63 protein-coding genes (1 of these 63 cut by a window edge) are annotated in these 56,314 nt (G+C 38.9%); 26 read left to right on the forward strand and 37 right to left on the reverse strand.

All coding sequences use genetic code 11. The features are described from left to right. Positions 1-825 precede the first annotated feature (825 nt). The 5 genes from cydP to B3R63_RS00475 are packed head-to-tail and all read left to right on the forward strand — an operon-like array spanning position 826 to position 4,189. Positions 826-1,017 carry a cytochrome oxidase putative small subunit CydP gene (cydP, locus tag B3R63_RS00455; protein ID WP_005020165.1) on the forward strand — a complete coding sequence of 64 codons (192 nt, stop codon included), beginning with the start codon at positions 826-828 and terminating at the stop codon, positions 1,015-1,017. Continuing rightward, positions 1,017-2,624, forward strand: a complete 1,608-nt coding sequence (locus B3R63_RS00460; protein ID WP_005020163.1) for a cytochrome ubiquinol oxidase subunit I — start codon at positions 1,017-1,019, stop codon at positions 2,622-2,624. The genes cydP and B3R63_RS00460 overlap by 1 nt, the downstream gene beginning before the upstream one ends. After that, complete coding sequence (cydB, locus tag B3R63_RS00465) at positions 2,621-3,766, forward strand: cytochrome d ubiquinol oxidase subunit II (protein WP_005020162.1); 1,146 nt, start codon at positions 2,621-2,623, stop codon at positions 3,764-3,766. Before B3R63_RS00460 ends, cydB begins: the two co-directional genes overlap by 4 nt. Before the next feature lie 20 nt (positions 3,767-3,786). Next, the gene (cydX, locus tag B3R63_RS00470) at positions 3,787-3,888 is read left to right on the forward strand and encodes a cytochrome bd-I oxidase subunit CydX (RefSeq protein WP_000270276.1); all 102 of its coding nucleotides are present in this window, start codon (positions 3,787-3,789) and stop codon (positions 3,886-3,888) included. A gap of 4 nt (positions 3,889-3,892) precedes the next feature. Then, the gene (locus B3R63_RS00475) at positions 3,893-4,189 is read left to right on the forward strand and encodes a cyd operon YbgE family protein (RefSeq protein WP_005020161.1); all 297 of its coding nucleotides are present in this window, start codon (positions 3,893-3,895) and stop codon (positions 4,187-4,189) included. A 40-nt stretch (positions 4,190-4,229) separates the two neighbouring features. Here B3R63_RS00475 and B3R63_RS00480 read toward each other — a convergent pair whose 3' ends face one another. The 3 genes from B3R63_RS00480 to ftsY form a co-directional block, all read right to left on the reverse strand. Further along, entirely contained in the window at positions 4,230-4,892 is a 663-nt protein-coding gene (locus B3R63_RS00480; protein ID WP_005020159.1) for a DUF2057 family protein, read from the reverse strand. Between the two features lie 203 nt (positions 4,893-5,095). Beyond that, a complete protein-coding gene (locus B3R63_RS00485; protein WP_414630827.1) occupies positions 5,096-5,689 on the reverse strand; it encodes a nitroreductase family protein in 594 nt (197 codons plus the stop codon). 242 nt (positions 5,690-5,931) lie between these two features. Beyond that, positions 5,932-7,032, reverse strand: coding sequence for a signal recognition particle-docking protein FtsY (gene ftsY, locus B3R63_RS00490; protein ID WP_286727925.1), 1,101 nt, complete (start codon positions 7,030-7,032; stop codon positions 5,932-5,934). A gap of 246 nt (positions 7,033-7,278) precedes the next feature. Between ftsY and B3R63_RS00495 the strand changes: the two genes are divergently transcribed. Continuing rightward, entirely contained in the window at positions 7,279-8,607 is a 1,329-nt protein-coding gene (locus B3R63_RS00495) for a M16 family metallopeptidase (protein WP_217449106.1), read from the forward strand. Positions 8,608-8,620: 13 nt separating this feature from the next. Continuing rightward, positions 8,621-10,198: a M16 family metallopeptidase gene (locus tag B3R63_RS00500; RefSeq protein ID WP_286727927.1), complete on the forward strand. Its 1,578-nt coding sequence runs from the start codon at positions 8,621-8,623 to the stop codon at positions 10,196-10,198. On the opposite strand, the gene B3R63_RS00505 is transcribed toward B3R63_RS00500, so the two are convergent. Both B3R63_RS00505 and B3R63_RS00510 read right to left on the reverse strand, forming a co-directional pair. Continuing rightward, positions 10,119-10,445, reverse strand: a complete 327-nt coding sequence (locus tag B3R63_RS00505; protein ID WP_286727930.1) for a hypothetical protein — start codon at positions 10,443-10,445, stop codon at positions 10,119-10,121. The two genes, B3R63_RS00500 and B3R63_RS00505, sit on opposite strands and share 80 nt — an antisense overlap. A gap of 118 nt (positions 10,446-10,563) precedes the next feature. Further along, positions 10,564-10,968, reverse strand: a complete 405-nt coding sequence (locus B3R63_RS00510) for a hypothetical protein (protein WP_286727933.1) — start codon at positions 10,966-10,968, stop codon at positions 10,564-10,566. A gap of 221 nt (positions 10,969-11,189) precedes the next feature. On the opposite strand from B3R63_RS00510, the gene B3R63_RS00515 reads away from it, so the two are divergent. From B3R63_RS00515 to B3R63_RS00525, 3 genes are all read left to right on the forward strand, one after another. Then, positions 11,190-11,423, forward strand: coding sequence for a hypothetical protein (locus tag B3R63_RS00515; protein WP_005020149.1), 234 nt, complete (start codon positions 11,190-11,192; stop codon positions 11,421-11,423). 139 nt (positions 11,424-11,562) lie between these two features. Next, positions 11,563-11,937 carry a DUF2750 domain-containing protein gene (locus B3R63_RS00520; protein WP_286727936.1) on the forward strand — a complete coding sequence of 125 codons (375 nt, stop codon included), beginning with the start codon at positions 11,563-11,565 and terminating at the stop codon, positions 11,935-11,937. A gap of 151 nt (positions 11,938-12,088) precedes the next feature. Beyond that, the gene (locus B3R63_RS00525) at positions 12,089-12,520 is read left to right on the forward strand and encodes a CBS domain-containing protein (RefSeq protein ID WP_005020147.1); all 432 of its coding nucleotides are present in this window, start codon (positions 12,089-12,091) and stop codon (positions 12,518-12,520) included. Between the two features lie 76 nt (positions 12,521-12,596). Here the strand turns inward: B3R63_RS00525 and trpB are convergent, their stop codons facing one another. The 9 genes from trpB to B3R63_RS00570 all read right to left on the reverse strand — a co-directional run bounded on the left by trpB (position 12,597) and on the right by B3R63_RS00570 (position 20,342). After that, positions 12,597-13,802: a tryptophan synthase subunit beta gene (trpB, locus tag B3R63_RS00530; RefSeq protein WP_286727939.1), complete on the reverse strand. Its 1,206-nt coding sequence runs from the start codon at positions 13,800-13,802 to the stop codon at positions 12,597-12,599. Between the two features lie 38 nt (positions 13,803-13,840). Continuing rightward, on the reverse strand, positions 13,841-15,028 hold the full coding sequence (locus B3R63_RS00535; RefSeq protein WP_286727941.1) for a vWA domain-containing protein: 1,188 nt from the start codon (positions 15,026-15,028) through the stop codon (positions 13,841-13,843). A gap of 12 nt (positions 15,029-15,040) precedes the next feature. Next, entirely contained in the window at positions 15,041-15,892 is an 852-nt protein-coding gene (locus tag B3R63_RS00540; RefSeq protein ID WP_005020138.1) for an AAA family ATPase, read from the reverse strand. A 22-nt stretch (positions 15,893-15,914) separates the two neighbouring features. Continuing rightward, positions 15,915-16,259, reverse strand: coding sequence for a hypothetical protein (locus tag B3R63_RS00545; RefSeq protein WP_286727989.1), 345 nt, complete (start codon positions 16,257-16,259; stop codon positions 15,915-15,917). A 34-nt stretch (positions 16,260-16,293) separates the two neighbouring features. After that, positions 16,294-16,605 (reverse strand): YcgL domain-containing protein, encoded by a 312-nt coding sequence (locus B3R63_RS00550; RefSeq protein WP_286727991.1) that lies wholly within the window; start codon positions 16,603-16,605, stop codon positions 16,294-16,296. 128 nt (positions 16,606-16,733) lie between these two features. Continuing rightward, entirely contained in the window at positions 16,734-17,876 is a 1,143-nt protein-coding gene (locus B3R63_RS00555) for a ribonuclease D (protein WP_005020134.1), read from the reverse strand. Between the two features lie 311 nt (positions 17,877-18,187). Continuing rightward, complete coding sequence (gene recR, locus B3R63_RS00560; RefSeq protein ID WP_005020133.1) at positions 18,188-18,784, reverse strand: recombination mediator RecR; 597 nt, start codon at positions 18,782-18,784, stop codon at positions 18,188-18,190. A 13-nt stretch (positions 18,785-18,797) separates the two neighbouring features. Continuing rightward, a complete protein-coding gene (locus B3R63_RS00565) occupies positions 18,798-19,127 on the reverse strand; it encodes a YbaB/EbfC family nucleoid-associated protein (RefSeq protein WP_005026087.1) in 330 nt (109 codons plus the stop codon). Positions 19,128-19,154: 27 nt separating this feature from the next. Then, the gene (locus B3R63_RS00570; RefSeq protein WP_005406310.1) at positions 19,155-20,342 is read right to left on the reverse strand and encodes an O-succinylhomoserine sulfhydrylase; all 1,188 of its coding nucleotides are present in this window, start codon (positions 20,340-20,342) and stop codon (positions 19,155-19,157) included. A gap of 131 nt (positions 20,343-20,473) precedes the next feature. Between B3R63_RS00570 and B3R63_RS00575 the strand changes: the two genes are divergently transcribed. Both B3R63_RS00575 and B3R63_RS00580 read left to right on the forward strand, forming a co-directional pair. Beyond that, positions 20,474-21,580, forward strand: a complete 1,107-nt coding sequence (locus B3R63_RS00575; protein WP_286727947.1) for an alpha/beta fold hydrolase — start codon at positions 20,474-20,476, stop codon at positions 21,578-21,580. Continuing rightward, entirely contained in the window at positions 21,577-22,449 is an 873-nt protein-coding gene (locus tag B3R63_RS00580; RefSeq protein WP_286727949.1) for an NAD(P)-dependent oxidoreductase, read from the forward strand. Before B3R63_RS00575 ends, B3R63_RS00580 begins: the two co-directional genes overlap by 4 nt. Positions 22,450-22,724: 275 nt before the next feature. On the opposite strand, the gene arsB is transcribed toward B3R63_RS00580, so the two are convergent. Both arsB and B3R63_RS00590 read right to left on the reverse strand, forming a co-directional pair. Beyond that, positions 22,725-23,705 (reverse strand): ACR3 family arsenite efflux transporter, encoded by a 981-nt coding sequence (gene arsB, locus B3R63_RS00585; protein WP_286727993.1) that lies wholly within the window; start codon positions 23,703-23,705, stop codon positions 22,725-22,727. A gap of 61 nt (positions 23,706-23,766) precedes the next feature. Further along, entirely contained in the window at positions 23,767-24,081 is a 315-nt protein-coding gene (locus tag B3R63_RS00590; protein WP_005406228.1) for a metalloregulator ArsR/SmtB family transcription factor, read from the reverse strand. Between the two features lie 85 nt (positions 24,082-24,166). Here B3R63_RS00590 and arsC point away from each other — a divergent pair, with 85 nt between their 5' ends. Next, positions 24,167-24,595 (forward strand): arsenate reductase (glutaredoxin), encoded by a 429-nt coding sequence (arsC, locus tag B3R63_RS00595; protein WP_286727952.1) that lies wholly within the window; start codon positions 24,167-24,169, stop codon positions 24,593-24,595. 1,047 nt (positions 24,596-25,642) lie between these two features. Here the strand turns inward: arsC and B3R63_RS00600 are convergent. Further along, positions 25,643-25,870, reverse strand: a complete 228-nt coding sequence (locus tag B3R63_RS00600) for a DUF2171 domain-containing protein (RefSeq protein WP_005020120.1) — start codon at positions 25,868-25,870, stop codon at positions 25,643-25,645. A gap of 1,157 nt (positions 25,871-27,027) precedes the next feature. Further along, complete coding sequence (locus B3R63_RS00605; RefSeq protein ID WP_005020117.1) at positions 27,028-27,351, reverse strand: GrlR family regulatory protein; 324 nt, start codon at positions 27,349-27,351, stop codon at positions 27,028-27,030. A 287-nt stretch (positions 27,352-27,638) separates the two neighbouring features. On the opposite strand from B3R63_RS00605, the gene B3R63_RS00610 reads away from it, so the two are divergent. Beyond that, the gene (locus tag B3R63_RS00610; protein WP_005026099.1) at positions 27,639-27,785 is read left to right on the forward strand and encodes a hypothetical protein; all 147 of its coding nucleotides are present in this window, start codon (positions 27,639-27,641) and stop codon (positions 27,783-27,785) included. Positions 27,786-27,927: 142 nt separating this feature from the next. Here B3R63_RS00610 and B3R63_RS00615 read toward each other — a convergent pair whose 3' ends face one another. The 3 genes from B3R63_RS00615 to B3R63_RS00625 form a co-directional block, all read right to left on the reverse strand. Further along, positions 27,928-28,326 (reverse strand): hypothetical protein, encoded by a 399-nt coding sequence (locus B3R63_RS00615; protein WP_286727958.1) that lies wholly within the window; start codon positions 28,324-28,326, stop codon positions 27,928-27,930. A 286-nt stretch (positions 28,327-28,612) separates the two neighbouring features. After that, positions 28,613-29,026, reverse strand: coding sequence for a hypothetical protein (locus tag B3R63_RS00620; protein ID WP_005020112.1), 414 nt, complete (start codon positions 29,024-29,026; stop codon positions 28,613-28,615). Positions 29,027-29,698: 672 nt separating this feature from the next. Beyond that, on the reverse strand, positions 29,699-30,085 hold the full coding sequence (locus B3R63_RS00625; RefSeq protein ID WP_005026105.1) for a hypothetical protein: 387 nt from the start codon (positions 30,083-30,085) through the stop codon (positions 29,699-29,701). A gap of 706 nt (positions 30,086-30,791) precedes the next feature. Between B3R63_RS00625 and B3R63_RS00630 the strand changes: the two genes are divergently transcribed. Then, a complete protein-coding gene (locus B3R63_RS00630; protein WP_005026108.1) occupies positions 30,792-31,001 on the forward strand; it encodes a cold-shock protein in 210 nt (69 codons plus the stop codon). A 55-nt stretch (positions 31,002-31,056) separates the two neighbouring features. Here B3R63_RS00630 and B3R63_RS00635 read toward each other — a convergent pair whose 3' ends face one another. Together B3R63_RS00635 and B3R63_RS00640 are read right to left on the reverse strand one after the other, a co-directional pair. Further along, on the reverse strand, positions 31,057-31,995 hold the full coding sequence (locus B3R63_RS00635) for a lauroyl acyltransferase (protein WP_286727963.1): 939 nt from the start codon (positions 31,993-31,995) through the stop codon (positions 31,057-31,059). A 583-nt stretch (positions 31,996-32,578) separates the two neighbouring features. Continuing rightward, positions 32,579-32,824 carry a hypothetical protein gene (locus B3R63_RS00640; protein ID WP_005020106.1) on the reverse strand — a complete coding sequence of 82 codons (246 nt, stop codon included), beginning with the start codon at positions 32,822-32,824 and terminating at the stop codon, positions 32,579-32,581. A gap of 740 nt (positions 32,825-33,564) precedes the next feature. Here B3R63_RS00640 and B3R63_RS00645 point away from each other — a divergent pair. The 3 genes from B3R63_RS00645 (at position 33,565) to B3R63_RS00655 (ending at position 35,632) form a co-directional block, all read left to right on the forward strand. Then, positions 33,565-33,834 (forward strand): YARHG domain-containing protein, encoded by a 270-nt coding sequence (locus tag B3R63_RS00645; RefSeq protein WP_005020103.1) that lies wholly within the window; start codon positions 33,565-33,567, stop codon positions 33,832-33,834. A gap of 18 nt (positions 33,835-33,852) precedes the next feature. Further along, on the forward strand, positions 33,853-34,266 hold the full coding sequence (locus tag B3R63_RS00650) for an HIT family protein (RefSeq protein ID WP_286727964.1): 414 nt from the start codon (positions 33,853-33,855) through the stop codon (positions 34,264-34,266). A 262-nt stretch (positions 34,267-34,528) separates the two neighbouring features. Continuing rightward, positions 34,529-35,632 (forward strand): porin, encoded by a 1,104-nt coding sequence (locus B3R63_RS00655; RefSeq protein ID WP_286727966.1) that lies wholly within the window; start codon positions 34,529-34,531, stop codon positions 35,630-35,632. A gap of 40 nt (positions 35,633-35,672) precedes the next feature. Here the strand turns inward: B3R63_RS00655 and B3R63_RS00660 are convergent, their stop codons facing one another. Further along, the gene (locus tag B3R63_RS00660; protein ID WP_286727967.1) at positions 35,673-36,356 is read right to left on the reverse strand and encodes a YidB family protein; all 684 of its coding nucleotides are present in this window, start codon (positions 36,354-36,356) and stop codon (positions 35,673-35,675) included. Positions 36,357-36,464: 108 nt separating this feature from the next. After that, on the reverse strand, positions 36,465-36,941 hold the full coding sequence (locus B3R63_RS00665; protein ID WP_286727968.1) for a DUF6231 family protein: 477 nt from the start codon (positions 36,939-36,941) through the stop codon (positions 36,465-36,467). Positions 36,942-36,974: 33 nt separating this feature from the next. On the opposite strand from B3R63_RS00665, the gene B3R63_RS00670 reads away from it, so the two are divergent. Further along, positions 36,975-37,844, forward strand: coding sequence for a DUF2797 domain-containing protein (locus tag B3R63_RS00670; protein WP_286727971.1), 870 nt, complete (start codon positions 36,975-36,977; stop codon positions 37,842-37,844). Positions 37,845-37,928: 84 nt separating this feature from the next. Here B3R63_RS00670 and lpxB read toward each other — a convergent pair whose 3' ends face one another. Then, a complete protein-coding gene (lpxB, locus tag B3R63_RS00675; protein WP_286727972.1) occupies positions 37,929-39,104 on the reverse strand; it encodes a lipid-A-disaccharide synthase in 1,176 nt (391 codons plus the stop codon). Between the two features lie 222 nt (positions 39,105-39,326). Here lpxB and B3R63_RS00680 point away from each other — a divergent pair, with 222 nt between their 5' ends. The 5 genes from B3R63_RS00680 (at position 39,327) to B3R63_RS00700 (ending at position 46,486) form a co-directional block, all read left to right on the forward strand. Further along, positions 39,327-41,459 (forward strand): TonB-dependent siderophore receptor, encoded by a 2,133-nt coding sequence (locus B3R63_RS00680; RefSeq protein ID WP_286727974.1) that lies wholly within the window; start codon positions 39,327-39,329, stop codon positions 41,457-41,459. Between the two features lie 360 nt (positions 41,460-41,819). After that, a complete protein-coding gene (locus B3R63_RS00685) occupies positions 41,820-43,376 on the forward strand; it encodes a PepSY-associated TM helix domain-containing protein (RefSeq protein WP_286727975.1) in 1,557 nt (518 codons plus the stop codon). 436 nt (positions 43,377-43,812) lie between these two features. Then, positions 43,813-44,691 carry a sulfite exporter TauE/SafE family protein gene (locus B3R63_RS00690; protein WP_286727976.1) on the forward strand — a complete coding sequence of 293 codons (879 nt, stop codon included), beginning with the start codon at positions 43,813-43,815 and terminating at the stop codon, positions 44,689-44,691. Positions 44,692-44,817: 126 nt separating this feature from the next. Further along, entirely contained in the window at positions 44,818-45,909 is a 1,092-nt protein-coding gene (locus B3R63_RS00695; protein ID WP_111281377.1) for a 3-deoxy-7-phosphoheptulonate synthase, read from the forward strand. Between the two features lie 52 nt (positions 45,910-45,961). Continuing rightward, positions 45,962-46,486 (forward strand): hypothetical protein, encoded by a 525-nt coding sequence (locus B3R63_RS00700; protein WP_106438715.1) that lies wholly within the window; start codon positions 45,962-45,964, stop codon positions 46,484-46,486. On the opposite strand, the gene ispF is transcribed toward B3R63_RS00700, so the two are convergent. Next, positions 46,474-46,968, reverse strand: a complete 495-nt coding sequence (gene ispF / locus B3R63_RS00705) for a 2-C-methyl-D-erythritol 2,4-cyclodiphosphate synthase (RefSeq protein WP_286727979.1) — start codon at positions 46,966-46,968, stop codon at positions 46,474-46,476. The genes B3R63_RS00700 and ispF overlap by 13 nt on opposite strands. 98 nt (positions 46,969-47,066) lie before the next feature. On the opposite strand from ispF, the gene B3R63_RS00710 reads away from it, so the two are divergent. Further along, positions 47,067-47,720 (forward strand): A1S_1983 family putative colistin resistance protein, encoded by a 654-nt coding sequence (locus B3R63_RS00710; RefSeq protein ID WP_101162396.1) that lies wholly within the window; start codon positions 47,067-47,069, stop codon positions 47,718-47,720. A gap of 76 nt (positions 47,721-47,796) precedes the next feature. Here the strand turns inward: B3R63_RS00710 and B3R63_RS00715 are convergent, their stop codons facing one another. The 6 genes from B3R63_RS00715 to B3R63_RS00740 form a co-directional block, all read right to left on the reverse strand. Then, on the reverse strand, positions 47,797-48,144 hold the full coding sequence (locus B3R63_RS00715; protein WP_005404505.1) for a four-helix bundle copper-binding protein: 348 nt from the start codon (positions 48,142-48,144) through the stop codon (positions 47,797-47,799). Between the two features lie 205 nt (positions 48,145-48,349). Next, positions 48,350-49,081, reverse strand: a complete 732-nt coding sequence (gene ispD / locus B3R63_RS00720; protein ID WP_286727981.1) for a 2-C-methyl-D-erythritol 4-phosphate cytidylyltransferase — start codon at positions 49,079-49,081, stop codon at positions 48,350-48,352. Continuing rightward, complete coding sequence (gene ftsB / locus B3R63_RS00725) at positions 49,044-49,436, reverse strand: cell division protein FtsB (RefSeq protein ID WP_286727995.1); 393 nt, start codon at positions 49,434-49,436, stop codon at positions 49,044-49,046. The genes ispD and ftsB overlap by 38 nt, the downstream gene beginning before the upstream one ends. A gap of 15 nt (positions 49,437-49,451) precedes the next feature. Further along, the gene (gene eno / locus B3R63_RS00730) at positions 49,452-50,741 is read right to left on the reverse strand and encodes a phosphopyruvate hydratase (RefSeq protein ID WP_286727982.1); all 1,290 of its coding nucleotides are present in this window, start codon (positions 50,739-50,741) and stop codon (positions 49,452-49,454) included. A 45-nt stretch (positions 50,742-50,786) separates the two neighbouring features. Then, on the reverse strand, positions 50,787-51,644 hold the full coding sequence (gene kdsA, locus B3R63_RS00735; RefSeq protein ID WP_005406318.1) for a 3-deoxy-8-phosphooctulonate synthase: 858 nt from the start codon (positions 51,642-51,644) through the stop codon (positions 50,787-50,789). A 31-nt stretch (positions 51,645-51,675) separates the two neighbouring features. After that, a complete protein-coding gene (locus B3R63_RS00740; RefSeq protein WP_286727983.1) occupies positions 51,676-53,316 on the reverse strand; it encodes a CTP synthase in 1,641 nt (546 codons plus the stop codon). A 226-nt stretch (positions 53,317-53,542) separates the two neighbouring features. Here B3R63_RS00740 and B3R63_RS00745 point away from each other — a divergent pair, with 226 nt between their 5' ends. After that, positions 53,543-53,974: a hypothetical protein gene (locus B3R63_RS00745; RefSeq protein WP_005020066.1), complete on the forward strand. Its 432-nt coding sequence runs from the start codon at positions 53,543-53,545 to the stop codon at positions 53,972-53,974. A gap of 91 nt (positions 53,975-54,065) precedes the next feature. On the opposite strand, the gene B3R63_RS00750 is transcribed toward B3R63_RS00745, so the two are convergent. The 4 genes from B3R63_RS00750 to B3R63_RS00765 all read right to left on the reverse strand — a co-directional run. Further along, on the reverse strand, positions 54,066-54,476 hold the full coding sequence (locus B3R63_RS00750) for a GNAT family N-acetyltransferase (protein WP_286727984.1): 411 nt from the start codon (positions 54,474-54,476) through the stop codon (positions 54,066-54,068). Between the two features lie 114 nt (positions 54,477-54,590). Beyond that, the gene (locus B3R63_RS00755) at positions 54,591-55,691 is read right to left on the reverse strand and encodes a YheT family hydrolase (RefSeq protein WP_286727985.1); all 1,101 of its coding nucleotides are present in this window, start codon (positions 55,689-55,691) and stop codon (positions 54,591-54,593) included. A gap of 54 nt (positions 55,692-55,745) precedes the next feature. Further along, positions 55,746-56,159 (reverse strand): nuclear transport factor 2 family protein, encoded by a 414-nt coding sequence (locus B3R63_RS00760; protein WP_248114928.1) that lies wholly within the window; start codon positions 56,157-56,159, stop codon positions 55,746-55,748. Between the two features lie 84 nt (positions 56,160-56,243). Then, positions 56,244-56,314, reverse strand: the end of a protein-coding gene (locus B3R63_RS00765) for an NADPH-dependent 2,4-dienoyl-CoA reductase (RefSeq protein ID WP_005020059.1). Its footprint extends 1,954 nt past the window's final position; the window shows 71 of its 2,025 coding nt (coding positions 1,955-2,025); its start codon lies beyond the right edge, outside the window — the gene reads right to left on this strand; it ends in the stop codon at positions 56,244-56,246.

Genomic DNA, 56,314 nt, shown 5'->3' on the forward strand with positions numbered 1-56,314 from the left:
TTGTCTTAATCGCGTCGGGATGCAGCGTATTCTATACAGTTTTTAAAACCTTGCAACCCCTATTTCATCACCCTCTTAACGAGTGTCTATTTTTTAAACTAAAAAGTAATTTTAAACTTTTAAATCTAACTCACCTTAAATAGCTCTTAACCAGATTTCTTTCAACTCAAAATAAACTAGCAATCAATTTAGTGAGTAGTGACCATTTCCTTATTATTAAAAACTGTTTTCTTAATTTCTTACTTAATTATAGCTAATAGTCATTAGGAAATAGCTTTTTACAGCTGATTCTTGCCATAGTTTTACATTTCCCTCGCCAATATACATGAAAGTATGTAGCCGCCTTATGCTTTTATATAGGACCTTTTAATTGTTATGAGTATTTAATTTTTTATCTCCTTTATCGCCTGAGTTTTATTCTATGGATATACCAGTAGCTTTTGTATAAGTGTTCACTTACACATATCTAGTATATTGGTTATTTGTTAGTTTTGACTTCCTGACTTACAGGATACTGTTAATCCAAACTAAATAATTAATAAATTTTATTTTTAATCCCAAGTTTTTTAATCTACTTTAATTTATAAATACAACTGTTTTAATCTGATTTAATTATTGATTAAACCAAATTAGTCGGAATTATAAAATTCTTAATCTAACCATTTTAGTAAACTTTATTTCTATTAAAAAAAAATTATTTTTTATTTTCAAGTTATTGATTTATAATCATTTAATAATATATTTTTATTTTAATTGTTTTAAGTATTTATTTTTTGTTTTTATTTGGTTAATAATATAAACAGGTATTTAAATAGGCTTATTTCTATGAGCTTAACTCCCAAAAATTTTAACCAGCGTATAGTTAGAGAAATTACACTCATTTTAATAATCAAGGTTGTAATTTTAATTACTATTAAGAATATCTGGTTCGATTCTCCAACAATTCCCAAGAACTTTGACACTCAAGTTGCCGAGCATATTGCCGGTACTCCCTCTCAATTTAAGGAGACACGTTGATGATTTCAGAAAGCGTGGTCGATCTCTCGCGGTTTCAGTTTGCCATGACCGCGTTGTATCACTTTATATTTGTACCTCTTACTCTTGGTTTAGCTTTTATTCTTGCCATTATGGAAACCACCTATGTGATTTCTGGCAAAGAAATTTATAAGGATATGACCAAATTCTGGGGAAAACTTTTTGGTATTAACTTTGCTTTAGGTGTAACGACAGGCTTAACCATGGAGTTCCAGTTTGGTACAAACTGGGCGTACTATTCACATTATGTCGGTGATATTTTTGGTGCGCCACTTGCTATTGAAGGTCTGATGGCGTTTTTTCTTGAATCGACGTTTATCGGTCTGTTTTTCTTCGGCTGGGACCGACTTTCCAAAGTTCAGCATTTGAGCGTGACCTGGCTGGTGGCGCTCGGTTCCAACATGTCGGCACTTTGGATTTTAGTCGCCAATGGCTGGATGCAGAACCCGGTAGGCGCAGCGTTCAACTTTGAAACCATGCGTATGGAGCTGGTTGATTTCGGCGCACTAATTTTCAACCCCGTAGCCCAGGTTAAGTTTGTTCATACCGTATCGTCAGGTTATGTGACTGGTGCCGTTTTCGTTTTAGCCATTTCAAGCTACTACTTGCTCAAAAAACGTGATCTGCCTTTTGCACGGCGCTCTTTCGCCATCGCTGCAATCTTTGGTCTTGCCTCAACACTTTCAGTGATTCTGCTTGGCGATGAGTCAGGTTATGAACTTGGCGATGTACAAAAAACCAAATTAGCTGCAATTGAAGCAGAATGGGAAACTCATCCGGCACCTGCTCCATTTACACTATTTGGTATTCCAAATCAGGAAGAAGAGCGTACTGACTATGCCATCAAAATTCCATATGTGATGGGTATTATTGCAACACGTTCTCTTGATAAAGAAGTAACAGGTCTGAAGGATCTTATGGTTCAACATGAGCTTCGTATCCGTAATGGTATGACTGCATATGCCGAACTTGAAAAACTTCGTGCAGGTGACCGTTCTCCAGAACTTATGGCTTCATTCACAGAAAACCAGAAAGACTTGGGTTATGGACTGCTTCTGAAAAAATATTCACCCAATATTGTAGATGCTTCTGAAGAGCACATCAAAGCAGCAACCAAGGATACCATTCCCAACGTTACTGCCCTGTTCTTCTCGTTCCGTGCCATGGTTGCATCAGGTTTCCTCATGCTACTTCTATTTATTCTTGCAACTTATGCAGTGGCTAAACGCAATGCAGAAAACAAACCTTGGTTGCTTAAATTTGCTCTTTACGGCCTGCCATTGCCTTGGATTGCTACACAAACTGGCTGGTATGTGGCTGAAGGTGGCCGTCAACCATGGACAATTGGTGAAGTTCTACCTACACACCTCTCTGCTTCAAGCTTAAGCACTGGAGACATATGGGGTTCAATCCTGGCACTTGCAGCATTCTATACCGTACTTTTAATTATCGAAATGTACTTGATGATTAAATTTGCTCGCTTAGGCCCAAGTTCTTTACATACTGGCAAATACTATTTTGAAAAATCAAATGCCGAGCAAGATGATATTGTTCTTCCACAACACGCATCTGGAGAGGTCCAATCATGATTGAATACGAACTCCTCAAAATAATCTGGTGGGTTTTGGTTGGTGTGCTGCTGATTGGCTTTGCCCTCACCGATGGCTTTGATATGGGCTCCATGGCAATTATGCCATTTGTAGGCAAAAATGATGAAGAACGTCGTGCAGCAATCAATACCATTGCTCCTCACTGGGACGGCAATCAGGTCTGGTTCATTACAGCTGGCGGTGCACTCTTTGCTGCATGGCCAATGGTATATGCAACAGCCTTCTCCGGCATGTACTGGGCATTATTACTCGTACTGTTCGCTCTTTTCTTAAGACCTGTTGGTTTTGACTATCGCTCTAAACTTGAGAATAAAAAATGGCGTAACTCTTGGGACTGGGGTTTGGCTGTTGGTGGTGCAGTTCCTGCTTTAGTTTTCGGTGTTGCCTTCGGTAATATGTTTCTGGGCGTACCATTTACTTTAGATGAAACCGTACGTTCAACTTATACTGGTAGCTTCTTTGCACTACTTAACCCATTTGCACTGGTTTGCGGTATCGTCAGCTTATCTATGCTAAGTGCGCATGGCGGTGCCTGGTTAATGCTTCGTACCGATGGCGACTTGCATGCACGCTCTGCTAAAGCAACTCAATTGATGGGCGTGGTATTCTTAGTCTGCTTCTTGGGCGCTGGAGCATGGTTATATTTCGGTAATATTGAAGGCTATACTTTAGCTCAACCATTTAACACTAACGCTGTAGCAAATCCTCTTGCCAAAGAAGTAATTACCAATAGCAACCATGGCTGGATGAATAACTACTCAACTTATCCAATCACCATGATGGCACCGATCATGGCAATTCTGGGAAGCCTAATTGTGATTGCAGCTGCTGCGAAAGCCAAAGCCGGTTTAAGCTTCCTGGGCACATCTTTGATGGTGATTGGTGCAATTTTAACAGCTGGTTTTGCGTTGTTCCCATTCCTTATGCCTTCAAGCATCAACCCTGTCGCTAGCTTGACCATGTGGGATGCAGTATCAAGTAAAAATACACTCACTGTAATGACTGTTGCAGCCTGTATTTTTGTTCCAATTATTTTGTGTTACACCACCTGGTGTTATTACAAAATGTGGGGCGTGATTACCAACAAACACATCAAAGCCAATTCACACAGCTTGTACTAAGTTTTATCAGGAGAATGCTTATGTGGTATTTCGCGTGGATTTTAGGAATCTTGATGGCCTGTTTTGCAGGTGTGCTCAGCGCGCTCTATATCGAACATCATCAAAATCTGGATGAGGAGTAATAGCATGGCTGTAGTAATGACAACATCAATGAGGCTTACCGTTCATCGTTTGATTATGGCTGTTTCTTTCCTGTTGGCATTGCCACTTGCAGCCATTATGCTGATCCATCCTGCACTTATGCTGGATCAGCATGGTCAGTATAACCATCGTATGATCATGCTGATTATGCTAGGAATTTCAGGGGGGTTTATTTATGGCGTAGGGTTTGTGCCCCGTTTCTGGTTATGGAAATGGTTATTTAGCCCAGTTATCGCTTGGCCCCTTATGCTACTAGGCTATTATATATGGCTGCTTCAGTAGTAAATTCTTATTTTAAAAAGGCCTCATCTTGAGGTCTTTTTTATTGCGCCTGTTCGGCTATCCAATTCATAAAACTTTGCCGCTCTGCTTTAGAAGCTTTTTTCCAGAGTTCAATTAACTGCTGATCTGTTTGAATGTTTCTACTGGTCATAGCAGTTTTTGCTGTACTTGCTGTTGAACTTGAAGCAGTATAAGTAGGCTCAGGCTGATGAACTGATGGCTTTATCTGCTTTTGGGTCAAATCAAAACTGCGCCCTAGCAAACCGCTACCTAACCAAGGTTTAGCTTCAGTATTTGCACCGGTCTGTTGCACAACCAGTTCATTTTTGCTGTTATATAAAGCCACTGTTGGCTGAGCTGCATATATTTTTGCTGCTTCAAAAGACTGAGGTGGATTTACCAGTGCCAAAGTATAAGTTTCACTATCTTTTAGATCTGGTGTCTGAACGGTTACCACACCTGATTTCAGTATGTCATGTTCGCCATTTAAATGTTGAAAGAACTGCCTATAGCGTATACTTAAACTTGCCTTGCCTGCATCAATTTTATACGTACTTTCTTGTGAACGTAGAAAGTTATTTTTTACTTCCTGATCATTTACTGCCAATACATCAATAACTTCTGGCGCTGCAATAGTTACTGCAGCATATGCGACATTTCCTAGTGAAAATATTAAAGCTGCAATGGACAACCTTGAAAGCATAATAGGTACTCTACATGTTATATCTAAATTCTAGCTGCACTATGCTATGCATTTATGACTATTTTATGACATCTTGAACCTTAGATTTTAATTTTGATTAAATTATTAAATGCTAAGTTTTTCTTTTAATTTATTAAGAATGATCTATATGTTTAAAATAAAAAAAGAGTACCTACAAGTACTCTTTTTCAATTTTAGAAAGTTTAGTTAAATGTCTTAAAGCGTGCTGTGTCATCCATAAAAGTTTTTTCACCTGCCGGAGCCTCAATTGAACCAAATACCAGTTGAGCGCGTAATTTCCAGCTTGCCGGAATATCAAAAGCCTGAGCGACTTCTTCATCTACAATCGGATTATAATGCTGTAGTGAAGCTCCAATACCCTGTTCAGATAAAGCCGTCCAGACAGCAAACTGCGCAATTGCAGTAGAATGTTCTGACCACACTGGAAAATTATCCGCATAGGCGGCAAATTGTTCCTGTAAGCCTTTAACTATATCCTGATCTTCATAAAATAAAACTGTGCCATAACCAGCTGCAAAACTGCTGATTTTCCCATCAGTTGCTGCAAATGCTTCAGCCGGTACGATTTTACGTAAAGTCTCGCGTACAATTTCCCAGAATTTGGTATGAGATTCGCCAAACAGAATCGCAGCACGGGAAGACTGTGAGTTGAATGAAGATGGACTGTGCTTGATTGCCTCACGAATTGTTTCTTCGATTTTTGCCTGGTCTACGTTGACATTATTACCAATTGCATAAATTGTACGGCGGTTTTTAACGTGATTCATAAATGACATAATTTTAGTCCTTTCTGTACTTTAAAGATAGATAATCTGTTGTTTGTTAAAATCAGTTTATAAGAATCTAGGAATAACGTCAGCCTTAAATCAATAACATAGTGTTTTATTTTTGGAACAATACTTTAAAATTTTCTTAAATTTCTTTATTTCTGACTCTAATATAAAGCAGATTTATTATTTTATAATTTAAAAAATGAAGAACTCCGCATTTAGCGGAGTTCTTTAAGATATAAGCCAGATCACTTATCAGTTTCAAATAAAGCAGCAACAAAAGCTTTGGCAGAGAATGGACGCAAGTCATCAATTTTTTCGCCTACCCCGATAAATCGGATTGGTACATGAGTACGACTTGCAATATTAAACAGCACACCACCTTTAGCAGTACCATCAAGTTTGGTAATGGTTAAACCGGTTAAACCAACAGCTTCATCAAACATTTGCACCTGATTAATAGCATTCTGGCCTGTACCAGCATCAACAACCAGCATAATTTCATGTGGAGCTGTCGCATCAATTTTCTGCATAACACGCTTAACTTTTTTAAGCTCTTCCATCAAATTACTTTTATTGTGCAAACGTCCTGCAGTATCGGCGATTAGCACATCAATTCCTTTAGCACGAGCACTTTCGAAAGCATCAAAAATAACTGATGCACTATCGGCACCGTGTCCCTGCGCAACCACCTGAACATCATTACGCTCCCCCCAGATTTGCAACTGTTCAGTTGCAGCCGCACGGAAAGTATCGCCCGCAGCCAGCATAACTTTCTTGCCTTCTCCCTGTAAGCGCTTAGCCAGCTTACCAATCGTGGTGGTTTTACCTACACCATTTACACCTACCACTAAAATCACATAAGGATTTTTATTCGGGTCAATATGTAAGGGTTTAACACGCGGCGCAAGCAAGGCAACCAGTTCTTCTTGTAAAGCTTTATAAAGTGAATGTGAGTAAATCAAATCACCCCGAGCAGTCCGCTCAGTCAAATTATTAATAATTGTCTTGGTTGCTTCTACACCAATATCGGCAACCAGTAATTGCTCTTCAACCTCTTCAAGCAACTCATCATCAATTTCCTTACCCCCGATCAGGATATTGACCATTCCATCTGCCAAGTTCTTACGGGTTTTAGTCAGCCCCTGTTTCATCCGGCTAAAAAAACCGCCTTTAGATTTCTCTTCATCTGCCTCTACACTCTGAATACTGGCAGTGACAGATTGTTCTTGTTTTGGAGTATCAATAATGGGAACGTCAACAGCAGGTAAGCTAGGTAAAGTGACATCGTCATCCCCGATATCAGAATCAATCAAGAATTTATTTTGCACATTAGATTGCTGTTGCATGCCGATTCCTTGAAAAGCATCGCGTTAAAAAAGAAAGAGTTTAGCATAGATTCCTGACCGCGCATGATGCTTAGGCTAAGTCTCAACCAAAACTCAACAACTATGGCTTGCGTTAAAGCCCTGTTTTTTGAACAATAGAACAAAATTATACATACTTGACCGGAAATAATAGTGTCTCAAGTTACACGACAGTTCAAAAAACATCTTAAATCTATCTCTCCTTTTCTTTTTATATCTTTAAGCATTATGGCTGGTACAGTGGTGATCTCTACAGCCCTACAGGCTCAAACCACGACTGAACTTTCCAGAACAACTGTAGAAACCTCATTAAGCAACGGTTTAAAAGTTATTATTCGAGAGGACCATCGTTCACCTGTAGTAATGACCCAAATCTGGTATGGGGTCGGCAGTAGTGATGAGTCTGGTAATCTGCTAGGTATATCACATGCTTTAGAACATATGATGTTTAAGGGAACAACCAAAGTACCTCATAATGAGTTTACCCGTTTAAGCCGCATTTATGGCGGTAGTGTTAATGCCTCAACCTTTACCAATTATACCAACTATTATCAGCTTTATCCGAAAAGCTATTTACCACTCGCACTGGAACTTGAAGCTGACCGTATGACTAACCTGGTGCTTAAACAGGAAGACTTTGAGCCAGAAATTAAAGTCATCATGGAAGAGCGCCGGTTACGTACTGATGATAATCCACGAACTTTGGCTTTTGAACGATTTAAATGGATTACCTATCCTACAAGTCATTATCGCCAGCCCGTAATTGGCTATATGAAAAATCTGCAGAATATTCAGTTAAATGACCTGAAGAACTGGTATCACAGCTGGTATACCCCTAACAATGCTATTTTAATTATAGTGGGCGATGTAAATGTGGAAGCAACTTTAAAGCAGGTAGAAAAATATTTTGGGTCAATTCCTGCACGTAAAACACCAGAACGTAATGATGTCATCGAATTTGACCGCCCAGGTTATCGACATATGGAGCTTTCTCTTCCGGTCCAAATTAATAACCTGTATATGGCTTGGAATGTCCGTTCATTAAAAACTGCCAAAAATCCTCAGGATGCCTATGCCCTTACCATTATTCAGTCCCTACTTGATGGCAGTATTTCTTCACGTTTACAGAACCGGCTGGTAAGGGATAAAAAAATACTGACTGCTGTCAGTGCAAGTTATGATCCTTATAACCGCGGAGATACTCTTTTTAATATTACAGCCTTACCTGCAGATGGAGTCAGTTTCCAAGAGGCACAAGAAGCCATACAGAAAGAACTGGATCAGCTCAAAACTGAGGCGGTGAATTCCAATGAACTGGAACGTGTAATTACACAATTCGTATCTAGTTTAATTTACAGTCAAGATGATATCGCTGGGCAAGCTAAAATGATCGGGAATCTGGAGATTAATAGCTTAAGTTATCGCTTACTGGATAAACTGCCACAGCACTATGAAACAGTGACGCCACAAGATATACAGCGAGTTGCAAATGCCTATTTTGTCCGTGAAAATCTGAGTACGCTTTATTTATCTCCGCTTCCTCAAGATTCAAAATAAAGAAAGGATTGCTATGATTCATCTACGTATGCCTTTATTAATGGCCAGCCTTTCTCTAAGTTTGTCGGCAATTGCTGAAGTCAATTTACAGGAAGCTGACTTTGAGCAGGATAATAGTAAACTATATTCTCTTTCTACCTTACAAAGCTTACGCAGCATTTCTAAGAAGCAGGAATATCAGGCACCTTATGTACATGATCTGACAAATCGCTATAAGGTCCGTAGTCTGTTCGTCGAATCACAAGATTTACCTATCATAGATATACAACTCACCTTTAATGCAGGTTCGGCAAGAGATGAAAGTATAGAAAAAGGATTATACGGATTAGCAAATATGACAGCTAATCTGCTAGATGAAGGCACAGAGTTTTATACTGCGCAAGAGGTTGCAAATACTTTTGAGCGTCTTGGTGCGCAGTTCAGTATAAATGCCTATCGCGATATGTTTATTGTACGCTTGCGGGTTTTATCAGATCCAAAAAAGCTTGAACCAGCTTTAGCAATGATGATTCATCTATTGAATCACTCCAGTTTTAATAATTCAGGCATTAAGCTGATTTTAAACAATACCCAGGCAGGTCAGAAACAGGTTCAAGAGAATCCAGGCAGAATGCGGGATGTACGTTTCTATCGGAGTTTGTATGGGACTCATCCTTATGCAGAACCCACTCCAGGTACCCAGCGTAGTATTAGTAAAATCACCACTAAACACCTGAGAGCTTTTAGAGACACTTTTTTAGTAGCACAGAATATGAATATTGCTATTACGGGTAAACTCAATCAGCGGGAAGCGCTTAAACTTTCTGAACGTATTGCAGGAAATTTACCACAAGGTCAAAGAGCTCCAACACTTCCTGTTCCGGAAGAGCACAACGGTTTTAATATTCAACATATTCCATTTAATTCATCACAGGCTCATGTCAGCATGGGCCAACTGGGCATTACCCGTTTTGATCCAGACAGACTCGCCCTAGAAGTTGCTAACCAGATGCTGGGAGGAAGCGGCTTTAACTCGCTACTGATGCGTGAGTTAAGGGTAAAACGTGGTTATACCTATGGCGCTTATAGCACAATAAACTCAACTCAAGCCCGTGGTGTCTTTAATATTAGCTACTCCACCCGTCAAGACCAGCTGCTAGACAGTATCCGGGTTGCGCACAAAACGCTGCTTGATTTTGTTCAACAGCCACTTGACCAGAAACAGCTAGAAGAAACTAAAGCAGGCATATTACGCGCATTTCCAATGAATTTCAGCAGTAATGCCAGCATGAATGCACAGTTAGGTGCTATCGGGTTTTATGGTCTACCTGCCAATTATCTGACTCAATATTCCAAACAGCTGGCTAATCTGACCACCAAGGATGTAGAAAAGGCCGTAAAATTACATTTAAATCCTGAAAATCTGACTTTAGTTATTGTGAGTGAAACCTTGGACAAACAGGCTATACAGAGCATTTTAGAGCAAAACCTGAATTCACAGATAACATCGCCTGCGGCTTCTAAACCTATACCTAGCGTAAATCCTCTGCCGCCTGTGCCGGATAATGCTTCACCTGTGCCTGTTCAAACTGATACGCCCGCATCAATTTAAGATAATAGATGCGCTGAATCTTTTCAGTTTGTAATAGTTCAAGAGCCATTTTCTGAGTTTTGGGATGAACAGCCTGTTTTGAAAGTATTAAAATATTTTGATATTGGTTGGTGGCAACAGGTCGAGATAGACCAATACAAACCATTAAAAAAATTAGACCCATAACAAGCAGTACAAAAATATCATAGATACGATCTAGTGTTAGAACTGCTTTAATTTTCTGGAAACTATGTGGGGATGTGAGCATAACCTACCTCGAATAACAGGTAGTTTAAAGGGCTCGCAGGTAAAAGTACAAGTAAAGCAGTCTAATAATAGCGCAAGCTGTATATTATTAGACCGGTTCACCATTTGCATATCAATGCTCAGTAAAAGACTACCCGGATTACAGTGTAGTAGAGCACAGCAGCAACAATCGCCATTACTACAAATATTGCAAAAATACCGACTCCACGTTCTGAATCTGCCGGATGCAGGTCGTCTTCATCTGCAATACGTAAAAGTTCTTCATTATAAATTGAGTAAAAGCGTACACGGTCATCATATTCATACTGCCGAGTAAAATCATAAACATGCTTGCGCTGTTTCAAACAAAAATTTCCCAAATGCACGTTCTGATCTAATGATGCCGCATCCAGATTACGCCGATGAGCATGTGCCAGTGTGACAATTTGCTGCTCAGTTGGAGGATAGTCAAAATGCAAACCATCAAGGGTATTATATCTTTCATTACTGACAGTTGAAGTATCCGCTATTATTGTGGAAGCCATAATTATTGTCCTCTTATTTATCTAATTTTCGTTTTCATTCTAATAAAAACATTTTTTGTTTAATGTTTAAACATGTAAGCTTGAAAAACAGAATCTTTACCCAATATGTACATTGACAAGTTAAGACTAATGTAATATTAGTTTCACATAGATTTGTTATTTTAATATTAAGACAATTTGTCTTTTATATTCGCAATCATAATTACAATAAGGAGTTTACTATGATTCAAAATATCTCTCATCATGACTTAGAACATGTGTACGCTAATGCTGTAAATACAATACAGTCTCAAATGAATTTTAGCGAGGCTGTACAGCAGCTAGAAGAAGTTGCCCGTGCAGGTCATGGTAAAGCGGCCCTTTTCCTTGCCGAGCTTTATTACCAAGGTTTTCGTGTAGAACGGGATTCCTTAAAAGCTCAATACTGGCAAAAGATGGCCACGATGCAGGCTTAACAAAACGTCACCTAGGTGGCGTTTTTTAATACCTTAAAATAATAATTTCTTACCGAATATACCTAAAGCTTAAACTGTACTTTCATAATTAAACTCTACAATAGGCCTGACTTCGAAATACTTATAGCCACGAATGATCATGAATACTTATAGCCAACTTCGACCTGCTTCTAAAGAACTTATAATTAAACTCTCTATTTTAAAAACAATGATGTATTGTGGTGTGGTCTGGGGCCTTTATAATGATGGCTGGGCAATCAAATCAGACCAGGAAGACTATGTCTTTCCTTTCTGGCTTAATGGTGTGCAGGCACACCGCTATGCTCAGGTACATTGGCCAAACTATACGCCACGCCGTATTACTCCGAAAGACTTTCAGAAATCACTATTACCGACATTAACTCGTCTGAATGTTACGCCAGCACTATTTAACTCATCTAACCATAAGTTTAAACTTTCTGCCAATCAGATGTGTCATTTTTTCTTTAGTGAATTAAACTGTGATGCACTTTAAAAAGGTAAATTCATAAGATAAGTTTGCTGAAACCTGTATATCTCGATATACATTTCAGCATTTTTTAACGAGATTATTTTAAACTCTTTGCATTTTCTAAAAATCAGGCTAAGTTAAATTAAAACGATAAGTAATACCAAGGAATCATTATATGACTACTGTCTCTCAGGTTCTTCACAATAAAACAGAAAAAGCCATTTTTACTATTTCACCAGAAGCTACTGTACTTGAAGCGATTTCACTTATGGCCAACAAGGGAATCGGTGCATTAATCGTAACTGATGAACAGCGTGTCGTTGGAATTTTGTCTGAGCGCGATTACACCCGTAAAGTTGCATTAATGGAACGCTCTTCCTATAACACCACAGTGAGTGAAATTATGACCAATAAGGTTTTAACCGTGGGTCTTAATAATACTGTAGAAGATTGTCTTCAACTGATGACTGACCGCCATTTGCGACATTTACCCGTGCTTGAAGACGAGCGGCTGGTAGGTCTGATTTCAATCGGTGATCTGGTTAAAGCTGCAATGGAAGACCAGCGCCTGATGATTGATCAGTTACAGCAATACATTTCAGGTTAAATTCAGAACTTTTAACAACCCTTAATTAAACAGGTATCCATGAATATACCTGTTTAATTATCTTAAAATGTAAAGATTAGAGACCCAGTTTTGCTGCCACATAATCTGAATCTTTATCACCCCGGCCAGAAAGGTTTACAATAATCCGAATCTCTTTAGGCATTTTAGGTGCCTCACGAATTGCCCATGCAACTGCATGAGAGCTTTCAAGTGCAGGTACAATTCCTTCTACGCGCGATAATTTCATAAAGGCAGTAAGGCACTCCTCATCACTGGCAGTAGCGTACTCTACTCGACCAATATCCTTGAGGTAACTATGCTGTGGCCCTACTCCAGGATAATCCAGCCCTGAGGCTATAGAGTGAACAGGTAGTGGCTCACCATGCTCATCTTCCAGCACATAACAGGCCATACCATGTAACTTGCTAGGTTTACCAAGTGTTAGAGATGCTGAATGCATAGGAGTATCTAAACCATGACCAGCCGGCTCAACTCCGACTAATTTAACATCCCGGTCATTTAAAAATGCACTAAATGCACCAATTGCATTAGAGCCGCCGCCTACACAGGCAACAATATAATCCGGATTACTTCCAAAACGCTCATGGGTTTGCTCTTTAATTTCCTTTCCAATAACAGACTGAAAATCACGGACCATTTTAGGAAATGGATGAGGACCGACAACAGAACCAATCGCATAAATAAAGTGATCAGGGTCTTTTAAATATTCTTCAAAAGCACTATCCACTGCATCTTTAAGAGTAGCAGTACCACGCGTTACCGAGACCAGTTTTGCTCCCAGAATTTTCATTTTTACAACATTTGGATGTTCTTTTTCAATATCCACCTGCCCCATGTGAATCTCACAAGGAATACCCACCAATGCACAGGCAGTTGCCAAGGCCACGCCATGTTGCCCGGCTCCAGTCTCGGCAATAACTTTGGTCTTACCCATATATTTGGCCAGTAATGCCTCACCCAGACAATGATTAATTTTATGGGCACCAGTATGGTTCAGATCTTCACGTTTCAGATAGATTTGTGCCCCGCCTAATTGATCAGACAGTCGCTTCGCATGAAATAATGGACTTGGACGGCCAACATAATGTGCAAAAAGATCAGCCAGCTCTTGCTGAAACTCTGGAGTATGGCGTATTTCTTCATAAGCCAGATTAATCTGATCCATAGCCTGTTTTAAATGTAGTGGAATAAACTGGCCCCCATATTCACCAAAGAACCCCTGTTCATCCGGTAAAGCTACGCCATTGATTTGATGATTCATAATAAGTTCCAGCTTGTATACATTTTTAAACAGGGAGATTAACGTGCCAGATAGCGGGTCATCTCTTCAATTCCTTTAAGCGTCATTGGATACATGTGATCTTCAAAAATTTCCTTAATCATGGCTATAGTCTGAGTATAATGCCAATAACTTTCCTGCTCCGGGTTCAGCCAAGCTGTTTTATCGAAGTGCTGACGCAGACGTCTTAGCCACACTTCTCCCGCTTCATCATTCATGTATTCAACTGATCCGCCAACCGATCTAAGTTCGTAAGGTGCCATGCTGGCATCGCCAACTACAATTACACGATAATCTCTGGCATAAGTATTAAACAGCTCTTGCGTTTCCATACGGGTTGAGGAACGCCGATAGTTATCTTTCCAGACATAGTCATACAGGCAGTTATGGAAATAAAAATATTCCAATGTTTTAAATTCGGTACGTGCAGCACTGAACAGTTTTTCACATTCACTGATATGGGCATCCATAGAACCACCCACGTCGAACAGCATCAATACTTTAACCCGGTTACGACGCTCTGGCACCATCTGTACATCCAGAATCCCCTGCTTGGCTGTCTCACGAATAGTACCGTCAATATCTAACTCTTCGGCAGCACCGGTACGGGCGAACTTACGTAAACGACGTAATGCCAGCTGCATCTGCCGCGAACCAAGGATCTGCTCATCATCAAGGTTCTTGTATTTGCGCTGTTCCCATACCTTAACTGCTGAACGCTTTCGCCCCGGCCCTCCGATACGGACTCCCTCAGGATGATCACCGTAAGCACCAAACGGAGAAGTACCCCCTGTACCAATCATCCGGTTGCCACCCTGATGTTTTTTATGCTGTTCACGCAAGCGCTCTTCAAGCATTTTCATCAGCTCCTCAAGTGAGCCTGCTTTCTTGAGTTCTTCGCGCTGTTCAAGAGTAAGATGTTTTTCAAGCAGCTCCAGATCGAACCAGTCTTTTGGCAGTTTATGAACCTGTTTTAACAACTCATCCAGATCAATACTTTCGATCCCATCAAAATAGTCTTTCATTGCACGGTCAAACTTGTCAAAGAATCGTTCATCCTTGACCAAGATCATTCGTGCCAGCTGATAGAAACCTTCTTCATCAGCAAAGACTAACCCTTGAGCAACTGCCTGATTTAAATCGATCAGCTCCCGGGTAGTCACCGGTATTCCATATTTTCGTAATGTATAAAACAGCCGCACGAACATAGCAGGAGCCTCTTAACGTCGTGACATAAAAGCAAGACGCTCAAGAAGCTGCACATCCTGTTCATTTTTGATCAGGGCGCCGTATAGAGGCGGAATTGCCTTAGACTTATCATGATGTCGCAAAATATCTTCTGGCATTTCATCAGCCATCAGCAGGCTCAACCAGTCAATCAGTTCAGAAGTTGAAGGTGGTTTTTTCAAGCTTGGTATCTGGCGTAGCTTGAAGAATATCTGCAAGGCTTCACTGACCAGAGTGGCCGAAATATTTGGAAAATGGACATTGATAATAGCCCGCATGGTAGCTTCATCCGGGAACTCAATATAGTGAAAAAAGCATCGACGCAAAAATGCATCTGGTAATTCTTTTTCGTTATTTGAAGTAATAATCACAATCGGACGCTGAATTGCTGTGACTGTCTCACCCGTTTCATATACGAAAAATGACATTTTATCAATTTCATGCAACAGGTCATTTGGAAATTCGATATCTGCTTTATCAATCTCATCAATCAGCAGTACACAGCGTTCTTCACTGGTAAATGCTTCCCACAGTTTCCCAGGCTTAATATAATTTGCAATATCGTATACCCGGTCATCACCAAGCTGACTGTCACGCAGACGCGATACCGCATCATATTCATATAATCCCTGCTGCGCTTTAGTGGTCGACTTGATGTGCCAGGTGATCAACTTTAAACCCAGACTCGCTGCTACCTGCTCTGCAAGCAAGGTTTTGCCTGTTCCTGGCTCTCCTTTAACCAGTAACGGCTTTTGCAGAATACGGGCCGCATTTACTGCAAGTTTAAGGCTTTCAGTGGCAATATATTGCTCTGTACCAGAAAATTTTTGAGAATCCAAAGACATAATTAAACCTTATTTTTATTACTTAAAGTGGTGAAGTCTTTTTGGGTGCCGTATAACGTGTCCACAGATACCCGATTAGCAGGCCAAGCGCAATTACAAACAAAATAGCCGCCAGATTGGACCAGACAAGCGGGTACTCTTTAGTGAGTACACCAAAGATCAGCCCAAAGGTTGCTGGCGCAATGGAAGCATTTGGTCCTTCTGAAACAGTCGGGGTGACCAGAATTGCAAAAATGATAATCCAGCTAATTGCTCCAACCGGCGCTGGAATACGTCTTGCGATATTAGTCCAGCACCATAAAATAATTAATGTACCAAGACCATAAACTGTTACAGCGATGCTATCTTCAGGAATTGAATCGAGCATCGAAAGTAAACTGTTCCAAACTCCTGAAAATTGATCAAGCACCACGCAAGCCCTCTGGTTCTACTGCATTAGGGTTAATTAAACCTTCTGGAGGCATTTGAATAAAAAAGCCTTTGGTTTGTAGGGAATCGAGTACATGTAATACATTTACCCGAGCCAGACGGCGCGTTTCAGATAGTTCAAGATGCATTACAAAAGTAGCCTGCCCAAAAGCATGACGTAATACTTCAGGCACTATCTCAAGCGGATCAAGTTCCGAAGAGTCAGACTCGGCTGAATAATCAGGACGTGCAATATAGAGGTACATCTCATCTTTCTTACTAGATCTATAAATATCACAATGCATTTTTGAAACAGAACTCATAAAACTCAAATCAAAGCATACATGAAAAAGACGACGGTTACATTAGCCATCATTAACGCATCAGTCGTGTTTTTACTTAAATATGCCGCTCTTCGTCAATTCATATTTAGTTAATTTGTTACTTTTATCTGGGTCGATAAATAACTTTCATCCTGTTGTAAAATCTGGATAAGCGGCTTGGTTAATATTTCATAGCGCCAGCCCAGCAGATAGTCTGGCAAATTCTGCTCATCTCCATGAAAGACGACATGCTGATATAAAGAATTCATCCATTTTTTACGCAGTAGAACCTCTTTGGGTACTTTAGTCTCTTCAACAACTGTTTGAATCAGGTTATCTACCTGCTCGGCAGTAGTTTTTGAGGCCTGTTTGATGGGACGAGCCATACGTAATGGCCACTCTTCTGCTTTAGGCAAAAATTTCAGCAAGTCCAGAATAACTTTTCCATATTCACGTACCACACCGGCACGAATATCTTTAATACTTGCCAGCTGGAAATTATTACGTGGATTTTTCTCGACCAAATCAATCATGGTTGAGTTGCGTAGAATAAAGCTACGAGGCTGGTTAAGTGCCTTAACCATTTGCTCACGCCACACACTTAAATGTTGAAGCTGCATAAGCTGGCGACGTGTATGCCGGTAATTGCCCACATCCTGATACAGTAAATGTAGGGGTGTTTCCTCAGCAATTTCTTGGGTCAGGTGCTTACAGTCTTCAAGTACACACTCATACAGGTTTTTCTGCTTAAGTTCAGTTTTAATCTGTTCGGCTAACTGTCCCAAGTACAACACATCATTTGCTGCATAATGTAGCTGTTCATCCGTCAGTGGTCGAGCTAGCCAGTCAGAACGGGTTTGATCTTTTTCAATATCAATATCAAGCACAAGTTTTAAAGCATTCTGATAACTTACCTGTAAACCTTGGCCTAAAAAAGACAAGCCAACTTGAGTATCAAATACATTGCTTAGGCTATAAGGGCCAGCATAATGATAAATCAGATCAATATCTTCACTACAGGCATGAAAAATATTTTGCTGGGCCCGATAAACTTTTTTCCAGAAAGCTGTAAGGTCTAAAGTTGTACCATCCAGTAAAAATATCTGCTCTGCAATATTAATCTGGAAAACACCGAGTTTAGGCCAAAAGGTATCGACTTTAATAAATTCAGTATCAAGTGCATAAACCGGATGTTGATCCATGAGGTAGAGCACTTTTTCTAAATCAGTTTGCTGTTCGATAAACTGAAACATGGGAGCTCAACAGTAATTTTTTGTTCATATTAACAAGTTAGGGTTATTTTATATATAGGTTTCTATTATTAGTCTTTTGTCTAAATCTTTATTAATTCAATGTTTTTAAATAGAATTAATACGTATTAACTATTTTCTAATCAATTTGATTGGTTATATTTTAGATGATTTTTTATATTTACTTTGGAATTAGCCTTATTTAGCAGTGAGTTTTTTTATATTGTCATAGTTATATCTATTTTCCAGTGACAGAATGTACGACAAAATGCAGTTTTTTTACCATTACAAATAAAATAAGCACTTATAAGTGCTTATTTTATTCGCATCCGATTGTGTAAAGCTTGGCTTAACGTATGGCTATCTACATATTCGAGTTCACCACCCTGAGGTACCCCTTGGGCAATTCGAGTTAGATGCAAAGGCAAATGTTTGGTAGCTTCAGCCAAATAATGAGCTGTCGCCTGGCCTTCTACTGTAGCGTTGGTCGCCAGAATAACTTCTGTAATATGACCTTCACTCAAACGCCGGACTAGATAAGGTATACCAATCTCTTCTGGACCAATCCCATCAAGTGGAGATAAGTGACCACCAAGGACATGATATTTACCTTTAAAACTGCCACTTTGCTCTATTGCCATGACATCGGCTGGTGATTCCACTACACAGAGCTGCTGCTCGTCACGTTCAGAAGATGCACATATATCACACACTTCATTTTCTGTCAGTGAATGACAGACTTTACATTCATGAATATAGGAAGTTGCCTCATTTAGAGCATGAGCCAGTCCTGATGCACCTTCCCGATTTTTCATAAGCAGATGCAATGCCATACGCTGAGCCGATTTCGGCCCAACGCTAGGTAAAATTCGCAATGCCTGTACAAGCTGATCAAAGCGTTCACTGAACACGTAATATTAATCCTTAAAATAATCCGGCCAGGCCTGGTGGTAAGCCCATACCACTATTGGCACTCTTCATTTTTTCTTCAGAAATTGCTTCTGCCTGACGGGCAGCGTCATTAATCGCAGCAGCGATTAGGTCTTCGATCATATCCGGTTCATCCTGTAAAAGGTCCGGATTAATTTCAATACGCTTTACTACATTACGGCATGTCATGCTTACTTTTACCAGCCCACCACCCGCTTCTGCATGTACTTCCATCTGGGCTAGCTCTTCTTTGGCTTTTTTCAGATTACTTTCTACATCCTTCTGCATACGCTGGGCTTGCTGCATCAACATATTAATATTCATTATTACTCTCCAAAAAAATTTAAATGGCTAAATTAAATCTAAACCGCGCGATAAATCGCGAATAATATCATCAATGTCTTCAAGGCCGACAGAAACCCGGATCAAGCCTTCGCGGATACCTGCTGCTTCTTTCGCCTCTGCTGACAATTTACCATGCGTGGTAGTCGCCGGATGAGTAATAGTAGACTTGGTATCGCCCAGATTACCGGTAATAGAAATAAATTGGGTCTGATCAATGACTTTCCAAGCCCCTTCTCGTCCTTTTTTTACCTCAAAAGAAACAATCCCACCAAAACCACTTTGCTGCTTGGCTGCCAATTCATGACCTATATGTTCAGGCAGGCCGGCATAATAGACTTTTTCAACTTTTGGATGCTGTTTTAACCATTCAGCCAGTTTTTGAGCACTGGCCGTATGAGCTTTCATACGCAGGTTTAATGTCTCAAGGCCCTTTAAAAAGATCCAGGCATTAAAAGGACTTATTGATGGCCCTAAAGTACGTACCATACCAAAAACGTCTTCAAGCAGTTGATGACCGCCAACCACTGCACCACCTAAAGCACGTCCTTGGCCATCAAGATACTTGGTAGCAGAATAAATCACTAGGTCAGCACCGAATTTTAAAGGCTGTTGCAAAACCGGAGTACAAAAACTGTTATCAATCGCCAGTAGAGCACCATTGCTATGCGCAATATCTGCCAGAGATTGAATATCAGCGACCTCGGCCAGTGGATTAGAAGGTGATTCTACAAAAAGCAGTCGTGTTTCAGGACGTAATGCAGCTTTCCAGGCACTTGTATCTGTTAAATCAACGAAGTCTACCGTTACACCAAACTTGGCAACATATTTTTCAAACAGCGATACAGTAGAACCAAATACCGCACGTGAACAGATGACATGATCACCTGCCTTTAGATAAGACATGACTACAGCCAGTATTGCCGCCATACCCGAACTAGTAGCAACGGCACGTTCTGCGCCCTCTAATGCAGCAAGACGTTTTTCAAACATGGAAACTGTCGGGTTAGTGAAGCGCGAGTAGATATTACCTGGAATCTGACCCGAGAATTTTGCTGCTGCTTCCTCAGCATTGGCATAAACAAATGAAGAGGTCAGGAAGATTGGTTCGCCATGTTCGCCTTCAAAACTGCGTGTATGGCCAGTGCGAATAGCTAAAGTGTCAATTTGATAATCTGGTTCGTCTGGTTGGTTCATGTCTGACTCAGTCCGCAAGACTGCCCTTGATAGAAATTGCCAACATTTTGAGCGTCCAGAGTATTTCTGGTCAAGGTAAAATGCATAATTATCGCTTAGTCTTCATACAAATCTTTTGAAATGAGAAATGAATGCCAAAAATGTTTACCTTAAAAGCCAGAATTCGACAGCAGAAGACCAGATTTTTTCATCTTTCACGCCGTGTACTTAACCCCGAGTCATTGGTTCTTTCCCAATCTACACCCTTTCAGGTAATCAGCAAGTATCATGGTAGCCAGCTGCGTTATTATGCTGCCGCTCATAAACGCTACAAGGAGCCATTAGTTTTTGTAGCACCGCTGGCAGTCGATATGGCGATTTATGATCTATATCCTTACCGTTCTTTAGTACAGCATTTTCAGCTGCAAGGTTTTGATGTTTATCTGGTTGATTGGGGAACCTTCACATTTCAGGACCGATATCGCGATTTTCTATTTTTTATTGATGATTGCTTGCCGCACTATATTAAAACTGTCTGTGAACATTCGCAGAGTGAAAAAATTTCCCTGCATGGCTGGAGTATGGGGGGTATTTTTGCTTTACTCTACAGTGCCTTGGCGAAACAGAGTCATGTTAAAAATCTGATTATTTTAGGTAGCCCAATTGACAGTTACGCTTCGGGTCGGATTGGCAGGCTATTTGAAACAGTAAATCAGCTACTTACCAGACATGCAAAAATCAGGCACAGTATTGAAAATATTCCTGAGGGGCTGATCCATACACCAGGTTTTATCAATGCCTTGGGGTTTAAAATAATTGATCCGGCGGGCTGGTTAAACAGCTGTATTCAGTTATTTAAATATATAGACAATGAAAGATTTCTGCGAGAACACACTACGGTGCAGACATTTTTAAATCATATGAATGATTATCCTGGGGCAATCAATAAAGATATGATTTTTAAAGTCTGGCTTAAAAATCCACTGAAAACAGGAATTATTCATTTAAAAGATCAGTTAATTGACTTAAAAAATATTGAGTCCTCATTACTATTAGGTGCCGGCACCACAGATCAGATTGTGACAGAAGCAGCTATTCAACCCCTTAGCCAATTGACAAATAGTGCAGATGTTTCGTTTACTGCTATTCCTGGAGGGCACATCGGTTTAATGTCAAGCCAGGCAAGTGCCAATGAATTCTGGCCAAAATTGACCGAATGGCTGGTACAACGCTCATCAAGAATAAAGGATACATTATGATTCAAACTGTGGCATTTATTGGTCTTGGAGCAATGGGCTACCGCATGGCTGCACATCTACCCAAACATTTTGATACTGTTTATGTCTGGAATCGCAGCTTTGAAAAGGCTGAACAGCATGCAGCTGAGTACGGTACACAGGCAGTAGATCTACATCAGGCGGTACAGGCAGATATTATCTTTTCCTGTTTACCTACTAGTCAGGATGTGCAGCAGCTTATTGATTCATTAAATATTAAAGCTGGCGCTATATGGATAGACTGTACAAGTGGTGTTCCTGCAGCAGCGAAAGAGCTGGCAATGAGTTTAAAACAAAAGGACATCGAATTTTTAGATGCGCCTGTCAGTGGTCAAACTATTGGTGCCGAAAATGCCACTTTAACTATAATGGTTGGAGGCGATGCTGCAGTATTTGATCGTGCCCTGCCAGCTATGCAGACCTTTGGCAAGCTGATTAAACATGTAGGTGACTCAGGGGCTGGGTTTGCTGTGAAAGCAGTGAATAATATGTTACTTGCAGTGAACTTATGGTCAGTAGCTGAAGGTTTTACGACTTTAAAAGCCCATGGTGTCAATCTGAATCAGGCCCTTGAATGTATTAATGCCTCAAGTGGTAAAAGTGGCGTCACTGAAACGGCACTGCCCGCACGAATATTAAACCGTAGTTTCCCGTTAACCTTTGCTTTACCTTTGCTTGCAAAGGATACAGGAATAGCACTAGATCTGGTTAATGAAGCAAAGTTACCTGCCCCACTTCTTGCGCTCACACAAAGTCTGATTCAGGCAGCAAATCTGACAGCAGAGCCCGATAGTGATTTTTCCGCTGCTGTAAAAATGTATGAAGCCTGGACCAAGATTATTTTAGAATAATTTTATTTTCCTAAAGCAAAGCTTCATAAAAATGATATAACTTTTGGTGTAAATAAGGCATAACTTATAAATATAACGTGATAAAAAGCCCCTTTTTCGGGGCTTTTTATTGTCTTTAATTTTTATTCATCTTTAAAAATTTTTTAGACTTATATATCTAATGGTTCTTCATTATTTTCCACAACTCGAGAATAATAATTTATATCTCACAGTAATCCTTACTTACTTAATTAATATCAAGTAAAGCTAATTTCAGATTAAGAAATTCAGAATAATTATTTTTCTTTAAAGCAGGTTTTCTTCAGCCATAGTGAAACACTCACCAGTATAATGAGCACTGGTACTTCAACCAGAGGACCAATTACGGTAGTAAACGCCACGGGTGACGCCAAGCCGAAAGTTGCAATTGCAACAGCTAATGCTAATTCGAAGTTATTTCCCGCAGCTGTAAAAGAAATGGCTGTGGTTTTTGGATAATCATTTCCCATCCATTTGCTCATAAAGAAGCTGATAAAGAACATCAATATAAAATAAATGATCAGAGGAATTGCAATCCGCAAAACATCCAGCGGCAAGCTCACCACATCATTTCCTTTCAAACTAAACATTGCCACAATTGTGAACAATAGAGCCAGTAAACTCATTGGGCTGATCTTTGGCAAAAAGATATTTCGATACCAAGCTAAATCTTTGGCCCGAACCAGAAGAAAGCGAGTCATAAAACCAAGAAAAAATGGAATACCTAAATACACGAGTACCGCATGTGTGATAGTCCAAAAATCAACATTGATCACTTGCCCCGCAATACCAAAATAAGGTGGCAAAAAAGTCAAAAACAACCAGGCATAAGTACTGAAGAATAGGATTTGAAAAATGCTATTAAATGCGACTAAGGCCGCAACGTATTGATTATCGCCACAAGCTAGGCCGTTCCACACCAAAACCATTGCAATACATCGTGCCAGACCAATCAGAATCAATCCTGTCATATATTCAGGATAGTGAGGTAAAAAGATAACCGCTAAAACAAACATTAAAACTGGTGCAATAACCCAGTTCTGAATTAGAGATAAAATTAGCGTTTTCTTGTCTTTAAATACCTCTGGCAAAGCTGCATAATCGACTTTGGCTAAAGGTGGATACATCATCAGAATTAAACCAATAGCTATTGGAATATTGATTGAATCTATACTTAACTTATCTAAGTTCACAGAGACTTGCGGAAAAAACACCCCTATAGCTATGCCTAGCGCCATAGCAATAAAAATCCAAAGTGTAAGATTACGATCCAGAAATGATATTTTAGTAGGCACAATATTACTCTTCACAATAGTCCGGAATATTTGAAGTTAAGGGATTAAGTATCGGATTTAATGCTATTATTTTTAAAATATCATGTGCCCAAGTTGGTAAATCAGGGTTCAGGCGATAATATACCCACTGCTCTTTACGCTGATCCAGTAGTATTCCCAAGTTTCTAAGCAGGGCTAAATGACGAGAGATTTTTGGCTGACTTAATTTTAATTGTGCCGTAAATTCACATACACATACGTTTTCTCTGTTCATAACTAATTTTAAAATATTTAAACGTGTTGAATCAGCAAGACATTTAAAAAAATCTGTCTGTTCCATCTTTTGAAATCTCAAATATTTACTATTGCGAATATACGTATATCCATATATAAAGGCAAACAATACTAAAGAGATCGAGCAACCTATGTCTCAATCAATCAAAATTTATCATAATCCGGAATGTGGAACTTCTAGAAATACATTAGCCCTAATCCGTAATACAGGGCAAGAGCCTGTAATTATAGAGTACTTGAAGACTCCACCTTTAAAAGCAGAGTTAATTCAATTAATCAGGAATTCCGGACTAACTGTACGTGAAGCCATACGCAAGAATGTAGCACCCTACAAAGAGCTAGACTTAGATAAATTACATTGGACAGATAAGCAATTAATCACTTTGATGCTTGAATATCCTATTTTAATTAACCGGCCCTTTGTCGTCACAGAACTTGGAATCAAACTATGCAGGCCTTCAGAAATAGTGCTAGATATACTGTCCGCACCTCAACGTAAGGCATTTAATAAAGAAGATGGTGAATTAATAATTGATCAAAATGGCAAAAGAGTGAGATAAAATTCAAGTTCAATATAATAAACCAAAGTGAATACTTAATTTTTCACAAGGGACTCTTCAGAGGAAAGTATTATTGAGCGAATTCCACTTTCTCAAGAATAATTTTGTCATCAGGTCCCACTTTTACAAAAGTAAAATTCTTACCTGTGCTCATTTTATCAGGATAAAAAGAGGCTTTTGCGATTCTTTTTATATCATCATTTTTGCCGAAAAAATTATTCCGGGTATTGTATGTCCAGTAGAAAAAACAGCTCATACCTATAAATAAAGTTATTAAAATCCTTATGTGCATCCGAATGAGCCTTATATAGTAGTAATTCGCAGTGACTTTATTAAGTAGTCTGCCTTTATACTTATACGTTAAAAATATAAAGAGTAAAAGAAATTTATATCACTGATATATAATTAATTCTGTTTTATAATTTCTATTTCCTTTATCGGTTTTTAAATAATATTTCCCTTTATTCTTAACTTTAGTACCGGACTATAAATACATATTTATCAGTTATAGGCCCTTTACCTATAAAGATCAGTAATTTTTCTGGTGATATAATATTCACATACATCACTATAATAATGACTTTCAATATTTCTTAATAAATACTTAGGTTCTGCTTTCTTAGCTTTTTTATTTCTTTTTGCAGTTTGCCTGTAGTTCCAAAGCTGCTGAAAATCAGATTATCTTTATCTTTTAAAAAAGATATGAACAAAACAACTGTTAGATAGAGGTAGCTTTACAAGATACCATAATAGTTAATATACCTTCCAGACCAAAGCTGGTCAGTGATTAAAATTCAAGATTTCGAGTAGAAGTGATTTAGCTTATATCAATATTTTTGCGCCGGACAATAAATCGAAAGAGTCAGAAGCTATACTTATAAGTAATACAGTAAACTGCCAGCAAATGGTCAGTACAGATTTACCAGATAGGAATTACCGCACGTCAAAGTAGAATTCAGGCTGGATCTGCAAATTTTGAATAAATAAATTTAAAAAACATAGTATTGGCTATGCAATACTATGTTTGACTTACTAAGAATCCACCCTTTACTGAAGAGTCTTCCACTGCTGGTGAACCTCTTCAGCATTCTTATTGAGATGAACTTCACCATTTTCTGCTTTGGCAACCCAGCTTAACGGGATGACATGGTGCTCATTATTTTCATCATCACTACGAGTCAATTTAATTGAATCTTGGCCTTCTAAATGATCTACCTTTCCAACTTGAGTTCCACAAGAAGCTATTACTACGTCATGTTCATTAATATTTTGCATTGTTAAGCCTTATTATTTAATTCAAGGGAAAAACCACTATAGCAACTAGAAAACTTTGAAGTGTAAATTAATAATGTTTGTATGTTGATCAAATATAGTAGATTTTTAAATTAGGTAATTTAGAGGGACAAAAGCTACAGACTATGAGATATGAGGTCCGGTTTAAATGGATTATGGAGCTTAATATCAGTTTTAAAATTTGTGTTGACCGGCTACGTTAAGTCTCCTCGTCGTTTTTAAACACTATTTTTTACCGCTAATCTTTTTCTATGATCAATTCTGGCAAATTTAAAACTCTTGAAAGCATTCCTTTTACGTGGATAAAAAGAAGCAATAGCAGTACTATCCAAACTTTTATGATGGGTAAATGCAGGAGCACTATGAGAATAGAAACAAAAAAATAATACACTCGACACTATAGAAGTCGTTACCAAAAATCTCATGTACACTAAACAATACTCAAATATTTAGAAAATTTAGGAAAATATAGTGAGCTTATACATTAATAAACTTACTATTAAAAGATTTTTTGGCCTGAAGACTACCTTGGTAGTTTTTGAAGGCTGCATAGTTAAGGGTTATAAACTGAAGAATATTAAGCTTGAATTAGCTGCATCGTAACTCTCCCAGACATGACATATAGTAATAATATTTCCTTCTCAATGCATGATTACCTTAATAAATCTGTTTTCCACTTTCTGATCACCTTCCATCATGAAGTACATATAGTCTCTATTCTTCTGTGTTTTATTTGCCAGGCAAGTATATATTTGGAAAAACTGACTGTTAGTAGTTAGTTATCATGTTATGAAGACTATAGAAGAAACCTCATCAGTTATAAACTGCAAAGACTGTAAGACTAGACTATGACTAATTGCTTTCTATATTCAATAAAGATAAAGAAGTAGCCCAATAAATAGTTTAAGTACTTATTTAATTACTATTTTCAGTTTTAGAAGATTGAGTGAAAAGAAGATTCAACAGAGTTACTAAACGATTTAAAAATCACATCAATCCAAAAAATATGTATTAATAACACGTTATCGATATAAAAATGATGAGCAAGAAACTATGCTATAGAGTTGCCTTTGATAAGAACAAGACCGTTATATGATTTAAAAGATAATAGAAGAAAACAAAAATAGGTTTTTAAATAATCAGATTACAAGTTCACCAATAAATTTGGCGTCGGCTTCTATAGTAATATTCTGGTTATCTTCAACATGGCCTTTAAGCGAGAAACCAAATCCTGACTCTTGAAAAGTTAGGTTAATTCTGTAATTAGATTCTTGATCAAAGATAGATAGCGCCGACTTCCTGTGCTTATGGACAGTTAGCTTGACAAGATTATCTTTGATGTGGCCTGAATATGTATGGTTAGAATCTCCACCATTAATCTTATTATTGTTTATAACGACAGTACCCTCTCCAAAGCCATGGCCACTATTTCTAAATACAACATAAAATATTCCATCCTTCATAAGGAAACCCCATCAATAAAAATACGCAAATTAAACATCCCAATTATGTCACGATATCTTAACAATATAGTGATAAATATCTCATTATTCAATTGTATATTAGTATAATAAAGCACCAAAAATTTCAATTAGTGCATTCTCAAAGTAAAAAATTCTTTAAGCAATTAGCCAATCAGAAATTTTGTAGTAAAAGACACATAGCTCACACATCACTCTCACAACTATCTTAGTGTAAGTAGACTTAAAAGAGCATGATGACTTTCCTTCACATAATAAAGAAGATTGAAATGTCTAATTTTAAAGATTTTTCCGAAAAAGCTACAAAAGACAATGAGTCAGCCGAGCCTACTCCAGAGATCTCTACACAAACTCCCGATGAAGTAAAGCAAGATGAAAAGTCTCCTACCCCTCATGAACCACAAAATAAAAGTTAAGTGATATCTTAAAAGCTGAATAATAATTCTAAACTTTATTGGGACCTGTTACTAAACAAGGTCCCATTTTTATTAACTTAATAAGCTCTAATGAAAATTTTGTATTATTTTTAGAACTACGAAATTGAATTACAAGTATTGCTTAAGTGGTCTGATTAAATTCTTTAGACCGTAAGTAAGCAGAGATAGCTTCACCATTATTTTCAAGCTTGGGACTCAGAGGTGAAACTTTCGGGATCTCAACAATAACTTTATCGGTTATTGTCGCAAATACAGTGGCTAGCCATAGTACAAACTCATCTTTTACATTACGGTTTGGCATCAGGCTCATATCAATCATTTTACCTTTGTTCTTATTTATCTCCTTACATAGCTCATCGAAGTTATTAAAATTGTATTTAAATCCAATTCCACTATCTTTAATTTCCTTTTTAATCTCTATTAAAAGAATATCAATATCCTTATAGCTGTCGCCTTGAAATCCATTTTTTTTATAGACTCGGTCATAAACCGTTTCTGCTATTTGAATATATTCCTTCATTCTTATACCTTTTAATGGCGCGTGGAGTATCATTTATATTGAATCTAAATCAAGAAAGGTATAATCAAATTGTTTATTTTTTTAATTTTTTTGGAAAATTAAGCCTTATGACAAGGAATGAGCTCAAAAAATTAAAAAAGCTCACCATTTGGAAAGCTTCTTAAAATCGTATTGCGTTTTCGACCTACGCTGCAATCGTTACTCAGGGAACCACTATTTACCTGATCAAAGACAGGAGGGACTTTTAACGGAAATAAAAAATGAGACTTTAGCAGAAAATAGTTGCTTATAGGTCGAACCAATATGTACCTAAAAATACACAACCTATCAGCAAGAACCAACTCATATAACTCCAGACAGAATGTTTTCTTCTAACTGTATTGTCACCAGAGATTCTAAGTTTTGGATAATTCAAGGTCATCGGATTATGAATCTGGTTTCTGAACTCTTCAGCAGAAACTGCACTCTCTTCTATAAGATATTCATAAAAGCGATTTGCCTGCGATTTTTCCATATTCCGGACAAACTTATGTATATCTTGATCAAGTTCTGTCTGGGCTCGATGGAGTGGAATGGACTTTTCTTGAACCAGATATCCCGCAAAATCAGATTTAGCATAGATTAGTTGTTTTACTTCATTGCGTGAGACAGGTAAATGAATTTTTACGCCAAAGAGCTCACCAAAAAAGCTTTGTTGCATACCACACTCTCATTATTTAGATGGGCCATATGATACCCTTTTATGACTAATGAAAATCAAAGAATCCGAAAACTTATTGTAAACACTAACTTACTAATCTGTTTTAAGGTCAGAAGTTCTTATAAAATAAAGATTAATTTTTTATACGCATGTACATTAAATTGTACTATTCTCATTTAAAGTAAGCGAAGCTAGACATTTATAAAATTTTAATGAACTGAATTTTCTAAAATTCTATAAGTTTATTGATTCTCGGCTGAGCTTACAGGAGTGCAAATATGCACCCTACCTTTATTTTATTACTCTATCTCTTTAAAAAGAATGTATGAACACTCATGGTTAATAATAGTGAGGTCCTTCAATATCTCTGTTATCGTCTTTATACAGAGACATTGAGCACACACCATTCCAGAGCAAATAGTGCTACGAATAAGTTAAATTTTCTGGCTGAAGCTCTAAAATTATTTTCTGAAATTGAAGTGGTGAAATGCTCTATTATGATAAAGACAGTAACTGTTATCTTTAAATTTAATTCACGGCGATATACGTTTTGGAGTGTAGAAATGCCAGAGATAGATGATAAAAACACGTTTGTTAAGTACCTATCTCATCATTTGAAAGATATGTATAGTGATTGCAAATAATATTGATTAATTAGCTCGCTTATTTTTGCTAGATTCGAAGATAGGTTGTTGTAGCTTCGCTATTATCTAAAAGTAGAGATTTTGGTTCTAAGGTAGGCTTCTCTTGAAATGAATCCACCACAATTTTATCGGTCAAGCTTTCAAATATTACTGCTAACCATAGTATAAATTCATCTTTTTGATGTCGACTAGGGATAAGACTTAAATCAAGTGTTTTACCATTGTGTTTTTCAATTTGCTCAATGAGTTCCTTTAAACTATTAAATTCATACTTACATTTGATATCTGTATTTCTGATTTCCCTTTTAAACTCTATTAGGAAAAGGCTCATATCTTTAGAGTTATTACCCAAGAAACCATTTCTATTTTCAATCTTTCTATAAATTTCTTCAGCTATACGTAAACATGTATCCATCTTTTTTACTTCTATCTATATAAGAGACTTAGTATGAGCTGTTTAATCAACTTCATTGAGGTAAATATGTAATGATAAGACCCAATAGCAGTTTTATAAAGCGTAATTCTTTCCTGTATTTGTAATCCTATCTCATGTACACAAAACAGAATATAGCTCAAACCATGTAATGCTCACTTCCTATAATAAAACTTTATTTATGGCATTTTACGTCACTCATCTTATTCATATCTTCGATTGTTTCTGAGTCTTGGACTTGAACGTTACACAACTTGCTTGCCCAGATCATCCTCAATACAGATATTTATGCTATACCTTAAGATCAGAGAAAAGCCACATACCTGAAATTCATAGACTTAGACCTTAGCATTTATAGTTGTCATACCAAGGGAAGTGATAAGTTTCCAAATATCATTTTCATTATTTAAATCTGATATAAAAATTAACTTCTTAAGAAGTAGCTATTAATTAATACTATTTATCAAAAAAATAAATATATCATATAAAAAACTTGAATATTAATTATTTTCATGTATTATTGCCTTAACTAGAAAAAAGTCTTGTCCGGTAAATCTTCTTAAGTATCGCAGTTTTAGTCATAATTCTTCGTTTTTTTCAGATTTTAAGTTCCATTCTTTATTATTTTCAAAGTTATACTCAGTCATTAAAAACGACTAAAAATTATTAAAATTCAATAGGATTTATTATGTCTAATACTATCAATGGTACAGTAAAGTGGTTTAACGAAGCTAAAGGGTTCGGTTTTATTCAACAAGAATCTGGACCAGATGTTTTTGCTCACTTTAGTGAAATCGCCAGCTCTGGTTTTAAAACTTTATTCGAAGGTCAGCAGGTATCTTTCAGTGTTGCTCAAGGTCAAAAAGGCCCTAATGCTGTAAATATTGTTGCTCTATAACACATAGCAAGTAATTGAAAAAAGCACCCTAGAGTGCTTTTTTTATTGCTTGAAATTATTTACTTCCATAAATCTTGTTATAGCCATCAGGACGGGTTTTGAAGCGCCGGTGAAACCACATATATTGTGTAGGCGCCATACGTATCTGACGTTCTAATATTTTGTTTACTCTAGTGGCATCAGTAATTTCATCCTTACCCGGAAAGTCCTCAAGCTGTGGCTCCAGCAAAATATGATATTGAGGATTTCTAATATCTCCTGTTCTGTAAAAGTACAGAGGGATAGCTAAGGCATTTGATATTTGCATTATACGCCTATGGGCAGTTACTGTGGCGGCTTGAACTCCAAAGAAAGGGGCCATTACACCCTGCTTGAGGCCAAAGTCCTGATCAGGACTATACCAGACTGCCCGGCCCTGTTTTAAATCCTTAATTAAACCTCGCATATCATTTTTTGAAATCTGGTTCTTGTATACCTTTGCTCTGCCCCGATAAATCAGCATCTCTAATAGAGGATTATTTTGAGGTCGATATACAACATCCAGTTCAAAGAACAAGCTGCACATATATCCCCCTGCATCTAATAAAGTAGTGTGAGAGCTTAAAAGCAGAATACCCTGACCCTTTGCATTTTCTATATGTTCAAGTCCCTGAATGTATACACGAGATTTAAACCATTTGGGAGCGTACCAAGCATTTAATGCCTCAAACAGGCCAATCAAGGCATTAAAAAATACTTCTTTTGCAGCCAGCTCGACTTCGTCTGGACTCTTTTCAGGAAAACAGATCTCCAGATTCCGGATCGTCGTTTGCCGACGGCTAGATAAAAATCTCCATGCAGGATTAGCAAGCAGTCTAGCTATCCTCCATTGAATGCACCAGGGCAAGACAGCTAAAAAGGAAAATGTAAAAACTATTAACCAAATGACCCAATACTTGGGAAGAAGGAAGGACCACTGAAAATCAGTCGGATTATGTGACGTTTTTATATTCATGCAAATATATTATTAAAGCTGAATCATATGATACCTGTTCAATAGGTTAACAGTAGACCTATCCCGTGCATGATTAGTAAAGTTTTATAGGTCAAAGCTCCCTAAGGCATAAACATAATAGCCCTCTTCAACCTAACATATAGCTACTTGTTTAAGACCTTACCGAACAATGGTTGTCTTTATTACATTCGTCCTGTATTGATGGGTACTCTTATAATTATTAGTGATAATATCAGTCTTAATGAATAAATTATCTTGGATATTAATTTTAGCGGTTTTAATAGCGGTTTTTTACCTGTACAAGGCAATGGAAGAAGATCCTGATTATCTATTTAAATTATTCGGATAACTATATAAATAAACTTTTTCAAAGCTAGTTCAAAAGATTCAAACTATCGAAGTTAAGCTTATGCAATTTGATAGTCATCCCATCGTAAAAATGTATTTTGTATTACACTACTGGCTCGAATGGTGAGAATTACATCGAGGGTGTATTCATCACTAAAATACACAAGCAAATTAGAAAAGTTAAATAAAAAAGCACTCTAAAGTGCCTTTTTAAAGATATATCAAGTTCTTTATATTAACCTTGAGCTAAGGTTTTAATGAATAGAATTTTCTGAGATTTTTCAGTGGGGCCTTCAAATTTAAAATTAATTTCTTCCTCATATTTCTTACTCATTTCAGTTTCTACAATATTCATTCCACTAATATCAAATATTCTAAGGGCTTCACCTTCAGCAGTAATTCCATCTTCCTCATTAGCGATTAGAACTTTAAGATCCGGATCAAAGGTCTGTAATCTTGCGATCAATTGTTTAATTAACATGGTTCATTCTCAATTCTTAAAGATATAAACCAGTATTAACACTTTTCTATCTAACTTACTTAGCGATAAAAATGAGTTTTGTAAGCCAAAAATTTTTATCTGTATATCAGATTTTCTGTAATAGAAATATTTTGGTATATATTTTCGTCTATTGATACCCTTCAAATGTTAGGCCTCAACCCGTTTAGTACTAATCTTTCTGGCTATCTTAAGTATGGCCTTGTATTCAATGTCGATGTCTTGTTTAAAGTGGCCGCTGGGGTAAATCCAATAGTCTTCGCCAGCTCAGTCTGCCAATGAAAAGCAGGGCGAGCTGTTTTCAGCGATATATGGCATTACCTTTCCTTTTACTCAACTCAATACTTCTACTCTATTTGATTAAATTTATTTTCTAAGCGTTATATTGATTTGGTTGTATTGCCTGATAAGAAAAGAGAAATATAAACCTTTTTGCTTGTGCGCCTCAACATCATCAGATAATAGTAGTGCAAAGTAGTAGGTAAATAAACACATAAAAAGCGACGAGTAGCAAAACCTAGTAAGGTAAAAAGGGATATAAAACAACTTAAGTTATTGTTTTTTATATTTTTTTAAAATTATTAGGATATGAAGTTTTTGTATTATATGGAGTAATTATGGACTAGAATTACACTCGAGTAATTTTTAGTCATTGAATAAACACAAGTAGACCCGATATTGTGAGTATATTGATATACACTGCAGGTCTAGAGGAAACTCTTATGAAAAATTTTACTGTTGCATTATTTGCTGGTCTGATTAGCTTGGCAGGTATAAGTGCACAGGCTGCCACTCCGGAACAGGAGTGTCAAAAGCTCAAAAATGACTATAATGTTATTTATGCTTCTAAAGGCTTCTGTTTTAAAGATAAAGATGCAAAAGAGAAGTTCGGTAATGAAAACTGCTATACTTCAAAACCTAAATTCTCTGAAAAAGAGCAGCAACGTCTTGATGAAATTAAAGAGCGCCAGAAAGAGCTGAACTGTAAATAACTACTGAAAGGAAGAGCTATGGCTTATGATGACCAAAATATCTTTGCAAGAATTATTCGTGGTGAATTACCTGCAATTAAAGTTTATGAAGATGATCAGGTTCTTGCTTTTATGGATATTATGCCGCAAGCTGAAGGTCATACTTTGGTCATTCCTAAAACACCGGCAGTTACATTACTTGACCTGCCAGCAAAAGCCGCTGCTTATAGTATTCAGATAGTACAGAAAATTGCAAAAGCAATAGAGAAAGCATTGAATGCCGAGGGAATTGTTTTAATGCAGCTTTCAGGCGCTGCTGCTGGACAAACTGTTCCGCATGTTCATTTTCATCTGATTCCAAGTTCAGTGCACCAGCTAGGTCGCCATGCGGCTGAAATAGGAGATCAGGAGAAAATTAAGGCTATTGCGGAGAGAATCCGTGCTGCTCTTTAAAGCCTTATTTTCAATTAAAACCTAATGGAGCTTCGGCTCCATTTTTGTTTAAATTTCAAAAATATAAAAATAATCTAATTCTTCTTTCCTCTTTTTATCCTTCATTAAACTGTCATTTTTCTTTCACTTCTCTGTCACACAGTTTGCAGATACTGCTTAGCAAGTTGGTGAGCTTATGTAACTTTTTGTACACAGGCAAACTATAAAAAAGAGTTAGCAAGGCAAATAGCCATTTTAAAGAATTGTTTTTGGAGAAATCTCAATGAAAAAATTGCTTCTCGCTGCTACAGTAGCAACTTTAAGCTTAAACGCAGCGCAAGCAGCGCCAACTTTGTACGGTAAAGTAAATGTCAGCGTTGACAATTACGATAATGGCAAAGATGACAAAATTGAAGTTAACTCGAATGCTTCTCGTCTGGGGATTAAAGGCGAAGAAAAATTGACAGATCAGTTGTCTGCAGTGTATCAGGCTGAATGGGAAATTGATGTAGATGGTGGCGATGACGTATTCAAGAAACGTAACATTTTTGCCGGCTTAAAATGGGCAGAAATCGGTACTTTAAGAGCCGGTATTATAGATACACCATTTAAAGATGCAGCAGGCGGTTATCGTGATGTATTCAATGATTATGCACACGCCGATATTAAAGAAATGATGTATGGTGAAGAGCGGGTTGAAAATGTGGTCAGTATTGAGACAGATCCGAAATTACTCGCCGGTGTAGTATTTGCCCTACAGGCTCAGCAAGGCGAGTCAAATACTGAAACCAACAAATATACAGACGGTGCTCGTGACAGCCTAGGAGATGGCCTTTCAACTTCACTATCTTATGCTAATAAAGATTATGGTTTTGAAGGTGTGATTGCTGGAAACTTTAAATCAATTGGCGATTTTGCTGCGGTTGGTCTTAAGGATATTCCTGCTGATGCATTCCGCCTAGGTGCCTCTTTTGACTTGGGTAAAATTGGTGTGCCAGGCCTGTATTTAGGGGCAATGTGGCAGACTGCTGAAATCTCGGATTATAATAATATCAAGCCCCGTGTAGTAACTGATGGTGTTGTTACCTATGCTGGTGATTATAGCAACGTAGAAGAAAAAGCATGGTTAATTTCTGCGACTTATAAACTTGCAAACACGCCTTGGACATTCAAGGCACAGTATCAGTCAGCAGACACTGACTATGCAGTTCTTGCAGGTGCGTCAGGTGACAGCTCAGTTGACCAGTGGGGAATTGGCGCAGATTACAAACTCAATAGCCAGACTAAACTCTTTGCCAGTGCTGTTCAGCGTGAATGGGATAACTCCCCTGCTAAAGGTAATGCAGATGAAAGCGTATACGGTTTAGGTATGGAAATAAAATTCTAATTCTGGCAATTTAAAAAAGGGCTATATGCCCTTTTTTAATTTAACGTTTCAGAAAACCGGAAACCATATTTAAAACATTTTGAATATCATTGTTGGCTTCCTGTTTGTTGGTCTTCTCACCTTGTGGAGTCAGCGCATCAATGATTTGTGGTAGTACTGAAGAAATAGCACTGTATACATCCTGTTTAGGTGCATGTGTCTGCTCAGCTACTTGCTCGACTTCCTGATCATCAAATAAACTTTGTATATTTTGCTGCGGCGCATTTTCTTTATTGCTCTGGTTTGGGTCTACCCAGTTCTGTACCTGATTTCCAAGACCGGCATTACGCAATTTGTCTAATGCACCTTGAAGACCACCCTGCTTCTGAATCCAGGCTAGAACCAGTGGCAACACGGCGATCAATAAAGTTTTGGTACTGTTATTTCCACTGTTATGCGGTACTTCATTTTGAGTCTGGCGTGGTTGCTGTTGACGCTGGTTACCATGACCAAATTGCTCAAGTACTGAACCTAAAACGCCACCTAAACCGGATTGACGGCCCTGATTCTGGGTATTCTGATGGTTAGCCTGCGTATTCTGGCCACCGAGCTGACCTAGAACTGCTCCAAGAATTCCGCCGAGACCACTTGGCTGCTGCGTATTCTGCTGCTGATTATTTTGTGGTTGCTGGTTTCCTAATGCCTGCTTCGCCAGCATTTCCACTATATTGGTCAAGTTGGTCATTACTTACTCCTTGAAAGTGTTATCTTCCTTAAAGCATAAGTGTACCCGACCGGGTGAAACAAAGTCTGATTTGTATATTTTTGCAAGATTTTATAAGTATATTGGCCCTTACCAGCGATATTTGTCCCAATTTTCCGGATTGGCCCAATATTTAGAGTTAAACCAGTCCGGTACGTGCTTATAGGTTAGAATATTGAATTGCCATAATGCGAAATCACTGCTGTTTTCTGTTCTCTCAACCAGTTGGGTAAAACCTAAAGAGCGAAGTAACTGCTCATCCTGAAGACGGCCAACCACAATAATACGCTTCGCCATAAGATCACGTAATTTCACCAGAATTCTAGAAATATCAGGCAGTTTTAATTCTATGAATTCTGGACCGGTTAAAATGACCATTGCCAGATCATAACGTTCAGTAAAGGGCAGATTTAAAAACTCAGTTGCGTTAAAATAATGCCATTGTATAGCCAGATGTGAAGTATCTTGAACTGTTTCAAGCTGCTGACCAATCGACAGTGCAGTATGGATGGGCTGTTCGGCAAATAGATCGTTTAGCATAGAAGTGATGACGTTGAGCTTGGCCATAACTGCATCCTGAATTACGTGAGTGAGAATTATATGGAATTACAAGGCATTTGCCATAAAATGCATGCCGGTCTTAGCAACCCAAGTGTAACTGATCAACAAACGTTAAAGGCAAATGTTGAGTACAAATTTACTCTGGACCGTTCAGAAATTGATCTCCCTTTTACGTTAGGGCAAGAAATTGAAATCGAATGGACTGGTAATATCTATTGTGTATCTTGCGGTGCAAAAACCAAGAAATCATTTTCACAAGGGCATTGTTTTAAATGTTTTAAAACCAAAGCATCCTGTGACATGTGTGTTTTAAAACCGGAAACCTGTCATTACCATTTAGGGACTTGCCGGGAAGACTCATTTGCCCAAGAAGTCTGTTTTCAGCCTCACATTGTATATCTGGCTAATTCAAGTGGTCTTAAAGTCGGCATTACCCGTACCGGTCACATGCCTACCCGGTGGCTGGATCAGGGAGCGACTCAGGCCTTGCCAATTTTTAGAGTCGGTTCACGGCGTTTGTCTGGGCATATTGAGGTAATGTTTGGTAGCCAGATTTCTGATAAAACAGACTGGCGCAAATTGCTTAAAGGCGAAGCGGAACCCGTTAACCTAATTGAAAAACGTGATCAGTTAATTGAAGAATTTGCACCTAAAATTGCCCAGATTCAGGATGAGTTCAGTCAGAATTTACATTTTAACGAGTCAGTAGAGTTGCTTGATCAGGAACTACCACATGAGTTTATTTATCCGGTTGAGCAATATCCTGAAAAGATCAAGTCACATAACCTTGATAAAACACTGAAAATTCGAGGAGTGTTACAGGGTATAAAAGGCCAATACCTTATTTTAGACACGGGTGTTATTAATATCAGAAAATATACGGGTTATGAATTAATTCTGAGAGCGTAAGTCTTTCATAAAAATAAACAGTACCATAATTTGAGTACGGTACTGTTTATTCAAGAGAGCGTCTGATCTGTTGATGGATAAAAGTTAATAAGACAGTACTTTCAGAATGGCCTCTACAGGATTTTCACTGTTACCGGCAAGTAGTCGCTTATGCATCGCAATATGTTGCATTACCTGAGTTTGTGCGACTTCTCTATTCATTAAATTTTCAATTTCTTTAGCTAACTTTTGTGGAGTGGCATCGGTCTGGATTAGCTCGGCTATAACTTTCTTACCTGCAATAATATTTGGCAGTGAATAATAGGGAATCTTAACCAATAACTTGGCAATAACATAAGTAAGCCAGTTCAGCTTATAAAAAGTCACCATTGGCCGATGTAATAGCATGGCCTCTAGTGTTGCTGTACCTGAAGCCAGGGCCACAATATCACTGGCATTCATTACCATACGACCAATTTTGGAGTCAGTACCGGTATTTTCTAGCACCTTAACCTGTGCCTTAAACTCAGCAGGATAATTTTTTAATTGTTCTTCAATCTGAACTTTTCTTGCTTCATTTATAGCAGGTAATAAAAATTCAATTTTAGGATATTTCTGATAAATAATCTGTGCAGCATCAAGCACCAAAGGACCTAGACGCTCGACTTCTCCACGACGGCTGCCGGGTAATAGCGCAATATGCTGTCTGGCCGGATCGAGTCCTAACTGCTGTTTGGCTACAATTAGAGGATTATCTAAAGGTAACTGACTGGCCAAAGGATGTCCTACAAATGCAGCAGGAACCTGATAACGCTCATAAAAAGCTTTTTCGAACGGGAACAGGCAAAGTACCAGATCAATAGATTGCTTGATTCCGTGCACACGGCCCTGACGCCATGCCCACACTGATGGGCTTACATACTGTACCGTTTTTATTTTAAGTTGTTTCTGTTTCAGACTTTTAGAAAGCCGCAAATTAAAATCTGGAGCATCAATTCCAATGAAAATATCTATAGGTTTCTGGCTCCAGCGTTCAACAAGTCCATCACGTACAGCAAACAGCTTTTTCAGATCTTTTAAGACCTCAACAATTCCCATAACTGACAGAATATCCATTGGATAATAGCTCTTAAAGCCTTCTGCCATCATTTGTGGCCCACCAATCCCTTCAAATTCAGCTTCTATCCCCTGCTCGCGAAAACTACGAATCAGCTTGGCACCTAAAGTATCACCAGAAACTTCACCTACCACTATACCAATTTTAAGTTTCCGATTTTCCAAGAGTTTTATCTCCATTATAAGACCAAGCTATTTTAACATAACCCTATTAGATTTAATTAGGCTCACTGTATCCGTATCTAATTTAATCCGATTACACTCTTTAAAAAATTTAAACTTCCTTTTAGAAATTCAAAAATTATCTAAATAATCTATTGTTTACCAATTGTAAATCACCACAACAAATAATAATATAAATGATAATAATTTTCATTAACCAATATTATGAATTCTCATTTACACGCCAGTTATTTTAAACTTTCTCTCCTTACTCTGGCACTATTAAATGTACAAGCTGCTCTTGCAGCAGAGGCTTCAGATACCCAGGCACTTCCTGTTATTCAGCTGCAAGCCAATACTATGAGTAGCCAATCTTCTGAACAAACGCAAGCCTATATAGTCAAGGATTCAAACAGTGCTACCGGGTTGAATCTGAGTATTAAAGAAACTCCACAAACAGTGAATGTGGTAACCAATCAGCAAATTAAAGATTTCAATCTGACCGACGCACGTGATGTTTTAGCAGCAGTACCAGGTGTAGTCGTGTCTAGTCAGGAAACTAACCGTACTACTTACACAGCACGCGGCTTTGATATCAGTAATTACCAGATTGATGGAACAAACCTTCAGTTAACTGGTAGTGATTATCAGAATGGAGATATAGATACATTTTTATATGACCGGATTGAAGTCGTGAAAGGCTCAAATGGCTTGACTTCTTCTACGGGTAATCCCTCTGCAACTGTAAATTACATTCGCAAACGGCCAACTACAGACACCCGGACACAAGGCTCTATCAGTTATGGATCTTGGGATACAGTTCGGGGTGAAGCAGATATCTCAGGCAGTTTAACTGCTGATGAACGTATACGCGGACGAGTAATGCTGGCACAGGAAGCCGGAAACTCCTATCTGGATCATTACAGCCAGGAAAAAACTGTTGCCGGGCTAACTATTGAAGCTTACCTGACAGAACAGACACTCTTAAGCACAGGGTATAACTTTCAGAAAGACCGGCCTAATGGAAACAACTGGGGCGCCCTTCCCATGCTGGATAGTGAGGGGAAATTGTTAAACTATAGCCGTAGTTATAATCCGATGCCGGACTGGGTACACTGGGATATGGAAAAACAGAATGCTTTTATAGAACTCAAACATCAGTTTAATGATGACTGGAGTATAAAAGCCAGTTATAACTATGCCAAACAAAAAGAAGATGGAGCCATGCTGTATTTTACCGGCGTTCCAGATCGGGAAACAGGACAAGGGGTCAGTGAATATCCCTCAGCTTTCATAGAAAAAAACCAGAATCATGATATTGATATCAGTATATTAGGAAAATATTCGTTGTTTGGTCAAACTCATGACCTGATGGCCGGCAGCAGCTGGTCCAAAAATGATGTAAAACAGAACTCAAGATATATTGCAAACCGTAGCAGACCAATTCCTGACTGGTTCAATTATTACAACAATACTTATCCAGACTTTATTGACGATACAAACAATCCGGCTAATCAGGCAGATTATACGCAGGAACAGAAACGTGTTTATACAGCGACACGTTTACATTTGGGAGATAAGTTAAAAGTCTTGGCGGGTGCCAATTATACTGATGCCACTTCAAAAGGTCAAAATTACGGCGACTCAACCAATTATAGAGATTCGAAAGTGTTGCCTTATGCAGGGATCACTTATGATATTGACTCAACTTATACAGCATACGCAAGTTACAGTACGATTTTTAAACCGACTTCAAAACTTGGTCTAGACAAGCAGATTTTAAAACCTACAGAAGGAAGCTCCTATGAACTTGGTATTAAAGGTTCATGGTTCGATGATCAGCTCATTGTCTCTAGTGCTGTGTTCCGCAACGAATATGACAAGTTTCCAGTTTATGAAAAATGGGATCAGGCTAACTTATACAGTCAACAAAATATTAAATCACAAGGCTATGAATTTAATATTGCCGGTCAGCTAACCGACCAGCTGAATATATCAGCCGGTTATGTACAGCAGAACATGAAAGATCGTGATACTGGAGCAAAAACTCGTACCTTTGTACCTGAACGCACCTTTAATGTACTTACCAGTTACACGGTTCCGCAATTTCCCCAATTAAAAGTAGGCGCAAATCTGGTCTGGCAAGATAAAATCAGCCAGACAGATAAAAGTAATCTGATACAGGACAGTTATGCTTTACTTGATCTAATGGCCAGCTATGAATTAAATGATCATGTCAGTTTTCAGGCCAATGCAAAAAATATTACCAATGAAAAATATTTTAATTCTCTAGAATATGGCCAGACTTATTACGGTGCGCCCGCTAACTATACAGTCGCGGTAAACTTCAAATATTAATAGTAAACAGTTCAGCTCTCTAAAGAGCTGAACTGTTTATTTTATATATAGAAAATGATGAGAAGCAGATTGAATTTTTTACAGAAGACTTATCCATACTGTGCAGCTTTTTATCGAACCCTGCTAGCCTTTATAGCGGGTTATATATTTATGGCCTATCTAGCTTATGATCTAGCTCACTTACTAAGTTTTTATTTTCCAAAAGCCGAATCAATTTACTTGGCGGCAATCACTGCGATTTTACTGTATTTGGTCTTTATTATTTCGAGTTTTTGCATTAATTGCCTCTGGAAGTTAACCCTGCTGAGTCTCATCAGCTGCGGCTTTTTCTATTTTATTTCGCTTTATACAGGTTAAATTATGCAAAAATCTATCCGGCAATCGATGGCATCTTTGCATTCTTGGACCGGTCTTTTACTAGGCTGGCTATTGTTTGCTATTTTCCTGATGGGTTCTACCGCCTATTACCGCCATAATTTAAATTTATGGATGCAGCCTGCCCTGGCTCAGATTCAGGTAAACCAGGAAACAGCATTAAATACTGCATATCAATATTTACAGAACGAAGCATCCGACGCTAAAACCTGGTATCTGGAAATAGCAACTCAAGAAAAGCCGTTTAACAAAATGTACTGGCAGAAACAGGATGGCAGTTATGGCAGTGCTTTATTAAATCCGGCCACTGGTCAGGAATTAAAACTCTCCGGAACCCAAGGCGGTGAGTTTTTCTATCTTTTCCATTTTCAGCTGTTTGGTATTCCGGTACTCATTGGACGTCTGATTGCGTGTTTTGCTGCCCTGATCATGCTGATTGCCCTTATTTCCGGTATTATCACTCATAAAAAAATACTGACTGATTTCTTTACTTTCCGTACTTTTAAAGGCCAGCGTTCCTGGCTTGATTTTCATAATATCTGCTCAGTCATTGCACTCCCCTTTTTTTTAACCATTACTTTTACTGGTCTGGCTATTTTGTTTTATTTATATCTGCCATGGAGCCTTGAAAAATTTTATCCTGAAAACAAATACCAGTACTTTGAAGAAATCAATCAGAAAATTTTAACAAAGGCAAATTATCTAAAACCTGCTGCGATGCTTCCGATCCAACAAGTTCTGGCTATTAGCCAGCAGCAATGGGGTATTACAGATTATGCACGACTAGAGGTTAAGAACCCGAATACTACTTCTGCAAAAATAACTCTGGTTCAGTCTACTGACTATTCGATTACCCGTGATGCACCACAATTAACAGTAAACGGTATAAGTGGCCAGATTATAAGTGATACAAAAAACCGTAGCGCAATAGCCACACTTAACTCAGGTGTCTATGGTTTGCATATGGCAACTTTTGCCCAGCCTTTACTACGGTTCGCTTTATTTTTTTCAGGCATACTGGGCTGTTTGATGATTGCCTCTGGTTTATTGTTATGGAGTTTAAAGCGGCATCTACAAAACAAGACTCAAGCCTTTCATTTGGGCTTTTATTTGGTAGACCGGTTAAATGTGGCTACTTTTATAGGTCTTCCTACAGCTATACTGTGTTATCTCTACGCTAACCGTCTTGTAAGCGTCCAGCCAGGTGGCACAAATTATGAAATTTATAGCTTCTTTATCAGCTGGCTGATCCTGTTTATTCTAGCGATAATGACTAAAAAACAATGGTTATGGAAAATACAGCTTGCTATTTTCATATGTCTCGCTTTTAGTCTGCCAATTTATGATCTTTATTACTTGAGTCAGCAAAATTATATTTCAGGATTATCGCACTATTGGAACTTTCTCAGAATTGACCTGATGCTATGGCTATTTGCTTTTTTAGCCTTCTTTATTTATCGCAATATTGAACCGATACAACTTAAAAGCAGCCAGAAGCTTTCTGCCAAAATTATAAGGAATACCCAAGAGGTTAATTCATGACATTGTTATTAGCTTTTTTTATGCTACTTGCCTGCTTTTATGGATTTTATCTTAGCAGTTCAAAGCAGCTTGCCAAGACTCTTAGTTTTAATAAGGCTTTTCTTGTAAAATACCCCTTATTGCTCAGGTTATTTTGCAGCCTTCTATTTATATCAGCAACCTATTTCATTACCCGTAGCTATCATCTATCCATTGGATTTATTAGTGTCTGGATTTTCGCTACCCCTATTTTATTTTTCATGATCTTGACAATAAATGACTTAAAACCGAATAGGAAATATCAAAGAAGATAGTGAAAATGCTTTATTGACGTATCTATACAACAAAGTCATAGTCAAGCTTAGCGTTTTTTTGCATAAGTAAATCATTAATCGTCACAACTGCTTATATGAAAAAGTCATAACATAGACATGTTTTATTATATTGGCATGAGTTAATGGTTGGTCCTCTAGAATTCATTTTGGCTGGTGTACTGGTTGGTTTTTGTGTAGGTATAACAGGTGTAGGTGGTGGTTCATTAATGACACCTATTTTAATCAGCTTGTTCAGGATCGAACCCCATATTGCGATTGGTACCGACTTGCTCTACGCAGCAATTTCAAAATTCTGCGGCTCACTGGTCCATGCCAGAAAATTAAATATTGTCTGGCCCATAGTTCTCTGGCTGGCATTGGGGAGTATTCCAGCGTCTTTTGCGACCCATTGGGTGCTTGAGCACTATCTGAGCCAGTCCACTCACTATAAAGCTGTTCTTACCACAGTTTTAGGGTTTATGCTGACTCTGACCGGTATTTCAATTATTTTCCGTGCGCGGATTGAAAAATTTTTTAGCCGTTTTCGTAAACCTGAAGTTTCTGATCAGGAACAAGCGCTGTTTGCTAATCCGCGCCGCCGCTTCTATATTTTATTTATGGGTATCGTACTGGGTATATTTGTTACCCTCTCTTCGGTAGGTGCTGGCGCTTTTGGCATTATGGCATTGATTCTTATGTTCCCTAATTTGCCAATGATCCGGATTATTGGTTCCGATGTAGTTCATGCAGTATTGCTAACACTGGTTGCAGGCTTAGGCCACATGAGTTCGGGAAATGTCGATTTCACTCTATTAATGTGGTTACTAGTCGGTTCCATTCCAGCCATTATTGTTGGTACATTAATCAGCTCACGGTTACCTGAACGTATTATTCGCAAGATTCTGGGAATTACCCTGTTTGCTTTAGGTATCAACTTTATGTTGCATCCGGTTAAAGCCAAACCAGTAACTACTTCAGAGAGCGCAGTCATTAGTACTGTTGAAAAAACACACAAGATATAATTAATTCGTAAAATGAATTGCTTTTTCAGGCTTTAACAGAGTTTTTGTATAGCAATTCATCACTTAAATCATGTTATATTCAAGTAACTATAACCACTTCTGTATGAACAATCACCAGTGACGGCAATGAATACACTACAGTCTAAAACAGTATCCCCTTCAGATATCAGTGATGTAAATGTGAAAAGCATTCAACCACTTGTAACTCCTGCAACACTGAAAGAAGAACTTCCTTTAAGTGAAACGGCTTATCAAACCGTCATGAAAGGCCGTGAAACTATACGTAATATTTTAGATGGTATTGATAAACGCCTGTTTGTCGTGATTGGGCCTTGTTCAATTCATGATACGGTAGCTGCACATGAATATGCTGACCGCTTAAAAGTCTTGAGTGAAAAAGTTCAGGATACTCTTTATATCGTTATGCGTGTTTATTTTGAGAAACCACGTACTACTGTAGGCTGGAAAGGTCTGATTAATGACCCGGACATGGATGACTCCTTTAATATTGAAAAGGGTCTTCGTATTGGCCGCCAGCTGTTACTTGAACTCAATGAAAAAGGTTTACCTTGTGCAACAGAGGCCCTTGATCCGAACTCGCCACAATACTATCAAGACCTGATTTCGTGGTCTGCTATCGGTGCACGTACTACAGAAAGCCAGACCCATCGTGAAATGTCTTCCGGCTTGTCTTCACCTGTAGGTTTTAAAAATGGTACTGACGGCGGCCTGACAGTAGCTACCAATGCCATGCAGTCAGTTAAACATGGACATAGCTTTCTGGGCCTGAATGAGAATGGCCAGGTTTCTATTATCCGTACTGCAGGTAATGCTTATGCACATGTAGTACTGCGAGGTGGTAATGGCAAGCCGAACTATGATGCTGGTGCTGTGGCCGATGCGGAAATGACTTTGGCTAAAGCCAAGGTTAGTAACAAGATTATGATTGATGCCAGTCATGCCAACTCGAACAAAGATCCGTATTTGCAACCGTTGGTTTTAAAAAATGTGACTGAGCAGATTATTGATGGGAACAAGTCAATTGTCGGTGTTATGGTCGAGAGTCATCTCAAGGGTGGCCGCCAAGATATTCCTGCGAAACTGGATGACCTTGAATATGGCAAGTCAGTCACAGACGGCTGTATAGACTGGGAAACTACCGAAAGGACCTTACTTGCCATGCATGAAGCATTAAAAGACGTTTTACCAAATCGTTAAACATTGAGACGCCATCATCATGATGGCGTTTTTTATATAGGATTTGTACCATATGAATGAACTAGAATATGCTTTAAGCCAGATTCCATATTTTGATTATGTTCATGAGCGCCTGTTTTGCTCAGGTCAGTTGACCGCAGAAAATCTCGAACAAATCAAGGCTTATGGTTGCTCGACCATTATTAATCTTGCCTCCAGCAAAGCTGAAATGGCTCTTAGAAATGAAGATCAGTTGTGCCTGGACCTTGACCTCAACTATATTCACATTCCTTTAGATAATGAACGCCCTTCAGCCAATCAGGCTATTCTGGTTCTAGAGCTGATTAATCACTTAGTCTGTGAGCAGACAGTGTGGCTGCACTGTGCTGATAACCGGCAATGTAGTGTGCTGATGTACTTATATCGACAATACTTTATGAATATAGATATGCCTACAGCACAAGAGTATTTGCACAGAATCTGGGAACCCGATGATACCTGGACCGGACTGATTCATGCGGTTGCCTTACAACTTCAAGGCCGCAAAGCAACACGCGAACTGGAACAGTCACTAATGCAGGTTCGTCAGTTTGAGTGAAGTACAAGTAAAATTGTAGCAGTAGCCAAAATGCCTTCCTGACGGCCAGTAAACCCCAGCTTCTCAGTAGTTGTAGCTTTTACACTAATTTGTGAAATATCTGCATTGAGTACTTCAGCAATGCTCTGCCGCATTTCGAGATTATGTTTGGCCAGTTTCGGGCGTTCACAGGCTACAGTAATATCGGCATTACCCAGCATATAACCTTCCTTTAAAATTAAATCATATACATGCTTGAGCAATATCCGGCTATCTGCACCTTTGAATTCATCGTCAGTATCCGGAAAATGCTGTCCAATATCTCCTAGTGCCAGTGCCCCCAATAGAGCATCAGCTAGTGCATGTAAAACTACATCACCATCTGAATGAGCTTTTAAACCATGAGTATGTGGAATCCTGACACCTGCCAGATGAACAAATTCACCCTCTTCAAATGCATGCACATCAATGCCTTGGCCGATACGGAACTGCGGTCTTAACATGACTGTTTCCTTATAAATAAATCTTAGATCAGTTGTATTTTAGCTTGTGATTTCGCTATATTACGTAAGCAAACTCTATAGCAAAAGTATAAGCGATCATGTTATTGAATACCGAGTTTCCTCACATTAAAATAATAGGATCATTATTTGTAGCGACCTGTTTATGGTCATCAATGGCCGTAGCTCAAGCGTTACAGTGTACATCTGATATTACTGCGCCTGCTTTAAAGCGTATTTGCTCAGATAAGTTCGATGCCGAACGCCAAATGCTAAATAATAAATATCTTACAGCCTATCTGATTACTGATGCTCCGGTCCGTTTACTCCAAGACACACATCTGACTTGGCTAAATCGCATGCAACAGTGTAAAAGTAATGACTGTTTTAAACAGCAGTTCGAACTGCGTATGGATGATCTGGATATTTATACTTCAATGAATCAGAGTTTGACCCAGCATTATTTAAAATATGAAAATGGCTTAATTGCGAAACAGCCTGTACATTTACAGGTACACCAACTCTCTAAAGAGAGAATCAAGATTGAGGGAATTGCGTACCGCAACCCGAATAATCGTAAAGAGACCCAAAACATTGCTTTTCTCGCTTACACCACTCCCGAGAACAAGCAGGAAATTATCGATAATGAACATGACTGTAAATATAATTTTAACTTTCAGAAAGCCTTGCTTACAGTAAGTTCACAGCAGAAAGGTTGTGAGCGATTCAACGGCATTTACCGTTTGTACGACTAAACTTTGTAATTTCAGATTAATACTTAAATAAAAAAGCCCGGACTGCTGAGACCGGACTTTATATTTCTAAAACTTATTAATCAATAGGCATTTCTGAAGCGCGACAGATTTCTGCACACTGCTCGCAGGCCTTAGCACAATGCTGGCAATGTTGATCTTCATGTGCACCACATTCTTCAGCACAACGTTCACATGCCTGAGCACATAGCGCCATCACATTGTCTAAAAGTGCCGAGCCTCTGATTTCATAGCTGATACAAAGACGGCATAGCTCCACACAATCTAAACAGCGACGGATACATTCGCGCATCATGCCTACCATTTCTTCCTGCAAGCATTCTGCTGCACAGGTTTGACAAGCGATAATACATTCAGTACAGGCCCGAATTGAAGCAGAGGCCTGTGAATAAACCGGATTAGTCATTGTTTCATCTTGTTGTATTGGCACTTTCCACCTCATTCACTATTTATGAGCCTTTTAAGTATTTCAGGAATGCAGAAAAGGTAGAACCATCTACAGGTAATGAATTGTGCCTTTTTTTAAACAATGGGTAAGCTTATGAAATATTCAGCTGTAGTATCAAAATTTAAGAATAAAAATTAATCCATTGAATATAAATATAATAATACTAAGAAGAAGCTGTATTTTGAGATTCAATAATCAGCTTGGCCAGCTCAAGATCATCCGGATAAGTAATTTTTATATTGTCCGAACGCCCCATTACTACTTGAACAGGATATCCGGCATGTTCAATTGCACTGGCTTCGTCAGTAATTGTGACCTGGTCGGCCAATGCTTTTTCAATCGCAGCTTTAAGCAATCCCAGTCTGGCAAGCTGTGGAGTCTGGGCTTGCCACAAGCATTCACGGCTTACTGTTTTGGTAATGTGCTGTTTATCAGATACCAGTTTTAAAGTATCCCGTACAGCTATAGCAAGAATAGCGCTACAGTTCTGTTCGATAGCGTTCTCAACCAGATTTTGCAAGCTGCTGAACTGGACACAGGGACGCGCTGCATCATGTACCAGTATAAGATCATCTTCATCAGCAATATTACTTAGATAATGGAGAGCATTGAGTACCGAATGCACCCTTTCTTGCCCACCCAGACAAAAGTGAGCTTTCTCAGCCTTTACTAAAGGTAAAGTTCGAGCAACATCATCATGTGCACTAACTGCAAGTATATATCCGGCTAGATCTAGCTGATTCAACCGGCTAACCGTGTGCTCGAGTACAGTCTGCTGCCCAATTAACTGATATTGTTTAAGTTCATGTTTAGAAAAACGGCTGCCTGAGCCAGCAGCAGGAATTACCGCCCAGAGTTTAGGGTGTTTCGATAACAGGGTCTGGTTCTGACTCATTGGTTCTTAAATCAACCTTGGCATTAGGATCAATATAAATGGGTTTATATTGAGTACTGATTGTACTCATCTGTACAAAAGTTTCATGGGGCTTGATCAGACCGAGGTCTAAACGTGCATGTTCCTCAATGGCTTCAATACCATGTTTGAGGTCATACACTTCCGCCGCTAAAATGCGATTTCGCTCTTTTAATTCTTGATTAATATCAGCTTGTTGTTGGATTTGCTGAGTCAGGGTCTGATGAGGGAAATAGCCCCCCTCACCAAACCAGAAGCGGTACTGCAGCACGACAATCATAACGATTGCCAGTGCTAGCAATACTTTGCTGGAAATTGAACCGAAAACTTCTTTCATAAAAGCCATGAAAAGTTAGTTCAATCCTTTAAATTCAGCTTTACCGCGGTAAACTGCTTTAGTAATTTCTTCAATACGTAGTAATTGATTATATTTTGCTACGCGGTCAGAACGGCAAAGTGAACCGGTTTTAATCTGGCCCGCTGCTGTACCTACGGCAAGATCTGCAATAGTAGAATCTTCAGTTTCACCTGAACGGTGAGAAATTACAGTCGAGTAACCATTTGCTTTAGCAAGATAGATTGCGTCGAGTGTTTCGGTCAAAGTACCGATCTGGTTATATTTGATAAGGATAGAGTTAGCAACCTTCTCATTAATACCACGCTGTAGTATCTTCGGATTGGTTACAAACAGGTCATCACCTACTAACTGAATCTTGTCACCAAGAATAGAAGTCAGGTAAGACCAGCCTTCCCAGTCAGACTCGTCCAGACCATCTTCAATCGAGATAATTGGATACTGATTTACCAGACCTGCAAGATAGTCAGCAAACTGGTTGCTGGTGAATGCCTTATTGCCCTCACCTGCAAGGATATATTGACCATCTTTATAGAATTCTGAAGATGCACAGTCCAGCGCCAGCATAATATCAGAACCAGCTTTATAGCCAGTTTGCTCAATTGCTGAAAGAATTACAGTGATTGCTTCTTCATTTGAACGAAGGTTTGGTGCAAAACCACCTTCATCACCTACTGCAGTATTTAAGCCTTGTTTCTTTAAAACTGATTTTAAAGAATGAAAAATTTCTGCACCAGCACGCAGGCTCCCAGCGAATGAGGTAAAGCCCACAGGTTCAATCATGAATTCCTGAATATCAACAGTGTTATCTGCATGAGCGCCACCATTTAAGATATTCATCATTGGAACAGGCATAGTCAAAGTTTTCTGGCCACGCAGGTCTGCAATGTATTGGAAAAGAGGAATTCTCTTTTCATCAGCAGCAGCACGGGCAGCGGCTAGAGATACAGCCAGAGTTGCGTTAGCGCCTAGTTTTTCTTTATTCTCAGTACCATCTAAAGCGATCATTGTATTATCAATGTCTTTTTGTTCGAATACTGATTTACCCAATAAAGCATCACGGATTAAAGTATTAACATTATTAACCGCAGTTTGAACGCCTTTGCCCAAATAGCGTGCTTTATCGCCATCACGCAGTTCTAAAGCTTCACGAGAACCAGTTGAAGCACCAGATGGTGCACATGCACGGCCAACTACGCCGGATTCCAAGATTACATCAGCTTCGATGGTTGGGTTACCACGAGAGTCCAAAATTTCACGTGCACGGATGTCAACGATTTGGCTCATGAACAATTCCTCAGTTGAATGAATAACAAGATGCAAGCAGCAGCATCAATGGGTATCTAATTTTTTGAATCCTTTAACCAAAGTATCCAATTCTTTTAATTGTGCTAAAAATGGCTCTAGCTGGTTCAGACGCAACGCACATGGCCCATCACATTTGGCCAGTTCCGGGTCAGGATGTGCTTCCAGGAATAAACCCGCAAGTCCTGTAGCCATACCAGCACGTGCCAATGTGGCAATCTGGGCACGACGGCCGCCCGCAGAATCGGCACGGCCCCCTGGCGTTTGCAAGGCATGGGTTACATCAAAAAATACTGGAACATTCATTTCTTTCATAATGTCGAAGCCCAGCATATCAACCACAAGGTTGTTATAACCAAAAGCTGAACCACGTTCGCACAAGATCAGTTTGTCATTGCCGGCTTCCAGACATTTATGCAGAATATGACGCATCTCATGGGGTGCAAGAAACTGGGCTTTTTTAATGTTGATAATAGCTTGGGTTTTTGCCATAGCTTCAACTAGATCCGTCTGACGGCTCAGGAAAGCCGGCAGCTGGATAATGTCGGCAACTTCTGCAACAGGAGCCGCCTGATACGGCTCATGCACATCAGTGATGATCGGAACATTAAAGTGTTTTTTAATGTCACCTAACCACTCGATCCCTTTTTCCAGGCCCGGTCCACGAAAAGAATTCAGGCTTGAACGATTCGCCTTATCAAAACTGGCTTTAAAGACATATGGGATATCCAGACGTTTACAGATATCGACATAGGTTTCGGCAATTTCGAAAGCAAGATCTTTGGATTCAAGTACATTCATACCGCCGAATAATACAAACGGCAAATGATTTGCCATTTGTATATCGCCTAAACGTACAATTTCTTGTGGTTTTAGTAGTGACATTTAAACTTCCTGGTTTATTTCCTGAACAGTCTTATTTACGCTTCTGATACTGCTGTTTCGCAGCCCCGATAAAGCTAGCAAATAATGGATGACCATCACGTGGTGAACTTGTAAATTCCGGATGGAATTGTACTGCAATAAACCAAGGATGCTCAGGGATTTCAACAGTTTCTACTAAATGCTGTAGTGCAGAATAACCTGAGATTTTCATACCTGCAGCTTCAATCTGAGCAATAAAGTGGTCATTCACTTCATAGCGATGACGATGACGCTCGCTAATTTCAGCTGCAGCATAAATATCACGGATTTTAGTTCCTGCAACCAGTTCAGACTTTTGAGCACCTAAACGCATGGTGCCACCAAGATCAGATTCAAGACTACGCTGCTGAAGTTCACCACGTTCATCTAACCATTCAGTAATCAGGCCAATAAGCGGGGCTTTAGTTGAACGGTTAAATTCTGTAGAAGTTGCATCAGCAATATTGGCTACGTGACGCGCAAACTCGATCACTGCAAGTTGCATCCCCAGGCAGATACCGAAGAATGGAATCTGGTTTTCACGGGCATACTGAATGGCTTTCATTTTTCCTTCAGTACCACGCTCACCAAAACCGCCCGGAACTAAAATGGCATCAGCGGTGGCAAGCACTTCATCCACATCTTCAGCTTCAAGCTTTTCAGCATCTACATAGTCAATCTGTACTTTAACGCGATTTTGGATACCCGCATGAAGTAATGCTTCATTCACAGATTTATAAGCATCTGGAAGTTCAACATATTTACCAACCATGGCAACACGAACAGTAAATTCCGGATTCAGTAAAGCTTCAACTACGTTATCCCAGTCAGTCAGGTCTGCTTCTGGAAGATCGTTATAACCGAAACGTTCACAGATCAGGTCATCTACATTCTGTTCATAGAAGTTACGTGGAATCTGATAGATAGAACGTGCATCTTTGCACACTACAACTGCACGTGCTTCAACGTTAGTGAAGAGTGCAATTTTACGCTTGGTGTCAGCATCTACATCATGTTCGGTACGACAGATCAGAATATCGGGCTGAATACCGATAGACAGCAATTCTTTTACAGAATGCTGGGTCGGTTTGGTTTTAAGCTCTGCTGCAGACTTAATATAAGGCAGCAGTGTCAGATGCATGAGCATGGTACGCTTATGACCAAGCTCGACCATTAATTGACGCACTGACTCCATAAATGGTAGTGATTCGATATCACCCACCGTACCGCCAATCTCAACAATCGCTACGTCATAACCTTCACCTGCACGGAGTACACGTTCTTTAATGTTGTCAGTAATATGCGGAATTACCTGAACCGTACCACCCAAGTAGTCACCACGGCGTTCTTTGTTTAGAACATCTTGATAAACACGACCTGAAGTGAAGTTATTCAGTTTGGTCATTTTTGCACGACGCAGGAAACGCTCGTAATAACCCAGATCAAGGTCAGTTTCAGCCCCATCCTCTGTAACAAAAACTTCACCATGCTGGAATGGACTCATAGTGCCTGGATCGACATTGATGTATGGATCCATTTTGACCATGGTGACTTTTAAACCACGAGCCTCTAAAAGTGCTGCTACTGAAGCTGCTGAAATACCTTTACCTAGTGATGAAACCACACCACCAGTCACGAAAATAAAATGGGTCATTGAGTTTCTCGTACAATCGAGCCGAATTCGGCCTGCAATGTTGCGCAATTTTACTTTACTCGGCACCTATAAAGCAAAGTCATTCCGCATCAATTCATAGAACAATAAACAACTGGTTATTCTATCAGCATTTTCGATAAAAAATTAGGCGTAATGTGCATGATTTTTCTGACAGCTTTTACTGTTATAATAGCCTGGTCTCTTTTAAGTCCTGATTTATGCAATTATGAATAAGAAACTTTTGATTTGTGGTGCGATCGCAACAGGTTTGTTCCTCACCGCGTGTGTAAAAAAAGAAGCGCCAAAGGAAGAGGAGCAAGAACAGGTTGAAGTAGTTGAACAACAATCTGTAGCGCCTGCACAAATCGAACCTCTAGAACCGGTTGAAGCTGAACCTGAAATTCCCGAGACGGTTGAAATTGTTCGTGAAGAAACGCCAAACACTACAACCGAAATTCGCCGCGAATATCGTGACCCTGCACCAGTTGAACCGAGACCCGAGCCTAAACCTGAGCCACAAAAGCCAGAGCCTAAGCCAGCTCCAGCACCAAAAGCAGACAGTACCGCCAGCCAGCAGAAATCCAGTTCAGATTCACAGAGCGAAGATGATGCCGTTGCAGCTGCTATGGCGGCTGCCTCACCTGCTCTTGAAAACTAAACAATCCGTTCTTCTGTTCAGTCAGAACAGTAAAAACCCGGTAAATATACCGGGTTTTTTATTAATGAAATGATGAGTTGAAGACTTTGATTTAAATAGATGGCTTTTTCACCCAAGCACTAGGATGCTGAGAAAAACCAATTTTGGGGTAGTAAGTAACAGCCTGTGGAGCTGCAAGTAAAGTCAATGTACATTCCGATTGTAATTGCTGTTCTGTTATTTCAATGAGCTTTTTTCCAATACCCTCTTTTTGAAATCTTACTGTCACTGCCAGATCAGCGAGATAACAGCAAAAATAAAAATCTGTAACCGATCTTGCTATACCTACTAACTCTTGTTTATACCATGCTGAGATGACCAGATTTGAATGCTGTAGCATGCCTGTGATCAGGTCTGCATTCTGGATGGGTCGTCTTGGACCTAATGAAGTTTTCTGTAAAAGGTCAATATACTGCTGCGTACTAACAGGTTCATTTATCAGGTAATGAATCGGTTCAGACATGATATTTTATCTCTTTTATGTTCCTATATTTTAAAGCCCCTTCTATTTTATGGTTATGGAAGAGGCCAGCTATTTCAGGTTTTTATCATGTTATCTGTTTTAAGCAGACTATTCTTAGTTTACTGAAGCCAGTTTGTGTTGTGCAATCAGATAGTCTGCCATTAAACGTGCCGCCCATGAACGTGTACGGGTAATGCCTTCATAAAATCCGCAGTGGCTGCCTTTACGGGTTGTAATCACCATAATATTTGGCATCTGCATAATCATTTCTTTATATGGCTCAAAATTATCAATATGGCAAACCGGATCATCTTCAGCATTTAAAATCATTAGAGGAATCTGGATATTGTCCATAACATAAACAGGATTGGTTGCCTGATTATAACTTTCAAAGTCTTTATAACCTGCCAGTTCAAAGTAACAGCTCTGAAAGTCAGCCAGACTTTTAACAGCAAGTACTTTCGGCAATGACCCTGTATTTTTCCAAGCGTCCTGATAAGGATGAATAAATGATTTAAACAGTTTCTTTGTCATGGCCTTACTATAAAATGGGTGCACCTTCTGAAAACCAATTTCGGTATTATAGCCCGGACAAAAGGCGAAGGCAGCCTTAAATGGAGTATGATGACCCTCCTCTCCCAGATAGCGTACCAACAGACCAGTTCCAGCAGAAGAGCCTATGCCATACAATACAGATTCAGGAAATTTGCTCTGTATATGAATGAGCTGTTCACGCAGGTCATCAGTTGAACCAAACAGACAGATTTTTGGTACAGTCATTGGCAATTTGGCATGGCCACGGCGCAAACATAACGCAATACGCCAGCCTGTATAGTGATGTAAATCACGTACCAGCTCGCTCATACTTTGTGGTGAGCCGGTAATCGTATGCATTAATACTATAGTAGGTACATCAGCCGGAAGTTGTTCGCCATACCAGGCAATACCGGTAGTGCCACCATCCTGCATGGTTAATGGCTCAATTCTGTCATACTTGAGCTTAATACGTCTTTTCTTGAACAGGTCAAAATATAGCAAGTGTGCATGCTGGTTCGCTAACCACGGTGTTGGCCGATATTTTTCCTTAAGCTGTGGCAAGTGCTCCAGTACCTGCTGGACTTTACCATTCGGGTCAAAGTAGAGTTTAGGCTGTTCAGCGCCTGTAACCTGATCCAATAGTTCTCGTGTCAGGGCAGTCAGCTTTTTTACCATCATTTGATTTAACTCTCGGTATATTTCTAAAGTATGAAGAATGAATTTTAAGTAGACTTAATGGGCGGGAGGCATAAATGCTGCCATGCGCTGTCCCATTTGTGCAGCTAACGCTTCGAGACCACTTTTTGGCCGGATCATGACTTCAAAATCAACAATTTTGCCCTGCTCATTAAAACGGATCATATCGATTCCTTTTAACTGTTTTTCTCCGACATGAGCAGAAAACTCTAACACTACATTGTGACCGTCTTCTGTGTAGAATTCTCGGTGATAAGTAAAGTCCTCAAATATTTCAATGACATTAGTTAATATAAAACGAACGACTGTTTTACCTTCATACGGGTTGAATGCAACAGGTGATCGAAAAATCACTTGTTCATCTAGAAGTTCGTCCAGAACAGACATATCACGGCTGCAAAGCATTTGGTGCCAAGCCTGTATGGCTTGTTGAGTAGTGGTCAGGATCATCAGTTTTATCTCTTTAACTATTTATTGTTTTAAAGTTGAAAGTGGACAGACAGCATTAACAGGCCGCCTGCCCTATATAAAAACCTAAATAATGGCTGCCAGTTCAGCGCCCTGACGGATGGCGCGTTTAGCATCCAGCTCACCGGCTTCTCTTG

The organism is Acinetobacter sp. UBA1297 (assembly GCF_002307755.1).
GTDB classification, from domain to species: Bacteria; Pseudomonadota; Gammaproteobacteria; order Pseudomonadales; family Moraxellaceae; genus Acinetobacter; species Acinetobacter radioresistens.

What these genes read in the sequence shown, in the direction of transcription:
- B3R63_RS00520 (WP_286727936.1), top strand. Translation starts at nt 11,563, where the DNA reads ATGAATACTTATAGCCAACTTCGACCTGCTTCTAAAGAACTTATAATT.
- ispF (WP_286727979.1), bottom strand. Translation starts at nt 46,968, where the DNA reads ATGTTAAGACCGCAGTTCCGTATCGGCCAAGGCATTGATGTGCATGCA.
- B3R63_RS00625 (WP_005026105.1), bottom strand. Translation starts at nt 30,085, where the DNA reads ATGGATACATGTTTACGTATAGCTGAAGAAATTTATAGAAAGATTGAA.
- kdsA (WP_005406318.1), bottom strand. Translation starts at nt 51,644, where the DNA reads ATGTCACTACTAAAACCACAAGAAATTGTACGTTTAGGCGATATACAA.
- arsC (WP_286727952.1), top strand. Translation starts at nt 24,167, where the DNA reads ATGTCTCAATCAATCAAAATTTATCATAATCCGGAATGTGGAACTTCT.
- B3R63_RS00680 (WP_286727974.1), top strand. Translation starts at nt 39,327, where the DNA reads ATGAATTCTCATTTACACGCCAGTTATTTTAAACTTTCTCTCCTTACT.
- B3R63_RS00710 (WP_101162396.1), top strand. Translation starts at nt 47,067, where the DNA reads ATGTTATTGAATACCGAGTTTCCTCACATTAAAATAATAGGATCATTA.
- B3R63_RS00525 (WP_005020147.1), top strand. Translation starts at nt 12,089, where the DNA reads ATGACTACTGTCTCTCAGGTTCTTCACAATAAAACAGAAAAAGCCATT.
- B3R63_RS00665 (WP_286727968.1), bottom strand. Translation starts at nt 36,941, where the DNA reads ATGGCCAAGCTCAACGTCATCACTTCTATGCTAAACGATCTATTTGCC.
- B3R63_RS00620 (WP_005020112.1), bottom strand. Translation starts at nt 29,026, where the DNA reads ATGCAACAAAGCTTTTTTGGTGAGCTCTTTGGCGTAAAAATTCATTTA.
- B3R63_RS00590 (WP_005406228.1), bottom strand. Translation starts at nt 24,081, where the DNA reads ATGGAACAGACAGATTTTTTTAAATGTCTTGCTGATTCAACACGTTTA.
- B3R63_RS00610 (WP_005026099.1), top strand. Translation starts at nt 27,639, where the DNA reads ATGTCTAATTTTAAAGATTTTTCCGAAAAAGCTACAAAAGACAATGAG.
- trpB (WP_286727939.1), bottom strand. Translation starts at nt 13,802, where the DNA reads ATGAATCATCAAATCAATGGCGTAGCTTTACCGGATGAACAGGGGTTC.
- B3R63_RS00460 (WP_005020163.1), top strand. Translation starts at nt 1,017, where the DNA reads ATGATTTCAGAAAGCGTGGTCGATCTCTCGCGGTTTCAGTTTGCCATG.
- B3R63_RS00510 (WP_286727933.1), bottom strand. Translation starts at nt 10,968, where the DNA reads ATGGCTTCCACAATAATAGCGGATACTTCAACTGTCAGTAATGAAAGA.
- B3R63_RS00500 (WP_286727927.1), top strand. Translation starts at nt 8,621, where the DNA reads ATGATTCATCTACGTATGCCTTTATTAATGGCCAGCCTTTCTCTAAGT.
- B3R63_RS00550 (WP_286727991.1), bottom strand. Translation starts at nt 16,605, where the DNA reads ATGCATTGTGATATTTATAGATCTAGTAAGAAAGATGAGATGTACCTC.
- B3R63_RS00660 (WP_286727967.1), bottom strand. Translation starts at nt 36,356, where the DNA reads ATGACCAACTTGACCAATATAGTGGAAATGCTGGCGAAGCAGGCATTA.
- B3R63_RS00630 (WP_005026108.1), top strand. Translation starts at nt 30,792, where the DNA reads ATGTCTAATACTATCAATGGTACAGTAAAGTGGTTTAACGAAGCTAAA.
- cydX (WP_000270276.1), top strand. Translation starts at nt 3,787, where the DNA reads ATGTGGTATTTCGCGTGGATTTTAGGAATCTTGATGGCCTGTTTTGCA.
- B3R63_RS00755 (WP_286727985.1), bottom strand. Translation starts at nt 55,691, where the DNA reads ATGATGGTAAAAAAGCTGACTGCCCTGACACGAGAACTATTGGATCAG.
- B3R63_RS00700 (WP_106438715.1), top strand. Translation starts at nt 45,962, where the DNA reads ATGAATGAACTAGAATATGCTTTAAGCCAGATTCCATATTTTGATTAT.
- B3R63_RS00575 (WP_286727947.1), top strand. Translation starts at nt 20,474, where the DNA reads ATGCCAAAAATGTTTACCTTAAAAGCCAGAATTCGACAGCAGAAGACC.
- B3R63_RS00515 (WP_005020149.1), top strand. Translation starts at nt 11,190, where the DNA reads ATGATTCAAAATATCTCTCATCATGACTTAGAACATGTGTACGCTAAT.
- cydP (WP_005020165.1), top strand. Translation starts at nt 826, where the DNA reads ATGAGCTTAACTCCCAAAAATTTTAACCAGCGTATAGTTAGAGAAATT.
- eno (WP_286727982.1), bottom strand. Translation starts at nt 50,741, where the DNA reads ATGAGCCAAATCGTTGACATCCGTGCACGTGAAATTTTGGACTCTCGT.
- B3R63_RS00535 (WP_286727941.1), bottom strand. Translation starts at nt 15,028, where the DNA reads ATGTTCGTGCGGCTGTTTTATACATTACGAAAATATGGAATACCGGTG.
- B3R63_RS00565 (WP_005026087.1), bottom strand. Translation starts at nt 19,127, where the DNA reads ATGAATATTAATATGTTGATGCAGCAAGCCCAGCGTATGCAGAAGGAT.
- ftsY (WP_286727925.1), bottom strand. Translation starts at nt 7,032, where the DNA reads ATGCAACAGCAATCTAATGTGCAAAATAAATTCTTGATTGATTCTGAT.
- B3R63_RS00605 (WP_005020117.1), bottom strand. Translation starts at nt 27,351, where the DNA reads ATGAAGGATGGAATATTTTATGTTGTATTTAGAAATAGTGGCCATGGC.
- B3R63_RS00695 (WP_111281377.1), top strand. Translation starts at nt 44,818, where the DNA reads ATGAATACACTACAGTCTAAAACAGTATCCCCTTCAGATATCAGTGAT.
- B3R63_RS00540 (WP_005020138.1), bottom strand. Translation starts at nt 15,892, where the DNA reads ATGTCTTTGGATTCTCAAAAATTTTCTGGTACAGAGCAATATATTGCC.
- B3R63_RS00580 (WP_286727949.1), top strand. Translation starts at nt 21,577, where the DNA reads ATGATTCAAACTGTGGCATTTATTGGTCTTGGAGCAATGGGCTACCGC.
- B3R63_RS00600 (WP_005020120.1), bottom strand. Translation starts at nt 25,870, where the DNA reads ATGCAAAATATTAATGAACATGACGTAGTAATAGCTTCTTGTGGAACT.
- B3R63_RS00745 (WP_005020066.1), top strand. Translation starts at nt 53,543, where the DNA reads ATGAATAAGAAACTTTTGATTTGTGGTGCGATCGCAACAGGTTTGTTC.
- B3R63_RS00685 (WP_286727975.1), top strand. Translation starts at nt 41,820, where the DNA reads ATGCAAAAATCTATCCGGCAATCGATGGCATCTTTGCATTCTTGGACC.
- B3R63_RS00670 (WP_286727971.1), top strand. Translation starts at nt 36,975, where the DNA reads ATGGAATTACAAGGCATTTGCCATAAAATGCATGCCGGTCTTAGCAAC.
- B3R63_RS00545 (WP_286727989.1), bottom strand. Translation starts at nt 16,259, where the DNA reads ATGCTCGATTCAATTCCTGAAGATAGCATCGCTGTAACAGTTTATGGT.
- B3R63_RS00615 (WP_286727958.1), bottom strand. Translation starts at nt 28,326, where the DNA reads ATGAAGGAATATATTCAAATAGCAGAAACGGTTTATGACCGAGTCTAT.
- B3R63_RS00570 (WP_005406310.1), bottom strand. Translation starts at nt 20,342, where the DNA reads ATGAACCAACCAGACGAACCAGATTATCAAATTGACACTTTAGCTATT.
- B3R63_RS00505 (WP_286727930.1), bottom strand. Translation starts at nt 10,445, where the DNA reads ATGCTCACATCCCCACATAGTTTCCAGAAAATTAAAGCAGTTCTAACA.
- cydB (WP_005020162.1), top strand. Translation starts at nt 2,621, where the DNA reads ATGATTGAATACGAACTCCTCAAAATAATCTGGTGGGTTTTGGTTGGT.
- B3R63_RS00715 (WP_005404505.1), bottom strand. Translation starts at nt 48,144, where the DNA reads ATGACTAATCCGGTTTATTCACAGGCCTCTGCTTCAATTCGGGCCTGT.
- B3R63_RS00655 (WP_286727966.1), top strand. Translation starts at nt 34,529, where the DNA reads ATGAAAAAATTGCTTCTCGCTGCTACAGTAGCAACTTTAAGCTTAAAC.
- B3R63_RS00740 (WP_286727983.1), bottom strand. Translation starts at nt 53,316, where the DNA reads ATGACCCATTTTATTTTCGTGACTGGTGGTGTGGTTTCATCACTAGGT.
- ispD (WP_286727981.1), bottom strand. Translation starts at nt 49,081, where the DNA reads ATGAGTCAGAACCAGACCCTGTTATCGAAACACCCTAAACTCTGGGCG.
- B3R63_RS00750 (WP_286727984.1), bottom strand. Translation starts at nt 54,476, where the DNA reads ATGTCTGAACCGATTCATTACCTGATAAATGAACCTGTTAGTACGCAG.
- ftsB (WP_286727995.1), bottom strand. Translation starts at nt 49,436, where the DNA reads ATGAAAGAAGTTTTCGGTTCAATTTCCAGCAAAGTATTGCTAGCACTG.
- B3R63_RS00645 (WP_005020103.1), top strand. Translation starts at nt 33,565, where the DNA reads ATGAAAAATTTTACTGTTGCATTATTTGCTGGTCTGATTAGCTTGGCA.
- B3R63_RS00635 (WP_286727963.1), bottom strand. Translation starts at nt 31,995, where the DNA reads ATGAATATAAAAACGTCACATAATCCGACTGATTTTCAGTGGTCCTTC.
- B3R63_RS00485 (WP_414630827.1), bottom strand. Translation starts at nt 5,689, where the DNA reads ATGTCATTTATGAATCACGTTAAAAACCGCCGTACAATTTATGCAATT.
- B3R63_RS00475 (WP_005020161.1), top strand. Translation starts at nt 3,893, where the DNA reads ATGGCTGTAGTAATGACAACATCAATGAGGCTTACCGTTCATCGTTTG.
- B3R63_RS00480 (WP_005020159.1), bottom strand. Translation starts at nt 4,892, where the DNA reads ATGCTTTCAAGGTTGTCCATTGCAGCTTTAATATTTTCACTAGGAAAT.
- B3R63_RS00640 (WP_005020106.1), bottom strand. Translation starts at nt 32,824, where the DNA reads ATGTTAATTAAACAATTGATCGCAAGATTACAGACCTTTGATCCGGAT.
- B3R63_RS00495 (WP_217449106.1), top strand. Translation starts at nt 7,279, where the DNA reads ATGGCTGGTACAGTGGTGATCTCTACAGCCCTACAGGCTCAAACCACG.
- B3R63_RS00650 (WP_286727964.1), top strand. Translation starts at nt 33,853, where the DNA reads ATGGCTTATGATGACCAAAATATCTTTGCAAGAATTATTCGTGGTGAA.
- B3R63_RS00760 (WP_248114928.1), bottom strand. Translation starts at nt 56,159, where the DNA reads ATGATCCTGACCACTACTCAACAAGCCATACAGGCTTGGCACCAAATG.
- arsB (WP_286727993.1), bottom strand. Translation starts at nt 23,705, where the DNA reads ATGGCGCTAGGCATAGCTATAGGGGTGTTTTTTCCGCAAGTCTCTGTG.
- B3R63_RS00555 (WP_005020134.1), bottom strand. Translation starts at nt 17,876, where the DNA reads ATGTTTCAGTTTATCGAACAGCAAACTGATTTAGAAAAAGTGCTCTAC.
- B3R63_RS00690 (WP_286727976.1), top strand. Translation starts at nt 43,813, where the DNA reads ATGGTTGGTCCTCTAGAATTCATTTTGGCTGGTGTACTGGTTGGTTTT.